Source organism: Paenibacillus sp. BIHB 4019 (assembly GCF_002741035.1).
Taxonomy (GTDB): Bacteria; Bacillota; Bacilli; order Paenibacillales; family Paenibacillaceae; genus Pristimantibacillus.
In genome coordinates, this window is record NZ_CP016808.1 from 2,847,672 (window position 1) to 2,905,342 (window position 57,671).

Annotated in this window: 39 protein-coding genes and 2 pseudogenes (2 of these 41 cut by a window edge); 28 read left to right on the plus strand and 13 right to left on the minus strand. The window is 47.3% G+C overall.

Annotated features, from left to right (window positions below; translation table 11 throughout):
• Positions 1-1,780: pseudogene (locus tag BBD42_RS12195) on the plus strand (alpha-L-arabinofuranosidase C-terminal domain-containing protein) (its annotated part extends 530 nt beyond the left edge of the window); the annotation flags it as partial.
• A gap of 574 nt (positions 1,781-2,354) precedes the next feature.
• On the opposite strand, the gene BBD42_RS12200 reads toward BBD42_RS12195, so the two are convergent.
• Together BBD42_RS12200 and BBD42_RS12205 are read right to left on the minus strand one after the other, a co-directional pair.
• Positions 2,355-3,062, minus strand: coding sequence for a hypothetical protein (locus BBD42_RS12200; RefSeq protein WP_099518334.1), 708 nt, complete (start codon positions 3,060-3,062; stop codon positions 2,355-2,357).
• Entirely contained in the window at positions 3,052-3,519 is a 468-nt protein-coding gene (locus tag BBD42_RS12205) for an RNA polymerase sigma factor (RefSeq protein WP_099518335.1), read from the minus strand. Before BBD42_RS12205 ends, BBD42_RS12200 begins: the two co-directional genes overlap by 11 nt.
• 1,028 nt (positions 3,520-4,547) lie before the next feature.
• Between BBD42_RS12205 and BBD42_RS12210 the strand changes: the two genes are divergently transcribed.
• The 6 genes from BBD42_RS12210 (at position 4,548) to BBD42_RS12235 (ending at position 19,913) form a co-directional block, all read left to right on the plus strand.
• The gene (locus BBD42_RS12210) at positions 4,548-9,533 is read left to right on the plus strand and encodes an S-layer homology domain-containing protein (RefSeq protein WP_099518336.1); all 4,986 of its coding nucleotides are present in this window, start codon (positions 4,548-4,550) and stop codon (positions 9,531-9,533) included.
• 287 nt (positions 9,534-9,820) lie between these two features.
• Positions 9,821-10,228 (plus strand): GNAT family N-acetyltransferase, encoded by a 408-nt coding sequence (locus BBD42_RS12215; RefSeq protein ID WP_099518337.1) that lies wholly within the window; start codon positions 9,821-9,823, stop codon positions 10,226-10,228.
• Between the two features lie 369 nt (positions 10,229-10,597).
• The gene (locus BBD42_RS12220; protein ID WP_099518338.1) at positions 10,598-10,732 is read left to right on the plus strand and encodes a hypothetical protein; all 135 of its coding nucleotides are present in this window, start codon (positions 10,598-10,600) and stop codon (positions 10,730-10,732) included.
• Between the two features lie 431 nt (positions 10,733-11,163).
• Positions 11,164-15,516, plus strand: coding sequence for an InlB B-repeat-containing protein (locus BBD42_RS12225; protein ID WP_172455469.1), 4,353 nt, complete (start codon positions 11,164-11,166; stop codon positions 15,514-15,516).
• 117 nt (positions 15,517-15,633) lie between these two features.
• Complete coding sequence (locus tag BBD42_RS12230) at positions 15,634-18,183, plus strand: winged helix-turn-helix domain-containing protein (protein ID WP_099518340.1); 2,550 nt, start codon at positions 15,634-15,636, stop codon at positions 18,181-18,183.
• A gap of 1,361 nt (positions 18,184-19,544) precedes the next feature.
• The gene (locus BBD42_RS12235; RefSeq protein WP_099518341.1) at positions 19,545-19,913 is read left to right on the plus strand and encodes a VOC family protein; all 369 of its coding nucleotides are present in this window, start codon (positions 19,545-19,547) and stop codon (positions 19,911-19,913) included.
• Positions 19,914-20,625: 712 nt separating this feature from the next.
• On the opposite strand, the gene BBD42_RS12240 is transcribed toward BBD42_RS12235, so the two are convergent.
• Together BBD42_RS12240 and BBD42_RS12245 are read right to left on the minus strand one after the other, a co-directional pair.
• Positions 20,626-21,852: an epoxide hydrolase family protein gene (locus tag BBD42_RS12240; RefSeq protein WP_099518342.1), complete on the minus strand. Its 1,227-nt coding sequence runs from the start codon at positions 21,850-21,852 to the stop codon at positions 20,626-20,628.
• Between the two features lie 70 nt (positions 21,853-21,922).
• Positions 21,923-22,369, minus strand: a complete 447-nt coding sequence (locus tag BBD42_RS12245; RefSeq protein ID WP_099518343.1) for a MarR family winged helix-turn-helix transcriptional regulator — start codon at positions 22,367-22,369, stop codon at positions 21,923-21,925.
• 383 nt (positions 22,370-22,752) lie between these two features.
• On the opposite strand from BBD42_RS12245, the gene cyoE reads away from it, so the two are divergent.
• The 8 genes from cyoE to BBD42_RS12285 all read left to right on the plus strand — a co-directional run bounded on the left by cyoE (position 22,753) and on the right by BBD42_RS12285 (position 35,356).
• A complete protein-coding gene (gene cyoE / locus BBD42_RS12250) occupies positions 22,753-23,673 on the plus strand; it encodes a heme o synthase (RefSeq protein ID WP_099518344.1) in 921 nt (306 codons plus the stop codon).
• 196 nt (positions 23,674-23,869) lie between these two features.
• The gene (gene catA, locus BBD42_RS12255) at positions 23,870-24,541 is read left to right on the plus strand and encodes a type A chloramphenicol O-acetyltransferase (RefSeq protein WP_099518345.1); all 672 of its coding nucleotides are present in this window, start codon (positions 23,870-23,872) and stop codon (positions 24,539-24,541) included.
• Between the two features lie 292 nt (positions 24,542-24,833).
• A complete protein-coding gene (locus BBD42_RS12260; protein WP_099518346.1) occupies positions 24,834-25,511 on the plus strand; it encodes a DUF6273 domain-containing protein in 678 nt (225 codons plus the stop codon).
• A 298-nt stretch (positions 25,512-25,809) separates the two neighbouring features.
• Positions 25,810-25,974, plus strand: a complete 165-nt coding sequence (locus BBD42_RS31735; protein WP_172455470.1) for a hypothetical protein — start codon at positions 25,810-25,812, stop codon at positions 25,972-25,974.
• A 158-nt stretch (positions 25,975-26,132) separates the two neighbouring features.
• Entirely contained in the window at positions 26,133-27,854 is a 1,722-nt protein-coding gene (locus BBD42_RS12270; protein ID WP_099518348.1) for a sensor histidine kinase, read from the plus strand.
• Between the two features lie 47 nt (positions 27,855-27,901).
• Complete coding sequence (locus BBD42_RS12275) at positions 27,902-29,503, plus strand: response regulator transcription factor (protein ID WP_099518349.1); 1,602 nt, start codon at positions 27,902-27,904, stop codon at positions 29,501-29,503.
• A gap of 29 nt (positions 29,504-29,532) precedes the next feature.
• On the plus strand, positions 29,533-31,248 hold the full coding sequence (locus BBD42_RS12280) for a type 2 periplasmic-binding domain-containing protein (protein WP_099518350.1): 1,716 nt from the start codon (positions 29,533-29,535) through the stop codon (positions 31,246-31,248).
• A gap of 760 nt (positions 31,249-32,008) precedes the next feature.
• The gene (locus BBD42_RS12285; RefSeq protein WP_172455471.1) at positions 32,009-35,356 is read left to right on the plus strand and encodes a glycoside hydrolase family 9 protein; all 3,348 of its coding nucleotides are present in this window, start codon (positions 32,009-32,011) and stop codon (positions 35,354-35,356) included.
• A 63-nt stretch (positions 35,357-35,419) separates the two neighbouring features.
• Here the strand turns inward: BBD42_RS12285 and BBD42_RS32215 are convergent.
• Positions 35,420-35,572, minus strand: a pseudogene (locus BBD42_RS32215) (ATP-binding protein); the annotation flags it as partial.
• A gap of 73 nt (positions 35,573-35,645) precedes the next feature.
• Positions 35,646-36,533: a choline kinase family protein gene (locus tag BBD42_RS12295; RefSeq protein WP_099518352.1), complete on the minus strand. Its 888-nt coding sequence runs from the start codon at positions 36,531-36,533 to the stop codon at positions 35,646-35,648.
• Between the two features lie 197 nt (positions 36,534-36,730).
• Between BBD42_RS12295 and BBD42_RS12300 the strand changes: the two genes are divergently transcribed.
• Genes BBD42_RS12300 through arsC form a run of 3 tightly spaced genes read left to right on the plus strand, consistent with a single transcriptional unit; the run spans position 36,731 to position 38,802 of the window.
• A complete protein-coding gene (locus BBD42_RS12300; protein ID WP_099518353.1) occupies positions 36,731-37,063 on the plus strand; it encodes an ArsR/SmtB family transcription factor in 333 nt (110 codons plus the stop codon).
• Positions 37,060-38,361 carry an arsenic transporter gene (locus BBD42_RS12305; protein WP_099518354.1) on the plus strand — a complete coding sequence of 434 codons (1,302 nt, stop codon included), beginning with the start codon at positions 37,060-37,062 and terminating at the stop codon, positions 38,359-38,361. The genes BBD42_RS12300 and BBD42_RS12305 overlap by 4 nt, the downstream gene beginning before the upstream one ends.
• Before the next feature lie 15 nt (positions 38,362-38,376).
• Positions 38,377-38,802 (plus strand): arsenate reductase (thioredoxin), encoded by a 426-nt coding sequence (gene arsC / locus BBD42_RS12310; protein ID WP_099518355.1) that lies wholly within the window; start codon positions 38,377-38,379, stop codon positions 38,800-38,802.
• 77 nt (positions 38,803-38,879) lie between these two features.
• On the opposite strand, the gene BBD42_RS12315 is transcribed toward arsC, so the two are convergent.
• Positions 38,880-39,542 carry an HAD family hydrolase gene (locus tag BBD42_RS12315; protein ID WP_099518356.1) on the minus strand — a complete coding sequence of 221 codons (663 nt, stop codon included), beginning with the start codon at positions 39,540-39,542 and terminating at the stop codon, positions 38,880-38,882.
• Positions 39,543-39,657: 115 nt separating this feature from the next.
• Between BBD42_RS12315 and BBD42_RS12320 the strand changes: the two genes are divergently transcribed.
• The gene (locus BBD42_RS12320; protein WP_099518357.1) at positions 39,658-40,323 is read left to right on the plus strand and encodes an NAD(P)H-binding protein; all 666 of its coding nucleotides are present in this window, start codon (positions 39,658-39,660) and stop codon (positions 40,321-40,323) included.
• A gap of 80 nt (positions 40,324-40,403) precedes the next feature.
• Here the strand turns inward: BBD42_RS12320 and BBD42_RS12325 are convergent, their stop codons facing one another.
• Genes BBD42_RS12325 through BBD42_RS12340 form a run of 4 tightly spaced genes read right to left on the minus strand, consistent with a single transcriptional unit; the run spans position 40,404 to position 44,987 of the window.
• A complete protein-coding gene (locus BBD42_RS12325; protein ID WP_099518358.1) occupies positions 40,404-41,486 on the minus strand; it encodes a protein kinase family protein in 1,083 nt (360 codons plus the stop codon).
• Positions 41,487-41,488: 2 nt separating this feature from the next.
• A complete protein-coding gene (locus BBD42_RS12330) occupies positions 41,489-42,745 on the minus strand; it encodes a glycosyltransferase family 4 protein (protein ID WP_099518359.1) in 1,257 nt (418 codons plus the stop codon).
• A gap of 17 nt (positions 42,746-42,762) precedes the next feature.
• Positions 42,763-43,707 carry an NAD-dependent epimerase/dehydratase family protein gene (locus BBD42_RS12335; protein ID WP_099518360.1) on the minus strand — a complete coding sequence of 315 codons (945 nt, stop codon included), beginning with the start codon at positions 43,705-43,707 and terminating at the stop codon, positions 42,763-42,765.
• A complete protein-coding gene (locus BBD42_RS12340; protein ID WP_099518361.1) occupies positions 43,704-44,987 on the minus strand; it encodes a UDP-glucose dehydrogenase family protein in 1,284 nt (427 codons plus the stop codon). Before BBD42_RS12340 ends, BBD42_RS12335 begins: the two co-directional genes overlap by 4 nt.
• 211 nt (positions 44,988-45,198) lie before the next feature.
• Here BBD42_RS12340 and BBD42_RS12345 point away from each other — a divergent pair, with 211 nt between their 5' ends.
• Positions 45,199-46,011 (plus strand): UTP--glucose-1-phosphate uridylyltransferase, encoded by an 813-nt coding sequence (locus BBD42_RS12345; RefSeq protein ID WP_099518362.1) that lies wholly within the window; start codon positions 45,199-45,201, stop codon positions 46,009-46,011.
• Positions 46,012-46,164: 153 nt separating this feature from the next.
• Here BBD42_RS12345 and BBD42_RS12350 read toward each other — a convergent pair whose 3' ends face one another.
• A complete protein-coding gene (locus BBD42_RS12350; protein WP_099518363.1) occupies positions 46,165-46,464 on the minus strand; it encodes a hypothetical protein in 300 nt (99 codons plus the stop codon).
• 344 nt (positions 46,465-46,808) lie between these two features.
• Between BBD42_RS12350 and BBD42_RS12355 the strand changes: the two genes are divergently transcribed.
• From BBD42_RS12355 to BBD42_RS12375, 5 genes are all read left to right on the plus strand, one after another.
• The gene (locus BBD42_RS12355; RefSeq protein ID WP_099518364.1) at positions 46,809-48,374 is read left to right on the plus strand and encodes a response regulator transcription factor; all 1,566 of its coding nucleotides are present in this window, start codon (positions 46,809-46,811) and stop codon (positions 48,372-48,374) included.
• 14 nt (positions 48,375-48,388) lie between these two features.
• On the plus strand, positions 48,389-50,137 hold the full coding sequence (locus BBD42_RS12360; protein WP_099518365.1) for a sensor histidine kinase: 1,749 nt from the start codon (positions 48,389-48,391) through the stop codon (positions 50,135-50,137).
• Between the two features lie 123 nt (positions 50,138-50,260).
• Positions 50,261-51,952 carry an ABC transporter substrate-binding protein gene (locus BBD42_RS12365; protein WP_099518366.1) on the plus strand — a complete coding sequence of 564 codons (1,692 nt, stop codon included), beginning with the start codon at positions 50,261-50,263 and terminating at the stop codon, positions 51,950-51,952.
• Between the two features lie 201 nt (positions 51,953-52,153).
• Complete coding sequence (locus tag BBD42_RS12370; RefSeq protein WP_099521582.1) at positions 52,154-53,026, plus strand: ABC transporter permease; 873 nt, start codon at positions 52,154-52,156, stop codon at positions 53,024-53,026.
• Positions 53,027-53,050: 24 nt separating this feature from the next.
• Positions 53,051-53,977: a carbohydrate ABC transporter permease gene (locus tag BBD42_RS12375; protein WP_099518367.1), complete on the plus strand. Its 927-nt coding sequence runs from the start codon at positions 53,051-53,053 to the stop codon at positions 53,975-53,977.
• A gap of 139 nt (positions 53,978-54,116) precedes the next feature.
• On the opposite strand, the gene BBD42_RS12380 is transcribed toward BBD42_RS12375, so the two are convergent.
• Positions 54,117-55,115, minus strand: a complete 999-nt coding sequence (locus tag BBD42_RS12380; RefSeq protein ID WP_237163456.1) for an HD-GYP domain-containing protein — start codon at positions 55,113-55,115, stop codon at positions 54,117-54,119.
• A 261-nt stretch (positions 55,116-55,376) separates the two neighbouring features.
• Between BBD42_RS12380 and BBD42_RS12385 the strand changes: the two genes are divergently transcribed.
• The 3 genes from BBD42_RS12385 to BBD42_RS12395 form a co-directional block, all read left to right on the plus strand.
• A complete protein-coding gene (locus BBD42_RS12385) occupies positions 55,377-56,270 on the plus strand; it encodes an ABC transporter permease (protein ID WP_099518368.1) in 894 nt (297 codons plus the stop codon).
• A gap of 6 nt (positions 56,271-56,276) precedes the next feature.
• A complete protein-coding gene (locus tag BBD42_RS12390) occupies positions 56,277-57,173 on the plus strand; it encodes a carbohydrate ABC transporter permease (protein WP_099518369.1) in 897 nt (298 codons plus the stop codon).
• Positions 57,174-57,236: 63 nt separating this feature from the next.
• On the plus strand, positions 57,237-57,671 hold the 5' portion of the coding sequence (locus BBD42_RS12395) for a type 2 periplasmic-binding domain-containing protein (protein ID WP_099518370.1). 1,236 nt of this gene lie beyond the right edge of the window; only the first 435 of its 1,671 coding nucleotides appear in the window; its start codon is at positions 57,237-57,239; the stop codon falls past the right edge of the window.

The window sequence follows — 57,671 nt, forward strand, 5'->3', positions numbered from 1 at the left end:
ATTCCCTAAACATACGTTCTTGGAGAGGAAAAATGGGCTGCGTGCAGATATTGCACAGCTACTAGCCGACATGAAGCCACGGTTTATGCGTTTTCCAGGAGGCTGTCTTGCCCATTTTGGTTCTCTAAATCCGAATGATCGAAACAGTATATATCGTTGGAAGAATACGCTGGGGCCGGTTGAATCAAGACCGACGAAGAGTAACATTTGGAAGTACAATCAGACCATGGGGATAGGGTATTATGAGTATTTTCAATTTTGCGAAGATATCGGAGCCAAGCCGCTTCCAGTCATTGCAGCAGGTTACGATCCTCATACAAGGCGTGCCGCTCCTCTTGACGAGATGCAGCCATGGATCGATGAAGCCTTAGATCTTATCGAGTTTGCTAATGGGGGGACGGATACTATTTGGGGAGCAAAACGGGCTGATCTAGGCCATCCTGAACCATTTGGCTTGGAGTATCTGGCCATTGGGAATGAAGAAGTCGGGGCGGAGTTTTTTGAACGCTATGTGATTATTCATCAGGCAGTTCGTGAGAAATATCCTGCTATTAAATTAATTGGTTCTGGGGGCCCCGGAGCTGCTGGCAGCGAATATGATCGCGGTTGGGAATGTGCTTGCAAACATGAGGCCAATTATGTAGATGAACACTACTATCAATCGCCAGATTGGTTCATCGCGAATATGAATCGTTATGATGGATATCCTGCCGACGGCCCTAAAGTATTTCTTGGCGAATATGCATCAGGCGATGATACCTACTTCAACGCAGTTGTTGAGGCGGCTTATATGATTGGCATGGAGAAGGCGCCAGCTGTAGGACTCGCTTGTTATGCGCCAATGCTCTGCAACGCAGATTACGTAAATTGGAAACCCAATATGATATGGTTCAACAATCATTCGGTGTATGGCACTGCTAGTTATCATGTTCAGAAACTGTTTATGCAGCATCAGGGAGATGTATTGCTTCATACGGAAGCAATAGGATTACCTGAGCAAGAACAAGCTGCTCCGCCGATTATGGGGACGATTAGCTTTGACACCAAATCTGCTCATGTTGATATTGTCGATATTACACTAGAGAATCTTGAGACTGGCGAAGTTAAGAAATATGATGGAAGATCGATTTCACCAGAATCAACATCAAGCTTCCTCGATACGGTGGATTGGGACCATTATCATTTGTCGTTTCGTGCAGCTAAGCTCGATGAAAGCAGTGGAGTCGATGTTTCTGGAAGCCATCCGTTTGAAATAACATTTGGACAAGCCGATGACAATAATAAGCGCATTTGGAAGCTCGATTGGTGGATGAATCTATCCAGTATCTGCAGCATTACAGGAGGAAGACATTGCGAACTTATAAATTATGTTTTCAATCCTGAAGCAGGGAGGAAGTACGAATACCGTTTAGAGGTTAAAGGGCGCCAAATACGCACTTATATTGATGGTGTTCTTCTTGCAGACACTGAGGATAAGCCTGCTATTACTGAAGAACTATATTATTCAGCATCATTGGATGAGAAGTCTGGTGATATTATTATGAAGGTTGTTAACCTGAAAGAGTACGATGTAACTGCTGATGTTGTTCTGAACGGAGATATAACAACCGATCGGGGTGTTAAAGTATATACGCTCTCTGGTCATGCAGATGAGGATCGGAATAGCTTCGAGGAGCCGAATAAGATAGCGCCAAAAGAAGCGGACATAGCGTGGGGTAAAGGCCCGCGGACTTATCATTTTACAAGAAAATCGATGACAGTACTCCGCTTCTTAAATTAGAAGAGTCAAAGACATTCTACTGTACGGAGAAGAAAAGTCCCGATGATGGCATTTAATCATTGGGACTTTTTTTATTAAGTAAAAGGAGAAACATCCGAACATCTTAATGAGATAGAAAAATCATTAATTAGTAGCTTCAGAGACCTTGCGTTTTATGAGCAGAATCGATGATTAGATTTTCTTAGGAGTTGTTAGAAGTAATAAAGTTCAAGATTGTAAAATAAAGTTGTAGACTGACGATGCTTCATTAAGCGGGAGGTTACTTCCAATACATTAGCTAAATACAAAGAATTCATCTAAAAAATAAAATAGCTATCTGTACTCGCAAAAATGAGAAATTAACAAGGTCGACCATGAATTTTATTAATATGATTCGTCAAAATCCTATTAGAAGTATCCACTCGCAATCGAATCAGCGGTCCACCTCATTCAGGCATTGGAACTGCGCGCATAAGTAAGGCAAAACTGAAAAGGGCCGCCCCTGTTTGGAGACGGCCTTGAAAATAGTTGCTGTGTCGATCAAGTAAATGAAGCGTATCCGTTATCCACCTTGAAAGAAGACCCCTTATGACGTCTAATTGCCATACTCTTTCCAATACTTCGCTAAGCGGTCCTGAAGTGCAGCGTCCAGATCTTTCCCTTCCTCTTCATCCAGATGGGCCATCCCGATGGCTTGCGCCAATTGCTGGCTAAGTCCTCGCACTCCTCCTGACATGCCCAGCTCGGGCAGCCATTCCATCTGGGAGTACCACCGCTCCGCATAATCTTTGGTTCCGCCGGCGTTCTTCACGATATACAAGCGATGCAGGATGTTAGTGTCGTCTCGATAGCTATAGTAAAAGTATCCCTTCTTCTTAAGCGCCTCCGTAATATTGATTTTTTCTCCGTTTACGCTTACGATGAGGCGCCCCCAGGATTTCTTAACGAGCCAAGGCCCAGTGACAGCGCTGATCGCTACCTTCGTATTTTTACCGTCCATTTCATAGTGCAAGGTATCGCCGTTTGCAAAGGTAACCGTCTGTCCTTTTCCGTTAAAATAGCGATCGTATAATTTTTCGATATCGCCGGATACTGCAGCATACGCTGTTGCCGAGATGAGGAGTACAAGCAAGCTGGCAGATAACGTGATCAGTATTTTGCGATAGGAGGCTCGTCCGCGCATCTCTCGGCTTGGTTCATGTGCGACCCGGCGCTGCCGTTCGATCGCTTTCCACATGTTCTCTTTCTGATTCTCGTCCGGAGCAATTGCCTCGAATAGTTGCTTGATATGATTATTTGTCATAATGGCCTCCTAAGCTTAACTTCATGAGCGTACGCCCCTTCGCCAGCTGTGTTTGGATCGTGCTTTCTTTGCGGATGAGCATGTTCGCGATTTCTCTAATTGAATATTCTTCGAAATAATAAAGATAGAGTACGATTTTGTATTTATCAGGCAACGCCAGCAGCTGATCAAGCAACTCTCCCGAACGATCGCCGTCATCCCTCCAAACCGCTTCCGGCAAGCGTGCCAGCTCGACTTTCCGCGTTCTCCACCAGCTTTTCAGTATATCCTTGCAATAGTTCCTGGTCATTACGATAAGCCATGCCTTCTCATGCTCGGGGTCAGCAAAAGACGTGTTGGACTTCAATAGTTTTAGAAAAATCGATTGAACAGCATCCTCCGAATCGGTTGAATTTTTGAGATACATGAAGCAAATGCGATAAATCATTTCTACGTTCCGTTTATAAATGTCATCCATGTTTTCACCTCGTATATGTATAACACGATCGTGGACCAAGAAATATCCTTATATCTCACTTGTTTTTTTACTTTCCCATACTCGCCTATACAAAATGAGACGTTGGCGATCAGTTCAGGATTAAGCGAGGGTTTTGATATAAGAAGAAAATAAAGTACTAGACTAAGAAAATTAAGTTGCAGACTGAACAAATAAAGTATTAGACTCGGTGGAGCGACCGGGATGTAGCTACTACATGAAGCTTCGGCTCGTGCTCCTGGTTCTTCCGGACGCGCTGGGCGTAGCCATCGTCAGCCGGATACTACAGTTACCTAGCTGAGCCCCGGGATTCGGCTTCGTTCCAATCGCCAGTTACAACGTGTCTCCGATGACCAATAAACCTGCTGTTCTCAGCTATGGCAGTCCAAACAGGATCGAGAAGCTACGATGGGACCTTATACCGTTTTGGGCGTTGTTTGCCTCCGGCGCGCTGGCCAACCCGAAGGAACTTTAGCCATGCCTGAACGTTAGAATATACGTAATAGTATGGTTAGAAATGTGATTATAGCGCGTCGTTTGGGGCTTGTGGGAGACAAGTTAGTTTGAAATGTAATTATAGAACGCCTACGTGTACCTACCCCTTTTCCTTGTTGACCTACCCGTCTGGGTAGGTCATTTTTTGTTTTTCAACCATTATACTTAATTTAGATTTGCCTTACGGAAAGCGAGTATTTAGATCTTTTTAAATGTGGCACTTTCCAACATCTAATTGCTGCTAATCAAGAGGCCTCTGAGTCAATACATACGTTTAGGCACATAATGTCCCCGGGCTCTTCTCCATTCCTCAGCACAAGGTAACGCAAGTGGTCCACCATCTTTGCTGCAAGCATTGCTCGATCAGACCAACACAGAAATACTCTGACAAAAAATACAGGAATCGCATCATAAGCTTTGACGGGAGGGAGAGAGAGTTTAGAGGTGGGGTAGTCGAGTATGGTTATTATTTTTTTCAGAATAGAAATGGGATTACAAGGAGGAACAAGATACTTATGAAGCTTGTGAAACGCAGATCGCTGATTTATCTGTTAATAGTAAGTATGATACTGACGTTGATAGCTGGACCTGGAACGGCTGAAGCAGCAGCCTCTAATTGGATTATGGTGGATGGCGGCGGGAATACTGGCCTGAATGTGAATACTTCGAGTCATGCACCGCAAGCTATGCGTACGGCCGTACACCATAATATTCTTTATGCAGCCTGGATTGAAAGGGCATCGGCAGTTAATCAGGTTCGAGTAAAAAGCTTTAATGGAACAACCTGGAGAAGCGTAGACGGAGGCGGTACGACCGGTCTGAATATAAATCCAGCAGATCGAGCGCTTAACCCTTCCTTAATTGTTTATGAGGATATTTTATACTTGCTTTGGGAGGAAACGGGTAAGATTCGCGCAAAAAAATACGATGGAACCAGTTGGATCAGTGTCGATGAAGGCGGCTTGAATGGAAGCGCTTCGGCAACATCATCTGCTCCACGCATGGCCGTCATGAATAACAACCTTTACGTAGCTTGGCATGAGAAGGTAGACGGCGGAGTTAATCAGATTCGAGTAATGAGCTTTGACGGTACCAATTGGACCAGTGTCGATGGCGGAGGCTCTACAGGTTTGAACGCAAATCCATTGAGCTCTGCAACCTATCCGACGATGGCTGTATTCAACAATGCTTTATACATTTCTTGGTATGAATATAATAGTAGTGCTGCACAAGTGAGAGTAATGAAATATGATGGCTCCAGTTGGATTAGTGTCGATGGTGGAGGAAGCGACGGTATAAACGTAAATCCTTCTTTAAACGCATTAGCGCCCGAATTAATCGAATTTAATAATGCGCTGTATGCAACATGGTATGAGAGTAGTCAGATTAGAGTCAAGAAGTATGATGGAGCAAGCTGGACGAGCGTCGATGGCGGGGGTTCAATTGGCTTGAATGTAAATACTAACAGGGAAGCATCTTTTCCTAAACCGATGGTGTTCAATAATGATTTATACGTTACATGGCTTGAAGATAATGGTACTATTAGAGCTCAAATTCGGGTAAAAAAGTATGATAGAACAAGTTGGTCATCTGTAGATGATGGAGGTTCAAATGGTATTAATGCCGGCTTTGCCGATACAGCTTGGGAACCTTCCCTGCAACAATTTAATGGTGATTTATATGCGTTTTGGGCTGAAGCCAATGGTTATTCCGGTCAGGTTAGGGCAGCCAGGATGTTGATTAACGCTGATTTTCCGACCATCAGTTCACAGCCAGCGAATCAGGCGGTAAATGTGGGAGGAACGGCGACGCTTAGAGTGACGGCATACACCATCGACGGCGGGACGTTAAGCTACCAGTGGTACAGCAATACCAGCAACAGCACCTCCGGCGGTACGCTTGTGACTGGAGCGATCAGCGCAAGCTATAACGCGCCGACTGCCACTGAAGGTACTCTGTACTATTACGTCGAGGTGACGAATACAAATTCGCGCGCTGAGGGAACAAAATCGGCGAGCGTTACGAGCAATGTTGTTTCGGTGACAGCGAACGCGCTCGTGAACGCCGCTACGCCGAGCATTGGGACGCAGCCAGCGGATGAGACGGTGGAGGTTGGAGGAACGGCAACGCTTAGCGTAGCGGCGAGCGTGAGCGATGGAGGTGTATTGAGCTACCAGTGGTATAGCAACGGCAGCAACAGCACGAGCGGAGGTACGTTGGTGAATGGTGCGACAAGCGCTAGCTATAATGTACCGACGGCAACGGCTGGCACGAGGTATTATTACGTCGTAGTGACGAACACGAATGCCAGCGTGAGCGGAACGAAGATGGCTAGCGTGATAAGTGGAGTAGCTCAAGTGACGGTGAACGCGCTCGTAAATGCAGCTGAGCCAAACATTGGGACGCAGCCAGCGGATGAGACGGTGAGCGTTGGAGGAACGGCAACGCTTAGCGTAGCGGCGAGCGTGAGTGATGGAGGTATATTGAGCTACCAGTGGTATAGTAATGGCAGCAACAGCACGAGCGGAGGCACGTTGGTGAACGGAGCGACCGGTGCAAGCTACAACGCACCGACAGCAACGGCTGGCCCTAGGTATTATTACGTCGTAGTGACGAACACGAATGCGAGCGTGAATGGAACGAAGACAGCTAGCGTGACGAGTGGAACCGCATTGGTGACGGTGAACGCGCTGGTGAACGCGGCTACGCCGAGCATTGGGACGCAGCCGACAGATGAGACGGTGAATGTTGGAGGAACGGCGACGCTTAATGTAACGGCGAGTGTGAGTGATGGAGGTGTGCTGAGCTATCAGTGGTACAGCAACGGCAGCAATAGCACGAGCGGGGGCACGTTGGTGAACGGAGCGATCGGTGCAAGCTACAACGCACCGACGGCAACAGCTGGCACGAGGTATTATTACGTCGTAGTGACGAACACGAATGCCAGCGTGAGCGGAACGAAGATGGCTAGCGTGACGAGTGGAACCGCATTGGTGACGGTGAACGCGCTAGTGAACGCCGCTACGCCAAACATTGGGACACAGCCAGCGGATGAGACGGTGAACGTTGGAGGAACGGCGACGCTTAATGTAGCGGCGAGTGTGAGTGATGGAGGTGTGCTGAGCTACCAGTGGTACAGCAACGGCAGCAACAGCACGAGCGGAGGCATGTTGGTGAATGGAGCGACCAGCGCGGGCTACAACGCACCGACAGCAATGGCTGGCACAAGGTATTATTACGTCGTAGTGACGAACACGAATGCGAGCGTGAATGGAACGAAGACCGCCAGCGTAACAAGCAATGTCGTTTCCGTCACCGCAACCGAGGTTCTTACCTACGAAATAGAAGCGATAGATCATCAGACTGCATCTGCCTTGACGCAAGGGTATGGACCCGGTACTCAGCAAACGCTGGTGATTTCCGTTACGAATACCGGTACGGGACATTTAACAGGCTTATCCGTAGCGAAGGGGGGAGCAGACGCCGGAGCTTTTGAAATCTCGCAGCCTGCCTCCACCTTAAATAGCGGTGCGCCGTCCACCAGCTTTACAGTCAAAGTCAAGGATGGTCTCGCAGCCGGGAGTTACACCACAACGGTTACCGTATCCGCTGCCCTTATGAGCGATCGGACCTTTACCGTTACGCAGAACATTACCCTGCCTGGCGTACCTGCAAGCCCGACTTCGCTACAAGCTATAGCTGGAGATCGAAGCGTTGCCTTGAATTGGGAGGCGGTGGAGCATGCTGATGCATATGAGATCTATGTAGCGACGGCTTCGGGCGATTTCAGCGATTCCGTCGCTACGGTGGGGGATACAACCTACGAAGTGACAGGGTTAACCAATGGAGTTACCTATTATTTTGCGGTCAAGGCTAGCAATTCGGGCGGCTCAAGCCCTTTCTCGGAAGAAGCCAGTGCGATACCTGCAACGGTGCCATTAGCTCCGACGAACGTGCGAGCGAGCGCGGGCGACACGATAGCCACCGTTCGTTTCGATGCTCCGGCTGACCATGGGGGGAGCGCCATTTTTCGGTATGAGGTGATGGCTAGCCCGGGCGGAATTACGGTAATCGGAACGACAACGCAAATGGAAGTCACAGGGCTGACCAATGGGACGGACTATACGTTTACGGTTCGGGCAATCAACAGCGTCGGACCTGGTGCCGTATCTGCTGCATCTCATTCCGTTAGGCCGACGGCGAGCGTCACAACGTCACCAGCGCAGACTTCGTCCCCAACGATGGAATGGGTGAAGTTTTTGGTGAACGGTCAGCAGGTGGAACAGCTTGGTCCTGTCATTGCAACGACCCTAGCGGGGCGAACGGTCATCACGGCCGAGCTGGATTCCGCTAAGCTAACGGCCAGGTTAGGGCAAGAAAAGCCGGGAGCTGTCCTGTCCATTGTTGCGGCTAATGGCACCGACACGGTAAACATCAAGCTAAACGGCCAACTGCTCCACAACCTGAAGCAGAAAGCGACGACCTTGGTCATTCAGACGGAGAAGACAGTTTTCACACTGCCTGCTCAATCAATCTATAGCGACGCGATCTTCGCGGAGCGTTTGGGTAGCCAAATGCTGCTGCAAGACGTAAAGGTATGGCTCTCCGTCGGCCATGCTACGAGTGAAACATCCAAGCGCTTGCAGGATGTAACTGAGCGGTTAGATGCGGAGATCATCTCGCCAGCTATCACGTTTGCCATCAAGGTGGAGTATGGCGATAAGACGGAGGAGGAGATCCGGTATTCGAATTACCCAGATAGACTTCTGGCGATTGCGCCGGAGGTGGATGTGAATCGGATCACGACAGCAGTCGCTCTTGAACCGGATGGAACGATTCGTCATGTTCCGAGTAGAATCGTGATGGTCGACGGCAAACGCTATGTGAAAATCAGCGACCTGTCGAATGGCACCTATGCCGTTATTCATCATTCGCAACGCTTCATCGACGTGGAGAAGCATTGGTCCGAACCAGCCGTAAACGACCTGGGGTCGCGTCTGATTCTGAGTGCTCCGGTAAACGGATTCTTCCATCCCAATCGCGACATAACCCGAGCCGAGTTTGCGGGAATCCTCGTGCGGAGCATTGGGCTGAGCAGGGTGGAGGGGCCGATGCGTTTTGTGGACGTGAAGGAGGAGGAGTGGTATAGCGGCGCCGTACAAACGGCCTATGAGTATGGCTTAATTTCAGGCTTCGGCGACGAGACGTTCCGACCGAACGATAACATAACGCGAGAACAGGCGTTTATCATGCTTGCCAAAGCCATGATGCTGATTCATACGGATAAAAGCCAGCAGACGGTTAATTCCTCTGCTCCGCTCCACCGTTTTGTAGATTCGGATAGCCTATCGGAATGGGCGAAAAGCGGTGCGGCGATGGTCGTGGAGGCTGGTCTGGTATCGGGCCGCGGAGGAAACACGCTATCGCCGAAAGCTTATATCAATCGGGCGGAAGTAGCTATGATCGTATGGAAGCTTTTACAGCAAACCAAACTTATCTAATGTAATGTGTGATTAATTTTTTAGAGATCGGTAATAGCTGAAAAATACTTAGTTTCTTTCAACCAAGGGACCTCGATCTCCGCTTTCAGTGGAATTTGAGGTCCTTTTGGTTGCACTTTTGACTGAATCTGCACTCTATGAGCTTGATAAGGACTTGCTCACTGATGGTGGCAGAAAACCGTGTGTCATTCATTCAAGAGTTGTTCTTAAATGCTTCTTTACCTAGGAGAGCGTAAATCTTACATGATATAGTTAGCGTTAACGGATTGATATGAGGGAGTGAAGCTATGACGATTGAATGGGCGACAGCGGCAGATGAGGCATTTATTGCTGATCGGGATCATCATATTTTAGCGAGTCTTATAGGCAGGAAGATTGAGAATCGAGAATATTATGTGTTTCGGAACGAGCTAGGCGATAGAATCGGCTGGATGAGGTACGGCTATTTTTGGGACAATACACCGTTTTTGAACATGATTTGGCTGGATGAGCGGGAGCGGGGCAAGGGCTTCGGCAAAACCGCGACGCTGCTTTGGGAGCAGCATATGCGGGAGCAAGGCTGCAAGCTCGTCATGACCTCAACGCAGGCGGACGAGGATGCGCAGCATTTTTATCGGAAACTGGGATACAAGGACTCGGGCTGTTTGATGTGGGAAAATCAGGCTTTGGAAATTATTCTGACTAAAGCAATTTAAGGAGGGAGTTGCGATGAGCGGTTGCCTTCCGAGCTTCCAGCACATGCTAAGCTCGCTTATCGGATAGCCGGCGCCGAGAGCATGTCCTTCGGATCGGGGAACTGAAATTTATCGAAGTCCAACATCCCGTAATCGTCGATGATTAGAATCCCGAGGGTATGCCGTTGTCGAGATTCGATTTCGGCTTATTGAATGATTTTCTCCTGCGTCGGTTCATCGAACATTTCGACCCAAGTGCAGTGCTGCGGAGCTAGAAAGGCAAGCGGGTCGGGCCGGAGGTACGATGGCCGGAAGTAATCGTTGCGGGTATGAAGATAGGAAGCCCCGACTCTGGACGGATGCAGTCTGTTCCAGACGTTCCGATATATCATGTTGCCTTTGGTAAAATCCGCGTTGGTCGCGATCGTCATCATCCAACTTCTATGGTCCTGGAACGAATTGCAATGGCCTCTTATCATCAACAACTCGCCTGATAAACGAAGGCGTGGCCTTCAGTGCTCATAAAGGTTGACCGGAACGCCAAGAGGACGCTAAGCTCTGAATCTCATCCGGCTTGGCGTTTTTTATTGAATTGAACGCGGAGACCTCTAGACTTAGGGGTTTCCTTTCCTTTTTATAACCAAGGGGCAGCCGAATCTGTAAACATGAACCTAACTACCCGATTTAGCTCATTGAACTACCCTCTCGGGTAGGTCAATTCAGCCCTGCTATCTCTTATAGTATAGAGGATGGTTTGTATAGCTCGAGAGTGACAAATGGACTCTATCTACACAACGATAAGAGGAGAGTAGAAACTAATGATTAGGCGTAGTATTTCATTGTTTATGGTTTTGATAATAGTAGTGGGGTTATTTCCCTCTTATTCTTCTGCAGGAAGCGGGGTCACGAGTCTAACTTCTTTAACTTTGTCTAGCGGCAAGGCTGTGGAGGATCTCATGGACACTTGGAAATTCTATGCGGACGTTGCGAACGACGTGAGCGAGATAACGGTTACGCCGACGGCGGTAGACGCTGATTCCAAGATTGAGGTAAACGGCGTAGAGGTACCTAGCGGCAGTCCGTCGGGAGCAATTGCCCTGAATGTTGGAGTTAACACAATAGAGATTCTGGTGACACCAGCCCCGCCTCTAGAAAGGGATAAGAAAATCACGACTTTAACGGTAACTCGAGCGGGTGGACCGGGTAGCAACACCATATTGAATTTTCTAGGCCTATTTCTGGAAAGCGAAATACCGGGGGATTTACCCGTCGGCTTCGGGTTTAATAAGAGCTTGCCGTTCTATGATTCGATAGCTTTCATCGGCCAGAACAAGGTTCTGATCGATCCCCAACCCGAGGATAGCGGGGCGACCGTCACTGTAAACGGAATCGAAGCGACAAGAGGCGTCAAAGTACCCGTTGGCTTACTAATGGGAGATAACACGATAACGGTCGTCGTGACGGCGAGTGACGGGACGACAACCCGAACCTATACGTTGATTATTAATCGTCTCCCGGGCGCGGATACTTCGCTTATCGAACTGGGGCTAAACAACGGCGTACCCGTTGTCGATCCTGACGATAACAAAAAATACTCCGTTAACTTCGCCTACGGCGTGACGAGCACTAGAGTATATCCGGTAGCCAAAATGGATTATGTAACGATTACCGTAAACGGAAAAAGCGTGGCGAACGGCGGGTTATCCGAGGCGATTCCCTTGGAGGTCGGGAGCAATACGATTGCGGTCGTGGTGACGTCGGAGAATGGGTTGGCTACGGCCAACTACACCCTGACGGTAACGCGGGCAGCCGCGCCGTCGGGCTACAAGGTAACCTTCGTCGAGAATAATGGCGGTGTCGATCCGGTCGCGGATTTGTATGAAGTTAGCCCGGGATCGACGATTGCAAGGCCGGAGGTAACCCGTGATGACTATCTCTTCGCGGGTTGGTATAAGGAAGGGAATTATATTACCTTATGGGATTTCGATAAGGATACGGTAAATGAGAATATGACGCTGTACGCGAAGTGGACGCCGACGTATACGGTGGTGTTCGACTCGCAAGGAGGAAGTTCGGTTGAGAGAGCGTCCGGCCTTCTCTCCGGAGCGACCGTCCCGAAGCCAGCCGATCCGACAAAAGCGGGCTATGCATTCTCGGGTTGGTATGTGGATGAAAACTTCTCGTCGGCCTGGAACTTCGCGTCGGATACGGTAATCTTGGATGCGTGGAGCGTGAATAGGACGCTGTATGCGAAGTGGACGGCAGTTCCGGTGTCGACGTACACGGTGACGTTCGACTCGAAAGAAGGCAGCGCGGTAGCGAGCGCGATAGGCTTAAGTGCTGGAGCGACGATCACGAAGCCGACCGACCCAACGAGAGCTGGCTACACGTTCTCGGGCTGGTATAAGGATGAGGTCTACGTCTCGGCCTGGAACTTCGCGACGGATACGGTAAGCGCGAATACGACGTTGTATGCGAAGTGGACAGCGATTCCGGTGTCGACGTACACGGTGACGTTCGATTCGAAAGAAGGCAGCGCGGTAGCGAGCTTGACTGGCATCGCTGCGGGAGCGACTGTGACGAAGCCAACCGACCCAACAAGAGCGGGCTACACGTTCTCGGGCTGGTATAAGGATGAGGGCTACGCTTCGGAGTGGAACTTTTCCACGGATACGGTAAGCGCGAATGCGACGTTGTATGCGAAGTGGACGGCAGTTCCGGTGTCGACGTACACGGTTACGTTCGACTCGAAGGAAGGCAGCGCGGTAGCGAGCTTGACTGGCATCGCTGCGGGAGCAACGATCACGAAGCCATCCGACCCGACGAGAGCGGGCTACACGTTCTCGGGCTGGTATAAGGATGAGGGCTACGCCTCGGAGTGGAACTTCACGACGGATACGGTAAGCGCGAATGCGACGTTGTATGCGAAATGGACGGCAGTTCCGGTGCCGACATACACGGTGACGTTCGATTCGAAGGAAGGCAGCGCGGTAGCGAGCGCGATAGGCTTAAGTGCGGGAGCGACGATCACGAAGCCATCCGATCCGACGAGAGCGGGCTACACGTTCTCGGGCTGGTATAAGGATGAGGGCTACGCCTCGGAGTGGAACTTCACGACGGATACGGTAAGCGCGAATACGACGTTGTATGCGAAATGGACGGCAGTTCCGGTACCGACGTACACGGTTACGTTCGACTCGAAGGAAGGCAGCGCGGTAGCGAGCTTGACTGGCATCGCTGCGGGAGCAACGATCACGAAGCCATCCGACCCGACGAGAGCGGGCTACACGTTCTCGGGCTGGTATAAGGATGAGGGCTACGCTTCGGAGTGGAACTTTTCCACGGATACGGTAAGCGCGAATGCGACGTTGTATGCGAAATGGACGGCAGTTCCGGTGCCGACGTACACGGTTACGTTCGACTCGAAGGAAGGCAGCGCGGTAGCGAGCTTGACTGGCATCGCTGCGGGAGCAACGATCACGAAGCCATCCGACCCGACGAGAGCGGGCTACACGTTCTCGGGCTGGTATAAGGATGAGGGCTACGCCTTGGAGTGGAACTTCACGACGGATACGGTAAGCGCGAATACGACGTTGTATGCGAAATGGACGGCAGTTCCGGTGCCGACATACACGGTGACGTTCGATTCGAAGGAAGGCAGTGCGGTAGCGAGCGAGACAGGCATCCTCTCCGGAGCGACCGTCCCGAAGCCAGCCGATCCGACAAAAGCGGGCTATGCATTCTCGGGTTGGTATGTGGATGAAAACTTCTCGTCGGCCTGGAACTTCGCAACGGATACGGTAAGCGCGAATGCGACGTTGTATGCGAAATGGACGGCAGTTCCGATGTCGACGTACACGGTGACGTTCGATTCGAAGGAAGGCAGCGCGGTAGCGAGCTTGACTGGCATCGCTGCGGGAGCGACGATCACGAAGCCAACCGACCCAACGAGAGCGGGCTACACGTTCTCGGGCTGGTATAAGGATGAGGGTTACGCCTCGCCTTGGAGCTTCACGACGGATACGGTAAGCGCGAATGCGACGTTGTATGCGAAATGGACGGCGATTCCGGTACCGACGTACACGGTGACTTTCGACTCGAAGGAAGGCAGCGCGGTAGCGAGCTTGAATGGCATCGCTGCGGGCGCGACCGTCACGAAGCCGGCTGATCCGACGAGAGCAGGCTACACGTTCTCGGGCTGGTATAAAGATGAGGGTTACGCCTCGCCTTGGAACTTCTTAACGGATACGGTAAGCGCGAATACGACGTTGTATGCGAAGTGGACGAAAGTTCCAAGCGGCGGCGACAGTGGTGGAGGCGTAAGCGTTCCGGATAACAGCCCAATCATCTCCGGCAATGGAGTGTTGACGCTTCCTATTGGTAGAACGGGAACGGTTAGCTTGAGCGATGAAGAGATTACCATCGAGATCCCCGCCGGCGCGACGGACACAAGTTTGCGAGTGACAATCGAGACCTTGTTGGACACGGATGAATTGTTGAAGAATAACGAAGTGCTGGTTAGCGAAGTCTTCGAAGTGTTAAAGAATGTCCCAGGTAACTTCAAGAAAAACATTACGTTGAAGCTGGCCTTCGATCCGAAGAAGCTAGGCGACGGCGAGCGTGCTTCCATCTTCTATTATGATGAAGAGAAGAAAGAATGGGTGGAGGTTGGCGGCGCTGTAAGCGGTGGCTTCATTACCGCAGAGGTCAATCACTTCACGAAATTCGCCGTGTTAGCTGTAAGAGATAATGCGAAGCCGGTAATCGAATTCGGCGACATCGCCGGTCACTGGGCGGAGGAAGCGATTCGCCAAGGAGCTAGCCAAGGGATCACGACTGGTTATCCGGACGGAACGTTCAAGCCTAATCTCACAGTTACGCGAGCTCAATTCGCCGTGATGCTAATGAATGCGATTAAGCCTGCAGGAGCAACGGAGGAATTGGCCTTCGAGGATGCATCACAAATTCCTGCATGGGCTAAGAATGCCGTGGCGGAGGCTAAACAAGCTGGCATCATCAACGGTTATGACGATGGTACCTTCCGTCCGAACGCTGAGATTACGCGAGTCGAGATGGCGGCGATGATTGTTAAGGCGCTAAATCTGACAGTCGAAGCGAATGCCGCGACCGGCTTCGCGGATAACAGCGAGATTCCGACGTGGGCGAAGGGAGCGGTTGCCGCTCTCAAGGAGACCGGTCTGATGCAAGGAACGGGAGACAATCGGTTCGATTCCGAAGCCAAAGCAAGCCGGGCGGAAGCGGTGACGGTTCTCCTGCGAATGCTAGAGCAGCAGAAAACAAAAGAATAAACCGGATTGACGAAAGACCCCTGTGCCCTATAGCACAGGGGTTTTGCAATTGTCCAATTTAATCGAATATAATCGATTATATGGAATTTTTAATTTAGGCGTTTGGAGGCTTTGAATATGATTCGCAGTGCCAAATATCTCATTCCCCCAGCGCGCAGATCTTTGGTGACTAGGCCGCAACTGACGCGCAAGCTTGAGGAAGGCATGGAGACCAAGCTGACTTTGCTATCGGCCCAGGCGGGCTACGGTAAAACGACAGCTTTAAGCGAATGGGCGAGGCAATGCCGAGCTTCAGTTGCCTGGGTCTCCCTGGATAAATACGATAACGATTGGGGCGCATTCTGGAGCTGCGTCTTAGCTTCCATACGAGAAAGACTGCCGCTGTTCGGGGAATCGATCGAATTCCTGCTTGAGCAAGAGTCTGCGGCTTCTATCGATTTCGCGGTATCGGCGTTTCTGAACGAGCTAAGCTCGATTCGCGGCGATTTTGTACTCATTCTGGACGACTATCACGTCATCGAGAATGCGTTCGTTAACGAGTCGATCCGATATATGCTTGAGCATCTGCCTCCGTACTTCCATCTCTATATCGCAAGCCGCACCGAGCTGTCTTTCCCCACGACCAGACTTCTTGCCAAGGGCGAGATCAACGTTATTCGAATAGAAGACATGCGATTCGAGTTGGAGGAGGGAGTTGTTTTCTTCCGAGAGATGACGAACTTATCGCTATCGATAAGGCAAATCTCTACGTTGTTTGAGCAGACGGAAGGTTGGGTAAGCGGACTTCAGCTTGCGGCTATCACACTCAAACGAAGCGGCAATATCGCCGAAACGATTCGCCAGTTCAGCGGCCAGCAGCGCCAAATCTCCGATTATTTATTGGAAGAAGTGTTCGGGCATCTGTCGGAATCCTTGCAGGAATTTCTGCTGGCTACCTCCGTTCTGAGCCGCGTGAACGGGGAGCTGTGCGCGGCGGTGACGGGACAAGCCGACAGCCAGGTCCAACTGGAGCGGTTGGAGCAACTAAATTTGTTCATTATTCCGCTGGATGAGCAGCGCGATTGGTTCCGCTATCATCATCTGTTGTCCGAGTTCTTGCAGCAGCTGTGCGCTAGGGACTACCCGGAACTGTGGAGACTTTCCCATCATCGGGCTGCGGTCTGGCATGAGAACGAGGGGCTCTATGAAGAAGCGGTGGAGCATTATATTAGGACAGGACAGGCAGAGGATGCCGTCCGGATTATCGACCGCATCATGCCGGAACTCTTACAATCGAGGAGCCACGTGGTTCGAAGATGGATTAATGCCTTGCCGGAGAGCAACTTTGAACACAAGCCGATGTTTCAGCTGTACCGCATCTCGCAGTTCCTGATGGATCGGGATTGGGAGCAAGGACTGCGTAAGGCCGAGCAAGCGGAGAGACGGTTCGAAGCCATGAAGGAGTCCATCCCTGAGCCGGAATGGAAGCAACTGATGGGCAATCTCTATTACTTAAATGCACTCTTCTTCCGAATGCAGCAGAATATGCCGAGAGCCCTTCATTATTTTGAACGGTTGGAGCATTATTTGCCAGAAGGGAGCAGCCTCCAGAAAGCCTCGACCAAACGGTACTTAGGTCACGAAGGATTCGGGGATCCGCTCTCGCTGGCCGTCGATCTGCACGAGATGGAACAATTCCAGCTTAAGCTGATAACGATGTGGGGGAAGAAACCGAACTATCCCTTTGTCGGCTACGCGTATCTATCCTATAGTTCGCTTATGCACGAGTGGAATCGGTTGGACGAAGCGGAGTCGTATATTGGACAAGCGCTCAGCCGAAAGGATCTTCGTGCCAACGTATGGACTTGGATTCATTTGGGCCTGGTGTCATCCCGACTCAAGCAGGCTCTCGGAAGAGAGGAGGAAGCAATCGAATGGCTTACCCATCTCGGTTCGAGCGTCGACTCGCCGGATCAGCCTATTATTTGGAAAAGAATCAAGGCGGAGCAAGCCTGGCTGTATCTGCTTCAAGGGCAGCGTCAGAAGGCAAACGATTGGCTCGAACAGAGTGGATTGTCGCATTCGGACGAGGTTTCGGCCCGGTATTTCGAAGAGTATCTAGTAATGGTCAGGGTGATTGCGGGTAATGGACGGATCGAGGATGCGCTGCAATTGTTTGAGAAGCTGGAGCAACTTGCGGAAAAGGAAAATCGTCTGCGAGAACGGATCAGGCTGAAAATCTTGCATAGCATGGTACTTCGGCAATCCGAGGAGCCCCAAGCAGCCCTTGCGCCGCTGGCTATTGCCTTGAGGCTCTCGGAACCGTTGGGCTACATCCGCAGCTATCTTGATGAAGGCCCTCAGATGGTCGAGATGCTTGCCGATCTTCTGAATCAACAGCAAAAGACAGCATTGACATTGTTGCCCTTGAACTATATCCGTCTGCTTCTCGACGCTGTGAGCAGAAATCCGTCTCCTAAATCTTTGTCTAATGAGGCTCTGACCGAGAAGGAAGAGAAGGTGTTTGAATTGCTTGCGGAGGGATTCATTTATAAGGAAATTGCCGATCAATTGAATGTCACTCAAGATACGGTGAAGTTCCATTTGAAGAACATTTATCGCAAGTTAAGGGTAAATAACCGGGCTGAGGCAATCATGCGAGCCAAGGAATATAGGAAACGAGTTTGAACGATTGGTGTGTAAGCTTGAGAGCGGCGAATTTTAATGGATAAGCTTTGAATCGTTTAGCGCCCAAACCAAGAACGTCCCGCGATGGATGTCCCTACAACTTTTATAAAAACAATACTCATAGAAAAGGCGGCTCTAATACTTGGACAGTGTATAGCTCCATGGTGTATTTAATTTAATTCAGCTGATTGCATTGAACGAATAAATGGTCCTGTTATAAATCCAGGTTTTTTCACATAATCATTTTGTAACTTACAATATCGACAACTGGAACGTTGATTGGACTCCTAACAGTAATAAAGTCACGACAAGTAGAAGGAATCATAACCCTGGGAGCTTATCGTCGGAGGAGATAGGGGGGAAGTTGAAAAACATTCAAAACGACCCTGAATCAAAATTTATATTAAGATTGATTATATTCTTAACCAAACAGCGGTTACGGTTGGGCGTGCACTAGCGAAGTTTAAGGTAGTTTTTAATAAAGTTTAACCTTGATAGGAGCTTATGTAACTAGGAAGTTTGGTTTCCAACTTTTATTTAATGGTAATTCGCGGTAGTTCCAGACTTTTATTTTTCCATGCTTATCACGTGACGTTACAAACCGCATAAAATCAACATAATTGGTTCCATAGTTTTATTTCACCTTACACCTTTTGTTAGAAGAAAATAAAGTATTAGACTAAGAAAATAAAGTTGTAGACTCGCACAAACAGACATACTGCTACTAGAAGCTCTTCTACAGTTTACAGATTCGACATCAGGAATAAACAACATGATATTATTATGGGGCTGCCTTCGGGCAGCCCTATTTTATTTTGTTTCGGTGGTGATCATGATGGCAAAACGGAAAAGTGCGATCAATAAAGTGTTAGATTCGCAAAATAAAGATACTGACTGAGAAAATAAAGATATAGACTGGCACGGCGCGTCAACCGGGAGAATTGTTGTGTTGAATTCTTGGGTGGGGGGCAGATGTGGTAGTCACTAAACCTGAATCATTCAAAAATCGAATGATAGTAGAATTCGAAAAAATGAAAGAACGCTACTGACATACAGTTGGCAGTAGGGGGATTGTATGATCGAGACATACAAGATGAAAGTGAGGTTATTTACATAACATGACATGGCTTTGAATGAAACGAATGGTGCACTGAAGATTGAACAGGCTTATTTTGAAGCGATGGCAAATGGAGATGTTGAAATAATTATCGCTCTCTCAGCTGTCTACTGAGTCTATTTACGAAGCGACTCCTTTAGCACAGTATAGGGCAGCACAAATTAAACATTAACACACTCAGTACATGGGTCATTAATGAATTGTTTTCGCAACAAATACAACCGCATATACTAAGGAGGACATTATGTCAGCAATTGGACCCGACTTTATTTCACTTCAAGTGAGCAATCTTGAAGGCTCTGCTGAATTCTATCAAAACTATCTTGGACTCGTCCGCTCACAGGCGGGACCACCTCATGCTGTGGTCTTTGAAACAAAACCTATTGCATTTGCTCTTCGTGACCTAATGCCAGGAATAGAGCTCGGTTCAGGTACTCAGCCTGGACTTGGTGTCGCTCTGTGGCTTTATGCCCCTGATACGCAAGAAATTCACGACAAGCTGACTGCAGCAGGCGTGAAAATTACATCCGCACCAATAAATGGACCATTCGGGCGAACCTTTACATTTGCCGACCCAGACGGTTACCTAGTTACCCTGCACAGTAAAGCCTAATACGCAAATGTATCCAGCTTAATGATAGTGATATTTCCGCTGTCACAGGGAGTCAGTTGATTATTACAACATTAAGATCATATTCCAAAAAGGGATATGCTCCCCATACGGTAGACAGGTGAAATAATAAAACCTGTTACTGTAAGGGGAGTTTTTTTCATGTCTAAAAAAAGGCTTAGTGCAACGGAGAAGTGTAGCCAGATCTGTTTCAATTTAGCAACAAATCCCCAAAGAACGGGCTATTTTCTTGATCTTGCGGTGGAGACACTTTGAACATAAGCTTCCTCAATCATATGAAGCAAGGCGATTTCTAAACGCTATTTCTCCATGATAAAAAACAGCACATAGCCTCCTTTCCGCATTTTAGGTACAAAGAGATATACCTCGCCCATATGTATGTCGAAGCGATGCACACGGCAGCCTGAACGGTAAGCTTCATAGCGTCAGTACACTCTGATTTTCGGACATAGCATTTGTTCGTAGATACCGATCGATGACTTTTCTTTTTTACTTTTGCGAACTTAATTGCGCATTATCCAATCAAAATGTTAAATTCTAAACTCCGAAGCCTCGGCAAATCAACGCCCCCAGTCTTAATAAAAAGGGTACCACCTATTATGCATAATCATTAGGTGACACCCTTGTTTTCTAATTATCCCAATCGACCAAAGAACTGCGATCCTTTATGGAAAGCTTGGTTCGGTTGGATCTTTTATCGACGTCCTCGAAAGGTGCGGCGCAAATCCTCAACCCATTTGTCCGGAATTTCCCAGGGGATGAAGTGTCCACCATGTTCGTGGGCTGTGATGTTGACATGTTTATACCAAGGAGCCCGATCGCTGTCGAGAAAATTCGGTATGCGATTTTCGGTCGTGATACCCGGCGGATTTTCGTAGCCCACAAAGGTAATACCGGTTGGTGCTTCAATGGCAGGCGAGCGACTATGATCGGGTGTCCATGGATAGCGGTTATTGTTTGCATAGATGCGCATTGAGGTTTCAATGGCGTTGTTGACCCAGAAGATGGTTGCGTGTGTAAGGATGTCGTCCTTAGTAAAGACATTCTCGACGTTGCCGTTATTGTCACTCCATTTGGTCCATCGTTCCAAGATCCATGCGAGCATGCCAACTGGCGAGTCGCTCAGTCCGTAGGCGAGTGTGCTGGGATCAAGAACGTGAACGGCGAGATGCGATGCGAAACGGCGATCAAACTCCAAAATTTGCGATCTGACTTGCTCAGTGATGTTGTCGGGAATGGGACGGCCTCCGGCGAAATCCCACCCGCGATCTCCATTAAAGAAGCTCAGTTTTAGAGCAGACCCGATGTGTATGGCGTAGAGCTCGTCACTATATTTGTGTCCCAGTTGACCGGTCACGAGAGCACCTACATCGCATCCCCCTGCCGCGTATTTCGCATAGCCGAGAGTATCGGTCATGAGCGTATGCCAGAGATCGGCAATTTTCCAAAAGTTCATGTCTGGATGGTTCGGCAGTGGCGTCGAGAACCCAAAGCCAGGAAGGGAGGGCACGATTACGTCGAATGCTTCAGCCGGATCGCCCCCGAATGCGCCAGGGTCCGCTAGTGGATCAATGACCTTGGACCAATGCCAGAACGTCCAAGGCCAGCCATGGGACAGGATCAAGGGTACAGGATTAGGCCCCACGCCGGGTTTGCGCATAAAGTGCACAGGAACTCCGTCGACATTTACTTTATAATGTTCGTAGGCGTTGATCGCCTTCTCGGATTTGCGCCAGTCAAACTCGTTAATCCAGTAGTCGACGAGTTTCTCCAGATAGTTCCGACTAACACCGTAAAACCAGTCATCATTACCAGCATCGAGTGGCCATCTGGTGGACTTTAAACGATTTTGAAGATCAGCAAGTAACTCATCTGATACGTGGATCGGACTCGGTTCAAGCACGAAAGGAGCTGTTGTCATAAGTGTTCCTCCTTGTATTCGTTTCTTTCGTCTGTCACTCGGGTATGAACAACAGAAAGTGCAATCGCGACTACGAATCGTTTCCTAGTTCGACCAGACGCCTTAATGCGGGAATGGCGGAGGCGATTGCCTGTTTTTCCTCCTCAGTGAGCCCTTCACTGAATTTCGAGAGCTTCGTTATGCGATTCAAACGACGCGAATCAATAACATTTGCCCCTAGCGCGGTAATATGGACTTGAACGACTCGGCCATCATTTGGATCTGGCCGGCGCTCGACGAGCCCGTCTCGTTCAAGCCGGGTAACCAACTGTGTGATTCCCGACTGCGTAACTTGCTCATTAACGGTCAGCTCAGTAAGCCGCATGGGACTCTTGAGGGACAACGTGTGCAGGACGGAAAGGGTAGTGAAGCTTAGTTTTTCAATGGACGGCATCCGAATGAAAATCCTCGTTAAATCTTCGAACACCATAGCGAAGTCAGTAACGTTCAACTCGTTCAAGTTATTTTTAGGTTTCATGAATAAAACTATATCACTAACTTATATAAGTGTCTAATGTAAAATGGGTTAGTGATGTTCTGAACAATAAAGTTTTGCGCTCTTCTATTTTAGGAAATGACGACACAAAAATTTAAAACAGGGCGACGTCGTTATTAATAGTCAAAAAAATCAGTCAGCCAGGATAGAATACATGAATAATCATGATTTTATTGATAAAGGCTAGTTATTGACAGTACCGTCTTGAACCCGCAAACGGGTTGTTCACGAAAGCGACAAGGATTTTTGACAGAATCATGAGGGTTGATTGAGTAGCAGCACATAAGTGTCGCTTTATGGTAACCTATAGAAGTAACCTAAAGAAACCTATAGAAATGAAAACATATACAGGGAGTGTTATTCACATGCTGATGCAAAGCAATACAAATAGTATCGAACGAATGCCGATCTCCATTACGAAGGTGCTCTTTGAGACGATAAAGTTTGGCATTATTAAGTCGAACCTCATTGCGATGATTGCAGGGCTTAGCATGGCGCTGTACGTTCATCACTTATCGTTTTTCGATAAGATCGGCAACATCGTGTTGGCTTTGATCGGATCTGCCTTGGTGATCGGAGCAGCCGGCATTTTCAATAATTTATATGATCGCGATATCGATGCCATTATGGAACGGACGAAAAATAGGCCGACTGTATCCGGAATCGTTGATGTCGGGAGCGGGCTAATCATGGGGATCTGGATCGCGGCCGGCGGCCTTGTCGCGTTGTATATGTCTTCTCCGCTTGCCGCTTACTGCGGCTTTCTGGGGCTGTTCCTCTATGTCGTGCCTTATACCATGTGGACGAAGCGCAGAACCATCTATAATACGGAGGTGGGCAGCTTGTCAGGGGCGATGCCTCCGCTGATCGGTTGGGCCGCTATTTCACCTGACATTTTTCACCCTGGTGCAATGGCGTTGTTCCTGTTAATGGTGATTTGGCAGATGCCGCATTTTTATGCCATCGGCATTCGTCGTATGGAGGAATACCGGGCGGCTAACATCCCGATGCTGCCGGTCGTCAAGGGCATTCGCAGAACGTATGTGCAGATGAATGTATATCTGGTTGCGTTGTTCCTGAGCAGCTTCATGTTCTGGTCCTTTAATCCGTATATCGCTGTGGCGAATGCGCTCCTGAGCTTGGCTTGGTTAGTTCTGAGCGTCGACGGATATCGTCGGAAGCCGGAGGAAAAGTGGGCGCGTTCGATGTTCATTTTTTCGCTGAACCACATCACGGTGCTGCTGCTGATGATCGTCGGCTACTCCTTGGGTGCGCCTTTGTTATAATGGCAATCCCTTTCGGTCGGGATTTTAGGTGTATAGACATAAGATTTCGGATAACATAAATGAAAAAAGCCGCAAAGAGAGCGGCTTTTTTTTCTCCGCATTAAAATAATAAAAGGGATTGTGAAGAGGATATGGTTAAAGCAGTGGATCAAACCTCCTAAAACGAAAAAGCAATCATTTTAGGAGGTTATTATAAATGAACTTTAATCCGATTATTATGGATAACTGGAGTAGGAAACCGTACTTTGAGCATTATATAAACAAGGTCAGATGTACCTTTAGCATGACGTCAAATATAGATATTACCCGGCTGCTGACAGAACTCAAGAGTCAGGAGATTAAGCTTTATCCCGCCCTCATCCACATGATAGCTGCTGTGGTGAATAGCCATCATGAATTTCGCACATGCTTTCATTCGGATGGTACATTAGGCTATTGGGATCGTTTGTCTCCTAGCTTTACCATTTTCCATGATGATGATAAGACTTTTTCAAGCATGTGGACTTTGTACGGCGAAGATTTTAATGATTTCTACAGCCGTTATCTTGATGATATGAAAAAGTACGGAAAGGTTAAACAATTTGCCTCTAAACCAAACGAGCCGCCCAACACCTTCCCTATTTCTAGCATACCTTGGGTTAGCTTCACAGGCTTTAATTTGAATATCTATAACGAGGGAACCTTTTTGCTCCCCATCTTTACAATGGGGAAATTCTTTCAGCAGGAAGGCAAAATACTGCTGCCACTATCCGGGCAATTCCACCATGCTATATGCGACGGTTACCATGCCGGGATGCTGTATAATGAGCTGCAATTACGTGCTGATACTTGCAAGGAATGGCTGCCCAACGATACTCCATTTCGCTAATGGACACGTTGTGAAATATGGAAACGGTAACCCGATGATGCTTTTCTAGATCATCGGGTCTTTTTATGTGTAAAAGCGAGGCCACTCCTAACTTCTTGCAGTGAGCCGGTTTTGGCTATGAATAGCTTGCCGGCTTTCTCCAGCTGCTGTCTTTACTTAAAGTAAAACATTAAAATATGTATGTTAAGTTTTTTGAAATGGATTGCATGATAAATCAAGGGTTTGAAGAACCCATCTTAGTTATTGCATCAACGTTGTACAATTAAATTAAAAACGAAAGTTGGAGATTTTTTTGGAAAATGTTAATTTTGCCTGCACGCCGTTTCGGAACGCAGAGCCCGGCGCAATCATTACCTTCGGCATTTATCCTCAGACCGCGGGCGGCGCAGACAGAACGCCGATCAGGTGGCGGGTGCTGCAAAATGCAGGCAGCGAGCTGTTCCTGTTGAGCGAGTACATTTTGGAATGCAGGCGGTATCATGGTGAATTTGTCGATATCTCATGGCGTAATTCTGATATGCGAAAATGGCTGAACGATGAGTTTTATAACACTGCATTCAATGACTCCGAGAAACGGCTTATCAAGACTTCACATTGCACGGACAACGGAGAGGGGAGCGTGGACACAGACGACGAGGTTTTTCTGCTCAGTGTTGCGGAGGTGAAAGAACTGACCTCTAAACATGATGAAGCCGCTTTAAGCGTGAAACGTCGGGCAATAGGAACGGAATTTTCCAAACTGAAAAAGGAAGATGGCTGTCACCTGTATGTGTATGATAAAACCGTCAAAGCTGACTATATCATCGAGAAGGGTGAGGAATTAGGCTGCTCTTGGTGGTGGCTGAGAACCCAGCCGGTTAGTTGTTCACGTGCTTATTTTATTGGCCCACGCAGCAGTATACGCAGTTATGGCCGTGTTAACTTAGCTCGCGACGGCGTGCGCCCCGCTATCAAAGTGGCCGTTCCTTAATTTTTATCCACGGATGCCAGCTGTTTCACATATCTATCGCTTAAAACAAACAAAGCTCGGTTTTGGATCACTTGGACGTGATCTGAAACCGAGCTTTGCTCTTGCATGATATTGATGAATAACAACATCCATCGTCAGGTTAGTCTTCAAGTGTAATGGTTGATTAGGTCCAGGTCGTAATCATTTCAACCGGGAGAGAACAGAATAACTATCGGAGTTACGCTTTAGGAATTGTTAATCATCTAAACACTGTTAAAATGGTTTGGCTGTTGGATTTTCGATTCACGATATAAAATTCATGATTTCGAAAAAAGGAATATCAAAAGAGGAACAAACACGCATCATTAAAGGGAAAATTTCAGAAATGGAAGAAGCTCAAAAAAAATTAGAGGATTCCAAACAAAATATATACGATATTCTTGAATTGGATATTACGTGTGGCGATGGATTTGGGAAGCACTAATAGCAGGTCTGCCAGAACGACTTGGCAGTCTTTTTTACTGAGGCATGTTCCGGATGAAAGATTGAGGTATTCTAAGCAAAGAATTGATATAGTAAACGCTTTCAATATATTGTAATATATCGGGTGAAGTGCAATTTCGAAACAAGGATGGAAATGACATGCGAATCAAATTCAACATCTTTCAGAAATTGCTTGTGTTGCTGCTGATTTTGCTGACGCCGGTCGTGGCGCTTTATTATTATTCAACGTACAAAAGCATCAATGTCATACAGGAGGAGCTCATTAAGGCGAGTCTGAACCAGATGGAGCTTTTTATGGCACAGCTGGATGCCAGCATAGAGAAATTCGATCTGGTCTCTGCCCCCATGCTCGTTGACACGAATGTGCTGGAATACCGGTACAACCTCAACATGAGCGATTATTCCTTAATGAAAACCCGGCTGCTAATTCAGGAGAAGCTGTCGCTGGCCAGCGCGTCGGGCAACTGGCGTAATGATATGACGATCTTTTTTCCGCAAAAAGGCGATAGCATATCTTCTTCTCCCTCCTATGAATTTGATCTTGAAGAGTTTGAGGGCCGGTTCTCGCTAGGATGGAGCTACAGTGAAGATTTGGGGATAGGCTCCGGTTTTACTCGTACCTATGTCACTACGGGGTACAAACCGGCTCGTCCGAACGAGCTAGATGTTGCCGTTCGCATTAATCTGTACAAGTGGAGCTTCGAGAATCTGCTCGACACCTACAAGGCTGGCCACTCCAATAATCCGTTTTTTTACAAAGAGGGACATGCCATCATCGCCAGCCGGTCCGCACAAGGACTAAAGATGGATGGAATCGTCGCAGAATTGGGCGACAGGGTCAATAGTCGTACTTCCGGTTTCTTGATTCATTCGTTCGATGGCAGGCCTTATCTGATCACCTATTATTATTCTAACCTTCTTGACTGGCAGCTCATCGATTCCGTTCCGCTCGACCAAATAATCGGGCCAATTAAGCAGCAAAGGGTGCTGTTTGGAGCGTCATCTTTCATTTTGCTCCTATCCGGTATCGCCGCCGCGACTGCCTTGTACTGGAACGTACAGAGGCCAATCTTTCGGCTCGTGCATGCGGTGCAGCAGATCAAGCGGGGCGATTACGCCTACCGTCTGCCGAAAAAATCAAACAATGAATTCGCGTTCCTTATGCAAAACTTCAATGAGATGGCGACGCAGATCCAAGATCTAATCGAGCATGACTTGCAATCGCGCATTCTTGCTCGCGATGCAACGCTGAAGCAATTACAGGCGCAGATTCATCCTCATTTTTTGTACAACTGCCTGGGTTTCATCATTAACATGACCAAAATGGGAAAGGATCGGGCAGTCATCGACATGGCGTATCATTTGGCCGACTATTACCGGTATACAACACGTATGGACAACCAAGGAGCCAGCATGGGCGAAGAGCTTGCGTTCGTACGCATTCACTTGGAAATTCTCAGGCTTCGCAATGAGACGCTGACCTACAGCATCGAGCTGCCGGAGGAGCTTGCACAGCTACGCGTCCCCCGGCTTCTCATCCAACCGATCGTGGAGAATGCGCTGGTGCATGGACTTGAGAACGTCGAATACCCGGGCCGGGTGGAAATCAGGGTCTACGTCAAGGACAGCTGGGTGCACTTGGAAGTAGAGGATAACGGCAAAGGATTGAATATGGAGCAGATCGGCCAACTGCACAAGGAGCTTCGTGTCCCGGCTGGTGAATATGCCGGCTGCGGCCTATGGAATGTGTATCAGCGGCTGCAGGGCAACCATGGGGCAGACGCCAAAATGGCATTTATTCCATCCAGGCTGGGCGGGCTAGCCGTCAGCTTAGTCTGGAGACTGAAGAATGAAGAATGAAGACTGAAGAATGCAGATTGGAGACGTAACGATAAGGAGGAAAAGCCATGAATAGCCTGCTTGTGGTTGATGACGAGAAACACTATGCAGACAGTCTGGCAGATACGATTCCATGGACGAAGCTCGGCATCTCCCCGGTTTTGAAAGCTTACAGCGCAAGCGAGGCGCTTGCACTGATGGAAGCTTTTCCTGTCGACATCCTCATGACGGATATTCGTATGCCGCGCATGAATGGCCTGGAACTGATCGAGCAGGCCAGAAGGCGCAGTCCCCAATTGAAATGCTTGCTGCACACAGGTTATGCCGACTTTGATTATGCTCGCAAAGCGATTGAGCTTCAAGCGCTCGATTACTTGATGAAGCCGGCTAAGGATGAGCAGCTATTGGAGGCAATGGGCCGAATCGTTAAGCAGCTTGAGCAGGAGCGAGCGATCGAACAGGGCTTCCGTATATATCAGGACAACAGCGCCGAGCTGAAGGCAGGATTGCTGCTCAAGGCGCTCAGCGGCAGCCTAAACAGCGAGGCGCTTGCGGAAAAGTTGAAGCTGTTCGACCTCCCGCTGCTGATACCAGGCCACGTCTCATTGTGCCTCGTTCGGTTAGGTCCCCCCTTCGATGGACAGGATCTCTACTCGCAGTCTCTAATCCGGTTCGCGGTAACGAACATGCTGGAAGAACTGCTGATGGAGCGGTATGATTGCTGGCCGGCTGCGGACGATGAAGGGACCCTGCTAGTTCTCGTGTACGATCTATCGGGCGCGCCGCCGGATCAGGAATGGGTGCACGAGCGGTTAGACCAGTTAAAGCGGGAAGTACAGAACTTGCTTAAAGGAGAAATATTCGTGGGCGAGACTGACTGTCTTTTCCCGGAAGGGCTGCAAGCCAGTTACATGGCGGTCATAACACGTCTGGACAGTGATGGGCGTTCGTCCGGGCAGGTGACCGAGCGGAACGAGGAGGAGGCGCGCCTCATGCGAAAGCTCTACGAGACGCCTCTTCTGACGCATCTTTTAGAGTCTGAGAAGTGGGAGGAGGCGGAGATTAAAATCCGTGCGTTCGTGTCGCCATTGCTGCACACGGGTTCGCCGGATCTCATGCGCGACGTTTTTTTCTTTCTGTCTAATGCATTCCAGTATATTGCGAATCGCAGCGGCAGGACGCTGGCGCAGATGCTTACTCCCGGACAGTCCGCTTATGTAAAGGGGAAAGCGATGCTGCACGCGTCGCAGCTGGAAGGCTGGGCGCTGGACTCGCTGCGCACGCTTCGCGATAAGCTGGGGGAGGAAACCGAGGACCATAGCCAGGCGATCGTCCGAAAGACGCAGTCTTACATCCGCGAGGAAATTGACAAGGACTTGTCGCTTACGATGTTGGCAAGACGAGTCTTCGTACATCCCAACCATCTCTCTAAACTTTTTAAGCAATGTACGGATACGACCGTTTCCCAATATATTTACGAACAGCGTATGCTCAAGGCCTGCGAGCTGCTGAAGCATACGGATTATAAAATTTACTATATTGGAGAAAGCATCGGTTACCCGAATACGAATTGGTTTATTCGTAAATTCCGTGACTATTATCAGGTGACGCCGCAGGAATTCAGGGACAGATACCGATCAGGAATGGAACGGGGAGAGTCGGGCTGGTGAAGAGGCAAAGGAGGTGGAGAGGCTTTCTATTGGCGGTTCTGATAGGGAGTCTGCTGCTTGCCGTTGCCGACTGTTTGAATAGCGGCCGGGAGGCGAGCAAGACCAGGCACGTGAGTGATGAAACGAAGCCGATATGGGACTTTCAATATGATCCGCCGATTATAATTACGACGGCAATCGTGGATGAGAATCGGCCTAACGCCTTCAAGCCAGGCGAGAGCCTTACGAACAATGTGCATACCCGCTGGATGGAAGAAAATCTGGGTATAATTACGAAATTTGACTGGATCGTCAGCAAGTTCGAGGACACAGATACAAAAATCCGGCTGGCGCTGGCCGTGAACGGCAAGCTGCCGGACACCTTCGGGGCAGAGGGAGACATCTTGAAGGATCTGCTTAAAGCGGATAAACTGCTTCCGTTGAACGATGCCATTGAGAAGTTTGCGCATCCTAAGCTAAAGGAAGCGCTGGAGAAGTACGCTTATACGATGACGGAGGTAACCAAAGACGGCAAGATTTACGGACTTCCTCGCTTCAACGTGGGGGATGAAGGAACGGTCATGTGGATCCGTGAGGATTGGCTCGAGAAACTTTCGTTGAAACCGCCGACGACGATCAGCGAGTTGGAGAGCGTACTTCAGGCATTTTCCGAGCAAGACCCTAACGGGAATGGCAAAGACGACGAAGTCGGCCTGGCAGTTCCGCTGAAGGAAGGCCCATGGAGCTGGATGGGACAGACTGACGCAATAGCCGGCGCGTTCTCCAAACAGATGCTCAGCACCTCCAACATCAATATGTTCTGGAATGAGGACGAAAAGGGCAGCCTAGTCTATGGCGCCGTTCACCCGGATGCCAAGAAATACTTGGAGACGATGGCGTCCTGGATGGCAAAGGGCTACATGGACAAAAATGCTGGCATGAAGGACTCAAGTCAAGCGTCCGAGCTAGCGGTCAAAGGAATGGCAGGCGTCATGTTCGGTCCGTTCTGGATGGGGGCCTGGCCGCTCGGCGACACGGTGAAGGTTGATCCAAAAGCGAATTGGCAGGCGTATCCCCTTCCTGCCGGACCGGACGGACTAAAGGGCAAGGCGCAGAAGCCATTGTATGGCATCTACACGGTTTTCAGCAAGGAATTTAATCATATTGAGGCCTGGTTTGCCTATTATAATAAGCTGCTTGCTAAAAATTTTGGCCCCGAGGATCCATACTTCGATCCGCGTTTCGAACAAGGGTTTCACGAGGGCTACGATTATGTAATCAAGGACGGCAAGGTCATCACCGTCAATTTCGAAGCCGAGGGCGTGCCAAATAACGAATGGCCGCTTGCGGACGGTTCATCCTTGGATATGCGCTGGATGCTTTATCCGCTGACCGGCGGCGCACCGGCGCTGCCGTATATGAACGCAGATGCGCTAAAAAAATTATTGGACAATTCGGACGCCGAGGTGCTGACACCGATCGAACAGGGCATCAAAGGACTGAATTCGGCCCAACTGCTGGCAGCCGGGATCGCAATTTCTGAGCAGGAGCTCGAAATCCCGAACCGGTACCACGGGCCGTTAACAGACGGGATGGAGAAGCATGGGGTGTTCCTGCAGAAGCTCGCAACGGAGAGCTATCTGAGCATCATTTATGGCGAGAAGCCACTCTCTTACTTTGATGAGTTCGTAGCCCAATTTTACAAAAATGGCGGCGACGTGATTACGAAGGAAGTTAATGATTGGTATAAGGACAACAAGCAATAATAGCGTTTCGATCACCAAATCGAAGGGAGGCCGCATTATTCAATACGCAGGTAACATCGTTGTCTAATAAAAATCCTATGAATAACAAATGGAGGAGTATGGTGATGGACATCAAGCAATCATTTTCAAACAGAGTTAAAGATTATATGAAATATCGTCCGTCATATCCAAGTGACGCAATCGATTATTTATATGATACAGTCAAAAAAATACGATGGAAAAGTCCATTTTTAAAATGCAGCAATTATTTGATTTTGAGAGTCTAAGTGGTAGGGTAATGTCCTCCTCTTATACTCCTATGCCTGAACATCCTAACTACGAACCTATGATGGACGAATTAATAAAGTTATTTAATCAATATGAGAAAAACGGTAAAGTGCCATATTTATATGAAACAGAGTTATATTGGGGAGAGATTTAATATTCACTCAGGGAGAGTAAGATTTAATTCAATAGCGACAGTCAAGGACTTTATTTCCTGGCTGTCGCTGTTTCAATTTATAGGGCCAGTCTAAATCTTTATTATCTGCTGGCAGCTGCCTCCTTCTTTTTTTTAGGGCGATGAGTACAATTGCTTGTTTTCTTCTATAATTGTTTATTTCTTCTATATACCAGGGTCCCTTCAGGAATTAAAATAATTTCATTAGAAAGCGTTTTCATTAAAAGAGGTGATGGCGCGCAGAAGCCGATAAGAAGTCGCAGCGAATTCGATTTCGATTCAATGGAAGCAAATGTTCACACATTTAAAGGAGGAGAGTTAATGAGGAAAAAAGTCAGTTTAATCCTTGCGTTTACGATGTTCGTTACGATCTTATTTTCGAATCCGATCGAGACGAACGCCGCTACCCCCGAAGCGCCTGCGGGGTGGAGAAACTTGCTGGATTACCAAATATTCCGCAATACAACGGACGGCTGGGCAGGAGATAGCGGATTCGGCTTGGAGACGGAAAACAGCAAGCTGCCGATCGATTGGACGGTTACGCACAATGGATTGCCTTCCTTATTATTAAATACGAAGACGCCTACCAGCCCGTCATGGTTCAACGCATTGGTCGCGGTTGCCGGTTGGAAAGCGTATAATTTTACGCCTTATTATGCAAACGGTTTTCTTGAGTTCAATATTAAGGGGAATGCAGGCGGAGAGTCCTTCCTCCTTGGCTTTAAAGACAGAGTATTCGAAAGGGCGGCTGGCGAAGAAATTACCACTACAGTAAACATTAGCAGCTATGCCAGCATTACGACGAACTGGACCCATGTGAAGATACCGTTAAAGGATCTCATCCAGGTCTCGCAAGGAATTGACCCTTCTTCGATAGATACGTTATCTATTAAAAACAATGGTTTTCAACCTTTAAAGGTGTGGCTCAATGATATTAGGGTTACGTCTCCCGATAAGGAGAAAGAGTATGCGCCTATTAAGGTCAATCAAGTGGGGTATCCTGTAAATGGCGTAAAGCAGGCGCTTGTGACTGGGTTTGAGGATGTTCTCACGGTCGATGCGGGGACTCCTTTTAGCGTTATTAACGCAGCTAATCATTCCACAGCCTACTCCGGAACGCTTGTGCTCACCAAGAACTATGATGCTATAGACAGTGGAGAGCGAATTTTCACGGCCGACTTTACCCAATTAACGGTACCGGGAAAATATTATGTGGCGCTGCAGGGACTTCAGAACTCTCCCGAATTTTCGATTGGCAATCCAAATGATATTTATGGACCGTTCCTAGTCGACGTATCCAGATATTTTTATTACCAGCGGACAGGCATTAATATTACGAGCCCGTACACTCAAAATTATCAGAGAACGGACTTTACGCCAGACACCGCGGTCCCTCTAATGTCCAACCCTTCCATCAAGAAAGATGTTTCCAAGGGCTGGTATGATGCGGGCGATAAAGGCAAGTATGTGAACGCTGGAGCCAAAGCATTGTCCGATTTGTTCTGGGCCTATGAAATCATGCCGGAGAAATTTACCGACAGTCAATTTAATATTCCGGAGAGCGGAAACGGCATTCCTGATATTTTGGATGAGGCTCGGTGGGAACTGGAATGGATGCTCAAAATGCAGGATGCAGCAAGCGGCGGTTTTTATGCGCGTGTAACTTATCAAGATGATGACAATTTACTGAACCGAGAAATTATTGATAAAGATACGGTAAGTCCACGGACAAATATCAAAACGACCTCAGATACGGCTACTGCAGCCGGCGCATTGGCACATGCCTATCTGATTTATCAAAATATCGATCCGGCTTTTGCTCAGCAATGTTTAGATGCGGCAGTAGCGGCATGGGGGTATTTGGAGGCGCATCCGGAGCTGATCAAAACGCCTAACACAGGCAGGTGGCCTTACGATGTGACAGACGACTCGGCTAACCGTCTTTGGGCTGCAGGCTCCTTGTATCGGTCGACCGGCGTTGCCAAATACAATGATTATTTTGTTGCAAACTACACGGAAATGGGGCAGTTTTTCGAGCATCCCCTTGATTTCGCCAGCGGTTGGGAAAATACATGGAATACAGGCTTCTTCAGCTATATGAAGGCTGCTAATAAAAATGCTGGAGTCGTAAGCTGGTATACGACCAAATTCCAGCAATGGTTCAATGATAAAGTGAACAGATATAACGAAAGCGCTTGGAAAAGTATCGTAAAAGACGGCAACTATTATTGGGGAATTACAATGCAGTATGCCGATACGCCGATGGAAATGATCATTGGCACCAAATTGCTGGGAACCTTCGAGACTAACCGCGCGATTATTAATGACATTACTTATAGCCAGTTAGGCTGGATCCTTGGCCAGAATCCGGTAGGCGTATCCTTCGTATCGGGGTATGGCGATAACAGCGTTAAGTATCCGTTCAGCATTATGTTCAGAACAGATGGCTTGCCGGGGGTTCCGAAGGGGTATTTGGTCGGAGGACCGAATAGATACTCCAACGATGAGACGGTAGGAAATCAAATTTCGAGATTTGCAGCGAAAAACTATCATGATAACTTCCAGGAATGGACGACAAACGAGCATACCGTCTATTGGAATTCGGGGCTAGTGTTTGTTGCTGCATTCGCAACGGGAAGCGGCAGCAATTCGGTCATCAGTCCGACGACCGCTGTCTTTGACAAAAATGCCGCCATGCAGGCGAATGTTCCGGTGACGCTGACGCTAAACGGCAACACGCTCACCAGCATTAAGAACGGTACGTCGTCCCTCGTTGCGGGCACGGACTACACCGTTTCAGGCAGCACGGTCACCCTGCAAAAAAGCTATCTCGCTCAGCAAGCCGTAGGAACGACGAATCTCGCTTTCCTGTTTAATGCCGGTTCCTCTGCTTCGCTATCCATCACAGTGAGTGATTCGTCGGTTAGCAACTCGGCTATCAGTCCGACGACCGCTAGCTTTGACAAGAATACCGCCTTACAGGCGAATATTCCAGTGACGCTGACGTTGAACGGCAATACGCTGACTGGCATTAAGAATGGCACAGCTACCCTAGTTGCCGGTACAGACTACATTGTATCGGGTACGACGGTGACGATTCAGAAGGCTTATCTGGCCGCCCAGCCGGTGGGAACAACGACGCTGACGTTCAACTTCAGCGCAGGAGCGAATGCGGCTCTGGCGGTATCCGTAATAAATACCACCTCCAGCGGCAGCGGGGCCATCAAGGTACAGCAGTATAATTCCACCGTTACAGCTACGAGCAACACGCTGAACCCGCGGATTAAGCTGACGAACACCGGCACTTCCGCCATTAATATGTCGGACGTGAAGCTGCGTTATTATTACACGATCGATGGGGAGATCGCCCAGAACTTTTTTTGCGACTGGTCGCATGTCGGCAGCAGCAATGTAACGGGCACCTTCGTCAAGCTGGCGACTCCCCTGACCGGGGCCGACCACTATCTGGAGATCGGCTTTACGAGCGGAGCCGGAAGCTTGGCTGCGGGAGCCAGCATTGAGATTCAGCTGCGCGTGTCCAAGTCCGATTGGTCGAACTACTCGCAGACGGGGGATTACTCCTTCGACCCGACCCATACGGCTTACGCCGATTGGAGCAAAACGACCGGCTACATCGCAGGCGCTCTCCAATGGGGAACGGAGCCGTGAACAAAATAACGAAACCATTATTGCCGCTTAAATAGCATGAATCATAAAACCTCCATTACCGCTTTAACAGCGGAGTGGGGGTTTTGCGGTTACAGGTATCCAGCCAGTCAGCAGGGCTCCGCCCTCTGAGTGGTTATCCGCAGCAAGCTCGCCTCCATGGCGCCTAATAATTTTTTGCGAAATGGTCAACCCTAACCCGCTGCCTCCGGTTAACCGGTAGCTAAAGCTTACAAAGCCGAACGGAATTCAGGCAACATCCTGTTTTCCGTTCGGCTTTCGCTTCGTGTTTTTAAAGCTGCGCTTCAAGAGACTGAAACATATGATTGGCCATATCTGAGTAGTTGTAGGCGGGGTGTGGCAGTCCAATTTGCAAAGTGGCCCACATCGCATTCCAGAACTGAACGATAAAGATCATGTCATCGAGAGAGGGTAGCAGGCCGGATGCTTCCTCCGCGCCAAAATAATACGAAAGCAGCTGTTCCTTCTGTGACGCTGTAAACGAGAAGCCCATACAGGCAAGATCAAACAGAATATCGCCCATACCCGCATACTCCCAATCAAGCAGACGAACGGAACCATCATATAGAAAGTTATTGGCAAACGGATCGTTATGGCATAACCCGCGGAAACGGGAGGATGCCTGTGCTCTGCTATGCTGAATTTTCAGCAGCTTATCCATAAGGCGATCAAGTGATGCTGGCAATGGCAGCTGTCTCTTCCTCGCACTGCGAATGCGATCCTCAATATCCTGATAAGGGGAAAATTCATAGGGGATAGGAGGCATTTGGTGAATTTTTTTGAAAAGGGCTGCGATCTCTTCCATATGTTCTACTAATTCTTGATTTTGAAATTCGCGCCCAGGCAGAAACTGTGTAATCATATGCCCAGTTTCCGGATTGAAGTATAGTAATTGGGGTGCTACCGCTAATCCATCCAAAGCCTGCAAAGCCGCCGATTCAGCGTAACGATTAATGCCTAGCTCCGTGGATTGAGTACCGCCGATTCGTACCGCAACCTTTTGCCCGCCGCAGGAAACGATATAGTTGCGGTTGGTCAGGCCGCTTTTCTGAAATTCAACCATCGTTGCTTGCCGTTCCCAGCCTAGCTCGTCCCTGATCAACGTATAGACCTGCTCTAAACTCGCGGCTTCAATCTGCCCACTCTCTGCATTTGACAACTCGACACCTCTTTCCCCCAATAGGGCCCCAAAATAAACCAATAATGATAACGCTTTCAGTATATCGACCCCGAATAGGGCTGTCAATAAAACAAGCTTTTAAAGGCTTGATATATTCGTCATTGATTATATAAGTGAATAATTATATAATGGCATGGCGGATGGCAGTCAGCCAAAAAAATCGGGAGGTGCCACAGATGGAGGAACAAATTCAACATATGGCAGAAGCCTATAAATTGCTAGCGGATAAAACACGGTTAACCATTATTGCCTTGTTAAAAGAACAGGAGCTTTGTGTTTGTGATATAACCGAAATCATTGGGATGTCGCAACCAAATGCCAGTCAGCATCTTCGAAAGCTGAAATCAGCAGGGCTGCTGAATGAAAAGAAGAAGGGGCAATGGGTGTATTATTCATTAAATCCGGAAGCGGAAGCTTTTGTACAATGCGTCTATGAATTTTTGCCTTCCACGAAAGAACAAATAGCAGGGTTGAAAAAGGATAGCTGCGGCGTACAGGAGGACGCATGACAGTCATTGCCGTTGTCATCTTTCTGCTTACCCTTGCATTTGTCATTTGGCAGCCAAAAGGATTAAGCATTGGCTGGTCGGCTGCTGCCGGAGCTGTTCTTGCACTGCTCTTTGAAGTTGTTAGCTTTACTGATGTTGGCGCAGTTGTGGGGATTATATGGAATGCTACCCTGGCCTTTGTAGCGATTATTTTGATTTCGCTGATCTTAGATGAAATTGGCCTTTTTGAATGGGCAGCACTGCATATGGCCCGGCTTGCAAAAGGGAATGGCAAGCTTATGTTTGTGTATGTCATTTTGCTTGGAGCGGTTGTGGCTGCGCTTTTTGCAAACGATGGTGCCGCATTGATTATTACACCGATCGTTCTTTCCATGGTGAGAGCCTTGAAATTTGAAGATAAAATGATATTGCCTTTTATAATGGCGAGCGGGTTTATTGCAGATACAGCATCGCTGCCTCTAGTTGTAAGTAATTTAGTTAATATCGTGTCAGCTGATTACTTTGGAATCGGATTTGTAGAGTATGCAAGCCGCATGATCGTTCCGGGCTTCTTCTCGATCATGGCAAGTTTACTTGTGCTTTACTTAATGTTTAGAAACAGCATTCCGCAAAATTACAACGCAGCTCAACTGAAGAAGCCAGTGGAGGCGATCAAAGATAAAGGGCTATTCAAGCTTTCCTGGATCATTTTAGCTGTTTTACTAATTGCGTATTTTGTCAGTGAATTTTTCTCCATTCCAGTTTCGATTGTAGCGGGTATAGCTGCTGCCTGTTTTCTTATTGCCGCCCGTAAAAGTCCATTCATGCATACGAAAAAGCTGATAAAGGGAGCTCCGTGGACTGTCGTCATTTTTTCCTTGGGCATGTATGTTGTGGTATACGGCTTGCGAAATGCGGGGCTGACAGATGCCCTTGGAGATGTGATTCAGGCCGTTGCAGATAAGGGATTGTTTGCTGCAACGGTGGGGATGGGCTTCATTGCCGCTATTTTGTCTTCTTTCATGAATAACATGCCCACGGTCATGATTGACGCGTTAGCGATAAATGGAACCCATACGGAAGGGATGCTCCGTGAAGCTTTGATTTACGCTAATGTGATTGGCTCCGATTTAGGACCAAAGATTACACCGATTGGCTCACTTGCTACTCTGCTGTGGCTGCATGTGCTTTCGCGCAAAGATGTGAAAATTAGCTGGGGTTATTATTTTAAGATCGGTTTTCTATTAACGGTCCCGACTCTATTTATTACGCTTGTTGGGCTGTCTGCATGGCTTTATTTCATTCACCATCTAAATTGAAAAGGGGATAACGAAATGGAAAACAAACCGCTCATCTATTTTTTGTGCACAGGGAACTCTTGCAGAAGCCAAATTGCCGATGGTTTTATGAAGTGGCTTGGCGGGGATAAATATGAAGTGAAAAGTGCGGGACTTGAAGCACATGGATTAAATCCTCGTGCCGTTCAAGTTATGAGAGAAGCGGGTGTCGACATTAGCAGCCATACTTCCGATGTCATTGACCCTGAGCTTTTAAATCGGGCTGATTATGTCATTACCCTTTGCGGACACGCTGATGAACATTGCCCTGTCGTCTCTAATCCGAACGTGACCAAATGGCACTGGGGATTTGATGATCCGGCAAAAGCAGCAGGAACGGAGGAAGAAATCATCGCTCAGTTCCGTATCGTTCGCGATTCGATTAAACATCGCATTGAGCAATTTTTACAAGAGGGCAAGTAGCGAGGCCAACTCATAGGTGAAACCCTTTATGGACGATTAAGTCCTTTACCAGCCAAACAATTTTGACCATCCCGTACTTATAAACGTTGCAATTGAGGTACAATCGTTATTAATTCCAGTAAGTCATCAATGACTATATCAGCCTGAGAAAGTTCATGTTGTTGTGCAAAATCAAAATTACATCCTATTGCAACTAACCCATTATCTTTTGCAGCATTGATATCTGAAAGGCGGTCTCCAACTACTGCTGCATTTGTAATCCCATATTTTTTTATAATACTCTTAACTAAGTCTGATTTATTCAGCGATTCGATTTGCTCGATACTAAAGGTTTCAGTAACCCACTGATCCAATTGGTAATAACGCACAATGGCTTTTAAATATTCCGTTAAACCATTGCTTGCTATGTAAATGGAATAATGGTTTTCTTTTAAAAAACGGAAAACTTCCTTTACATTTGGATACAAAGCACCTTTTCCACTGCTAATATTCTCTACTAACCTTTGGAGAAAATAAGCATCCATTTGTTCTCTTGCTTCAATGGAATGATTAGGCAGCAAGGCCTCCCATACCTTTGGCAAAGGCACACCCATAATTTCACGGTATTTATCAATAGGGGTTGCTGTATCCCATTTATTTAGTGACCTTAAATGATTAAAAGCATCATCAAGGGACAGTTCTAAAATTTTGTCGGTTTGAAATAATGTGCCATCCATATCAAAGATGAGTGATTGCAGCATAGTGATCCCCCTAATTTTGAATCGAATTTCTCATTCTTTAACTTCGTTTATTAATTGTACTATATTTTGATTCTCTTAAACGTAACGATTCGTTATTAACAAGGAGGCGGCCTAAATGAAGCGAAAAGCTGTAGTGGCGGGAGCCACAGGCTTAATAGGCAAGGAGCTCGTCCAATTATTGCTTGACGATCAGGCTTACTCGGCGGTAACGCTGCTTGTTCGAAGAACAACGGGTATGGTGCATCCAAAACTTGTAGAGCAAGTGATCGACTTCGATCAATTGCAGCAAACCGATGTGGAGATGAACGGTGCCGACGTCTATTGCACACTTGGAACGACAATCAAGAAAGCTGGGAGCCAGGACGCTTTTCGAAAAGTAGACTATGAATACCCGTTATCCCTCGGACTATTAGCAAGCAGGCAAGGGGCCAAGCAGCTGCTGCTTGTATCTGCAATAGGGGCAAAGGCATCATCGCGTACTTTCTATACGCGTGTGAAGGGGGAAGTGGAGGAGGCGCTGCGCAGCCTGGGGCTTCCCGCTTTGCACATTTTCCGGCCTTCGCTGCTGCTTGGCAAGCGGGAGGAATTTCGGTTCGGAGAACGGCTCGCCGCCGCTTTGTCAGGCGTGCTTTCCCCGTTGTATTCGGGACCGCTGAGGAAATATGCGCCCGTTGAGGCGGGCACGGTTGCCAAAGCGATGATACTTGCAGCAAAAAGCGGACAGGCGGGCATTCATATGCATGAGAATGAACAGATCGTAAAGGTGAAGCAGACGTCATAAACCAGCTGTAGTTTGGTCGTTAATCCAATGGAAAAGGCTTGCCCGAAAACGCCTGAGCAAGCCTAAAAGAAGCTTTGTGCTTAAGATTGTTGGACAATGCTGTCCCACGATGCAAGCATTTGCTGGCGCTCGCGATCGGACGTAATTAAAGCTTTGAGCTTCTGTATCGTTTGGGGAGCATTCCATTCCGTCCGCCTATTGAAGTATTTGCTGGATAAGCCATAGAAAAGGTGGGGGAATAGCAGATCCGCATAGATGACGCTGCATTCCTCCGCGCTTAAAGGATGAGCTTCACGATAAGCCCGCAGCATGGATATGGCTTTAGCCGAGCTCCATCCATGCTTCTTCATCACCTTGTTGAATATTTTGCGAATATCTCTTGCAGGCAAGTCAAAGGTTAAGGAATCCATATCGATAATGGCAAGCCCTTGCCGGGTCTTAATCAAGTTGGCGGCTGCAAAATCCTGATGGCAAAGGTTTTTTTGGACGGCGACTTTATTGACCCAGTTGGTGTAGGGGCTGCTTTGAATCAAATGCAGCGCAGCTTTTCCTTGGTCAATAAATTTGTCCGCATGCAGAAGAAACAGCCTCTCAAATTCGCTGTTATTACTATTACTGCTACTACTACTACTTCTAATGCTGCTGCTCTTACCGCTCCTGCTGCTCTTCCTGCTGTTGCTACCGCTGAGAGCCATTCCCTTGAACCGCTCTAATTGATCGAGATGCTTCGCATAGCCCCGTCCCCAGCTTCCAAGATGCTCCCTTTCATCCGTTGTATAGGCGGATTGAAAACCTCGGGAAGCCATATGGAACTTCCCAAGCTCCTTCATAATGAGAAGGAGATCTCCCGTTACATAGGAGGGAGATTCGCCTTCCGCTGCATCTGATAAGACGTAGCAGCTGCCGCTGCTGTCCTCTGCGTAATCCTTTCCATCCGTGGTAGCTACCATGCGAGGGATAGGCGCACCATTTTTCTGCAAATGTCTAATCGCTTGAAGGAGGAAGAGGAGCCTTTGCTTGGAGACGGGCGCCTTCTTCAAAATTTTAGTTCCCGCGCTTGTCACAAGGCTCCAGGTCGCCTTCTTGCCTTTATCCGAGATGAGCTTCATGCTCTTCACTTGAAGCGGATATTGGGACATCAGTCCAGTTATCGTTTGCATCATCGTTACCTGCCCCTTTGCTGAGTTCGTTTGCTGCTAGAGCGGCGTTTGAGTTTTCTGCGAAGAGGACGGGTAAACCGGCTTTTAAGTTTGGTTACCTTAATATTTGATAATGGGGTAGGCTCGCTTCTGTAAGCGTCCATGTAAATTTTATTTAAACGATCTGCGACATGCTTGAATGTGAAAAATCCTTCGACCATTTCCCGGCCTCTGAACGCCATCGTTCTGGCTTCGTCCCTATAAGTAAGCATATAGTTAATGGCATCAGCAAATGAATCTGAGCTGTTGTAGGTGCGAACAATATAGCCATTACGCTTATGTTGAACGACCTCGGCATTGCCGCCGCGATCGGTTGTAATGACAGGGACGCCGGCTGCCATCGCTTCATAATGCACGCGAGCGAGCGGTTCCTGCCATTGGGAGCTGCAGACAAATACGTCGCCCATGGAAAAATAATTTTGAATTTCGCCAGCTTGAACGAATTTGGTGAAGATGACTCTGCTGCGATAAGGCTCAGCCAGCTTCAATAACCATTGTCCATAGCTATCAACGGTGTTGTCGCTGAACCATTTTCCGCCAACGATAACAAGGACCGCATCCGGATGCTCATCAAGGACACGGTCCATTGCCTCAATGAGCAGATGTGGCCCTTTCTTGACGCTGAGCCGTCCAACAAACAAAATAACTTTCTTGTTCTGGACGCCATACCTTTCCCGCATTTGATTGCGCAATTGCAAGCCGCGGGAGGTCCAAATAGGATGGTAAGAATTAGGGTCAATTCCGGAGAAAATCGGTTCGGTTTTATTCTCTGCTGCGGGAACGCGCCTAGTAATCGTTGATTTAATATAGTTGCTTACCGTCGTTATTTTGTGGACATATTCCACGCAAAGCTCTGCGTCAATATCGGATATTTTGTTGGTCTCAAACATTTCGTTATGCAGGCTGACGACAAAACGGCTAGTCGGGGAGGCTTCTTTATAAATGACGACGTTTTTAGGACGATTAAATACATGAACGACATCATAGGCGTACTCCTTCAATGAACTCGCAACATCTTCAACGTAGCTATCTCTGGGAAAGCGGATATATTTAATGTCACCACGCGTCTCCCTATTTGGCAGCGCAGCATCGGTAATGGAGTAGATCGTCAATTGATGGTTCTGGGATAAAAAGGGAGATACTCCGTCCATCATAATTTGGATGGCTCCCCCTCTCACAGCGGGAGAAGGGAGCTTTTCCGTACATATGAATGCCAGTCTCATAAGGAGCCAGCCTCCTGTCATTTATAGAAATCGATAAAATATTCGAGCTCCTTGGCTAAGCCGGCCTCCAAGCTGATTTTGGGCTCATATTGCAATAGCCGTTTGGCTTTGGATATATCGGCCCAAGTGTGCATGGGCTCGCCGTGCAGGCTGCTGCTAGCGGAAATCTCCGATTTTTTTCCTGTCAAAATCTCCAGGGCTTGAATAACCTGTATGACAGCTGCACGTTCTTTACCGCCGATGTTAATGGTTTCTCCTACGACATGGGGGGCGTCAGCTACAGCAGCGATAGCTTCTACGCAATCACTGATATACGTAAAATCCCGGGTTTGCGAGCCGTCGCCAAATAAAGTAATCGGATCATTCGCCAGCAGCTGTTTAATAAAACGATGAAACGCCATATCAGAGCGTTGACGAGGCCCATATACGGTGAAAAAGCGTAAAATAACGATTGGGATGCCATCATTTTTGCTATAAACCCGGCATAAATGCTCGCCTGTCAGCTTGCTGACACCGTAGGGAGCGAGAGGAGCTAGCGGCGTGTCCTCAGAAACTTGGCCCGTCGTCTCTCCATAAACGGAGGAGGTAGACGCAAATACAAATTTTTTAATCGATGATTGGCGGCAAGCTTCAAGAAGCTGCTGTGTAGCAAGAATATTGGATTCAACGTAGCTGCGGAAATCAGCTCCCCAGCTGGAGCGCACGCCCGGTATGCCAGCCAAATGATAAATGATATCCACATCGATAAGCAGTATTTTCCAGTCCAAATGAAGCATATTGGCGGTAATCATGCTGAATCGCGGGTGATGAAGAAAGCTGTCCATGTTTTTTGTGCCAATCATGTGCAATTCCTCACGAACGAATGCGTCAACGCCGATCACTTCATGCTCGCCATTGGCCAGCAAATATTCGCATAGATGAGATCCGATAAACCCGGCAGCGCCAGTTACGAGAATTTTCATGGGCGACCAACTCCCATGTAAGCAAAGCCGTGCAATTCCAGATTTTTTTTGTCCAGAGCATTTCGTCCGTCTACAATAACAGGCCGCCTCATTAACGTTTTGACCTTATGCCAATCCGCTTCCAGGAAGGAGTGCCAAGCTGTGGCGACTACCAGCACATCCGCCTGCTCCACGGCTACATAAGGACTGGAGCACCAAATAACGGAGGGAAGCTCGGGCGTTGCAAGCGGGTCGTAAGCATATACCGCATATCCTCTGTGCGTCAGCTTTTTCATTAGAGCGATGGCTTGAGAATAGCGAATATCGTCTGTGTTTTCTTTAAAGGTTGCCCCCCATACGGCAATTCGCGGTTTTTCGGTCCATTCGCCTAAAGCATGGGTTATTTTATTCAGGTAAATGTCTATTTGTGAACGATTGATTTTCTTAACAGCATGCAGCAGATCAAGCTTGACGCCTTTAGAGGAGGCCACATAATCAAGGGCATTCACATCTTTAGGAAAACAGGAACCGCCGTAGCCGAGGCCGGCTTGCAGAAATCTGCTTCCGATCCGCTCATCAAGGCCAATGCCTTGCGATACCTCCATAATGTCGGCACTGTAGGCATCGCAAATCCGGGCTATTTCATTAATAAAGGAAATTTTAGTGGCGAGGAAGGCATTGGATGCATATTTAATTAGCTCAGCCTCCAATCGGTTCGTTAGCAAAAACGTAGTTTGAAGGGAGGCATACATTTCCTGGACCTTCATCGCAGCTTCGCTTCTCTTGGCGCCAATTACGATGCGATCAGGATGGACCGTATCCTCAATCGCTGTTCCTTCCCTGAGAAATTCAGGGTTAGAGACGATATCAAATAAGTCGGGGCGAGTCCCTCGCTGTTGAAGCTCCTCTTCAACCCAATCAGCCGTACCGGGCGGTACGGTGCTCTTCATAATAATCGTTTTGTACGAGCGAATCGTTTCCGCAATCGCGGTGATGACATGCTTTACATATTTCATATCGGCGCTGCCATCCTTCGCTGAAGGGGTCCCAACGGCAATCATAATGACAGGACAATGAGCCATATGCTTCTTGCTGTCCGTATCAAAAAAGAGCGTGTCCCGCTGCTGATTGTCCTTAATCAGCTCGGTTAGGCCAGGCTCGTAAATCGGAATAATTCCTTTCCGCAGCTTCGCAATTTTATCCGTATCAACATCCGTACAAAATACGGTGTGACCCCTATCTGCCAGAACAGCCGCTGTTGTTAATCCAACGTAGCCTGCTCCTACAACACAAATTTCCATTCCTATCGCTCCTTTCGAATCTACTACTACTAAAATATTGATTTTTGTTAAGAATGGTCACGGCTGCTGCATCTATTAAATCAAGCGGGAGCTATTGAAATGGGTTGCCGCATTTGCCTTATTTTCATAGAGGACAAGCTTCAAAATCGTTTTTTGCTAATATGCTGTTACTATATATTGGATAAAAATCCAATGGAAGTGGGTGATATTAGTGGTATTTAAAGCGATTATTCCTGCGGCGGGATACGGGACGCGTAACTTGCCCATTACTAAAGCGATTCCAAAGGAAATGTTCCCTATTAACAGCCGCCCTGTCATTGACTATATTGTTCAGGAAGCGATCCATGCCGGGATCAAAGAAATTCTAATTATTCTCTCTCGTAATAAGACAGCCATTATGGATTATTTTGATCGCTCTATTGAGCTGGAATGGTTTTTAAACACACACCAGAAAAGCAATATGCTTAAAGGAATTGTGCCGCCGAAGGTCAGTTTTCAATATGTAAGGCAGCCGCAGGCTCTAGGGCTTGGCCAAGCTGTTCAGTTGGGACAAACATTCGCAGGGGACGATCCGTTTGTTGTGTTGCTGCCGGATCAGCTTTGCTTGAAACAACCCCCTCCGCTGTGCAAAATGATTAAGCTGTACGAGCAGTTCAAGCACCCGGTTATCGGACTGCAGACGGTGGAGAGAGAGCTCCTGCAAAACTATGGAGTCATTTCTGGAAAGCAGATTCAAGCCGGGGTATATCGGCTTGATTCCATTGTCGAAAAGCCCCAAATAAATCCGCCATCCCATCTTGCGGTCATGGGCAGATATATTTTGACATCTAAAATATTTGCCGCTCTTAATCAATTGAAGGCCGAAAACGGAGGGGAGCTTCAGCTAACGGATGCGCTGAACGTTCTGATCCAGCAGGATGAAGCATATGGCTATGTTTTTAAGGAGAAATGGTATGATACGAGTATTGAAAGCGAGTATATTAATGCCCAACGTTGTGCCTACAAAATGAACAAGCAGACTTAAAGGGGATAGGGAAAAACCTTTAAACGACGATGAGGCTCGTTAAAGGTTATCTTTGTTCTCTTTTTTCTGCTTTTTTGCGTAGACAAAAAGAGTCGCCTTCAGAAGAAGGCGACAGTCGGTACCCGGTACCTAGTCTATGAAGTGCTTAGCTGCTTACTCGAAATCGTCATCCGAGTTTCGATTGAATTGCTCAGCCCGATTGCAGCTACCATGCGAGCGATGGTGGCTATGGCAGTTGTCATGTGAACGATTGCCGCCCGTACGGTTGCCACAGGAACGATTGCCCCCGGTGCGATTGCCGCCCGTACGGTTGCCACAGGAACGATTGCCCCCAGTGCGATTGCCGCCTGTACGGTTACCCCCAGTATGACAGCCCCCCGTGCGATTGCCGCCCGTACGGTTACCTCCTCTACGATTGCCGCCAGAGCAGGAGAATGAATTGAAGTTTGACATATGCAAACCCCCTTTCTCGTATATGCTACAATATATGACCGCAATCTATTATTTGTAACGAGGCATTTGATTGTTTTCATAGTCTACATGCAGGAGACGAACTCGAAAGAAGACTTTCCGAATATGAATGCAGATAAAGTGCATTATTTTTGAAATAATGGTGTTTTTAGGATTGGAGAGCGGGCAAGGCCTTGTATTTAAATATGCAATGGGCCATCTGCTGAAGAGACAATTTGGTGATGGATTTTTAAATGAAGACGCGTGTTCTCAAGCAATGGACTAGTATCTTAAGCATGGTATCATAGGATAAAACGGACGGCTGCACATTAGGAGGAGGATCAGCTATGTATAAGGTGCTAATTGTGGATGACGAAATATTTGTGCGAAAGGGTCTGGTCAATTTAATGAATTGGGCCGCTATGCAATTCGAAATATGCGGAGAAGCAGAAAACGGGAAGCAAGCGATTAAACTAATTGAACGGCTAAAGCCTGATTTGGTTATTGTTGATATCAGAATGCCTATGCTGGATGGTCTCGAACTGATCAAGCATGTGAAGGAGGAGGGAGATCACCAGCCGTTATTTATTATTATAAGCGGCCATCATGATTTCACTTATGCGCAGCAAGCCTTGCGCTACAATGTGTCGGATTATATTTTGAAGCCAGTTGACAAGAAAGAACTGGGCTCCACTTTGAAAAAGGTGGAAAATACGCTGAATCAAATGCAGCTTTTGTCATATACAGGAGAAAAACCGCTCGCTCAGACCATAATCGCTACTTTGCTGCAGACAGAGCCCAACGAGCAGGTTATTCAGCAGATTTCCCATATATTGAAGCTTCCAGCCTCCTCTTCCTATACGTATGTAATTGCAGAAATACAGGATATGCAGACGCCGGGAACATTCGATTATTTACCGGCCATGCAGACAGCGCTTCAGCGGTATATGCAGCGCGAAGGGACGCTCCCGCTCGTTCATGTGCGCGAAAACAATCAGTATGGACTTATTGTCCCGCAAGCATGGCTAATGCAATTGGGCGATAACGAGAAGACGGCTTATGCATGGCTGCTGGATATGCTGGAGAAGGAGCTGGGAACGACGATAAGTTTATTCATCGGAAGCAGGGAGGAGCATCTTAAGCGCATTGACCATTCTGGAAGCAGCGCGGGCCAATGCTTGAATTACCGATTTGCTGCTGGCTCGCGCGGTATTATAATGGCCTCCGAGATGCTCCCGCTGTCCTTATATTATTTTGACGTAGATGAAGAATTGCACAGCAAATTGATTACCGAGATGGAAGAAAATGTGCGTGAGGGCTATGAAGCTGTCATCCATACTATTTTTGAACAATTTCAGCAATTGCGCTTTGCTCCAGACGCAGTAGCCAATACCATCAGACGGAGCATGATTGCGGTCATAAACACCATCAGGCAATTTGAAGGGGACGAGAAGGAGCTGCTGCTGCTGAATGAACTGCTGGATTGGCCAAACAAATACCGCAACCTGGATCAGCTTCGGCATATATGCTTGCGTTTTATAGAAGAATCGGCTGGCTATATTGCCGCAAAGCGAAGTGAAAAAGGAAAGGGCAGCATTGAAAAAATAAAAAAATATATTGATGCTAATTTTACGGATAATATAAATTTGAAAGGCATCGCAGCAAAATTTTATATGAATCCTGTTTATCTCGGCCAGCTCTTTCGCAAAAGCTATGGCATGTATTTTAATGAGTATTTGCTTTCACTGCGCATTGAAGAAGCCAAGCGGCTGCTGCGGCAAACGAACAACCGTATGTATAAAATCGCAGAGCTGGTTGGATTTCCGAATTCAGATTACTTTGCCACACAGTTTGAAAAATTGGAAAAAATGACTCCGACAGATTATCGCAATAAGATCATTGGCAGAAAATAAGGAGGCTATGCGGGGTGTTCAAATTTAGTCTGCATCATTTGAAGCTGCGAAACAAGCTGATTTTCATCTATATCGTCTGCGTATTTATCCCCATTGTGCTGACGAATATGATGTTTTATAACGTCATGACCAATAAAATTAAAAATCAGAAAAAGGCAGACGCGGATCTGGCGATTACGCAGTTGAAAAAAGAACTTGGCGTTGCCATTGATGATGCGGCAGGCATAACCTATTTGTATTCCATTGATAAATCGCTCATCCATCATCTGAATACAGAATATAAAACCTACGATCAATATATCGAGTCGCTCGCGTCGATTTCCAACATTTTTAATCGTTCTGACAAGGAATATAAAATGTTGAGCTCGGCTGTAATCATGAGTGACAATCCGACTATTTTAGTCTCTGGCAATATAGTCAGACTTGATGAGGCAATCCGGGCCAGCGACTGGTATCAGCATGTGGAAGATTACAACAATACGTATCCGTTTTTACATGTAACGCCGGACAAAATCAGTGTCATCCAGAAAATATCAGATCAGCGTTATCAAGACTACGAGCATATGATAAAGATTGATCTAAACATGGAGTACATTGCTCAATTAATAGCATTGTCCAGCTTCGAGGGCGATATTTATATGTTGGACCCAAGCGGTCAAGTTCGCTACAGCCATCTGGTTAACGGGCAGTTGGGCGGCCAACGGACAGCAGGCGACGGATTAACGGTCAATGAGATTAATAAGCCGGATAAACCAATTGTCATCCAAAAGCAATATCATGACAGGCGCTATATGGAAGGCTGGACATTATATGGTGTAATGGATGAAAAGAAGATGCTGTATGAGGTGCGGCAGTCAGGCCAATTTATTCTGTGGTTCGCCATTATTAATTTCCTTGTCCCTACCCTTATCATTACGATGGTATCCCGTTCCATCCATTCACGCATAAAAGATATTTTAGCGCACATGAAGTCAGTGAGGAACAAAGCGATTGGAAGAATCCCCTATAATCGGGAAAGGGATGAGATAGGCGAGCTTGCTGTTGAATTTAATCGGATGAGCGAGCGAATAGAAAATTTAATTAATGATGTTTATGTAGCGGATATTCAAAAAAAAGAGCTGGAAATCCGTCAAAGACAGGCACAGCTTCATGCGCTGCACAGCCAAATCAATCCTCATTTTTTGTTTAATGCACTGGAAACGGTCCGTATGCGAAGCCTGATGAAGGGAGAAGCAGAAACGGCCAACACCATTCATAGTATGGCTAAAATATTTCGCAAGTCGATTTCGTGGAAGCGCAGCTTCGTTACGATACGTGATGAACTGGAATTGATCGAAAGCTTCTTGGAAATCCAAAAGTACCGGTTTGACAATAAGCTTCAGTTTCAAATTGCTGTTGAAGAATCCTTATTGGAATATGAAATACCGAAAATGACTTTGTTGCCATTCGTAGAAAATGCCAGCATTCACGGCATTGAAAGCAGTCCCGGAATAGGCTTTATTACCATTCAAATTGGACAAGATAAGGGACGCATTTTATTTGTTATTGCCGACAATGGCGGCGGCATGAGCGAAGAAAAATTGGAGGAGCTGCATCATTACTTTTCCGAGGATGTTACAATGGGCGATTCAGTAGGCATGAAAAATGTGTTAACACGCTTGAAGCTTTGTTACGGCGATGCGTTTGATTATACGATTAACAGTCATGCGGGGAAAGGCACACGTATCATGCTGCGCTTGCCAATGGGCCATGCAAGTCATTAAATCAGCCAGCCAGATCCTTTATTTTACGAAGAATATTCTAAAGTTTGCGGTGTAACATTGCGCCCTCATTTCTTTTATAATGAAAGTGCTTACAATTATTGTGGCAAGAGAGGGGACAAAGTTATGACCAACAAGAAATGGCTAAAGACAAGTATGGCAATTATAATGGCTTCGGCAATGCTTATTGCAGGCTGCAGCAATGGTGGAGAAAAGAACGCTGGAAACAAGGAGGGGGGTAAGACGGAGGGCTCCGAAGTAAGTACAGAGCCGGTGACCTTTACTTACTTTGGCTTCGGTTCGAACAAGGATGTGCTTGCCAGTGACACGACCATTGGCAAGGTGCTTCAACAACAAACAGGTGTAGACTGGAAGATGGAATTTGTCGTCGGCGATGCGAGTACAAAATCTGGCGTTATGATTGCCGGGGGAGAATATCCCGACGTCATATCTCCAGTTGCGGAGCTTGAAAAGCTGATTGATGCAGGAGCGCTTATTCCGTTAAATGATTTAATCGAGGAGCATGCCCCGAACATTAAGCGGGTATATGGCGACTATATGGATAAAATCAAGAGCGAGGACGGAAATATTTATATTCTTCCATATACCGCCAATGTCAACGGATATTTGACTGAGCCGGACGTTGGGCAAGGCGCTTTCTGGATTCAGCGCCGCGTATTGAAGGAATTTGGCTACCCTGAAGTGAAGACACTCGATCAATATTTTGAGCTGATTGAGAAATATCAAGCCAAATATCCTGCGATGGACGGTAAAAATACAATCGGATTCATAACATCCGCTGGTGTGTCAGGTGATTTCTACTCGATTACGAACGTGCCTATGCATTTAGCCGGATATCCAAACGACGGCAACGTAATGGTTGATATGAACACCCATGAAGCTAAAGTTTATGCAGCCTCGGATTACGAGAAGAAATGGCTGACTGCCTTGAACGATATAAACAGCAAAGGCTTGCTTGATCCAGAGACCTTTACAGCTAACAAGGACCAGTATCTGGCAAAGCTTACCTCCGGTCGTGTACTTGGCTATTTCAACTATGGATGGCAGACAGGAGATGCTACCAACAACCTTAAAGCTGCTGGCAATGACGATCTTCGTTATGTAGGGCTCCCAATCGTTTTCGACGAAAGTATTAAAGATGCTTACATCGATCCGCCTGCATTTGTCAACAATCGCGGGATCGGGATTTCCGTTAGTGCAAAGGACCCTGTCCGTATTATTAAATATTGGGATAACCTGCTAACCGAAGAGAACCAGAAGCTGGTTCAGTGGGGGCAAGAAGGTGAAACCTATTCCAAGAACGAAGAAGGCCGCTTCGTGATGGATAAGCAGCAGCTTGCCAATCGTAATGACAATGAGTTTAAACGTTCCTACGGATGGGCGTATTTTGATTATGAATGGCCGCGTTATGGCAGCAACTCTATATTAGAAGATGGCAATTCCTATAGTGTAGGCAATCAGCCTGAAGTAGCGGCTGCGAATTATACAGAAGGCGATTTAAAATTGCTTGAAGCCTATAACGTGGAAACCTTCTCCAAAATGTTTGCGCAGCCGGTAGAACGGCCGTGGTATCCTGCGTGGAGTATTTTGAAAGAGCAAGGCTCTCCCGAACAGATTTTCAATCAAAAATCAGAAGATTTGCAAAAGAAATATTATCCGAAACTGGTGTTTGCATCTAAGTCAGCTTATGAATCCATCTGGAATGAGTATGTGAAAGAATTCGGCAAGCTGGACGTTGCTGGCTTTGAAGCATTTATTACAAACAAGGTCAAGGAGCGTGTTGCAGGTAATTGGTAAGCCTGAATAGGCAGCATATAGGAGATGAGGCTAGTAAAAGGTGGAGTTAGCTTCGCCTTTTACTGCCAAAATTTTTCATAATAAGAAAATTTATATAAAAAGGAGACATCTGGAGTGGGGAAACAGACTGAGCTAATTGCAGCAACGGCTACTGGCGGCCTGCACAAAACAAACTTATTGAAAAGACTATCCAAGCAGAAAATGCTAATGCTGATGTCTTTGCCTTTTTTAGCTTGGGTCATTTTATTCAAGTACGTTCCGCTTTGGGGCTGGACGATCGCTTTTCAAAAGTTCAAGCCGGCTAAGGGTATTTTTGATCAAAAATGGGTTGGGCTTGATAACTTCACGTTTTTATTTAAAGAAGAGGCCTTTTATCTCGTACTGCGCAACACGATTGTCATGAGTTCCATTAATCTCGTATTAGGATTTTTAACAGCCATTGTATTGGCATTGCTGCTTAATGAGCTGCGCAGCGTTTATTTCAAAAGAACGGTACAAACGATTAGCTATTTACCCCATTTTATTTCTTGGGTTGTTGCGGCAAACATCGTGCAAACCGCACTTTCTCCCGAAGGTATTGTCAACATCCTGCTGCTGAAGCTGCAGCTGATTGACCAGCCTATTCTCTGGTTAGGTAAAGGAGAATATTTCTGGGGCATTCTTGGAGTATCTGAAATTTGGAAAAATGTAGGCTGGAACACCATCATCTATCTCGCTGCCATTTTAACGATTGACCCTGCGCAATATGAAGCGGCAGAAATGGATGGAGCATCACGTTTTCAGCGTATTTGGCATATTACGCTTCCAGGCATGAGACCGGTCATTGTCATTTTATTAATTATGAATCTTGGATTTATTCTTGAATCTGGATTCGAGCCGCAATACTTGCTCGGCAATAGCATGAACGTCGACTATTCAGAAAATCTTGATATATTCGTTTTGAAATATGGCATGCAGATGAATAACTATGGTTTGGCAACTGCAGCCGGTATGTTTAAAACGGTTGTCAGCTTTATCTTTCTGATCGCAGCGAACCATATTGCGAAACGGTTGGGTCAAAGCAGGCTCTACTAATCATTCTGCAAGGAGGCCATCACTATGAGTCAAGCCAAATCAACTCGTAAAGCATACTTTTCTTCCCCAGATAAAATATTCGATGTGTGCAATATCATTTTTATGCTCTTGCTGATCGTTGTAACGTTGTATCCTTTTTTGAATATGTTTGCTCTTTCATTTAATGATGCCAATGATTCCATTCGTGGGAATATCTATATTTGGCCTCGTGATTGGACGCTGCGAAATTATGAATACATCTTCAATGAGTCCTCTATTTTTCATGCGACCTTTATTTCTGTAGCACGCACGATAGTGGGGACGGTAGTCTCTGTGTTTTGTACAGCGATGCTTGCCTATACAATCAGCCGCCCTGAATATGTTTTCAAAAAGTTTGTGACGATCATTTTTATTTTTACGATGTATTTTAGCGGAGGCTTAATTCCGAACTACTTGCTGACGAAGGAACTGGACTTGCTGAACACCTTTTGGGTCTATATTATTCCCGGAATTATCGGTGTGTTTAACATGATTGTCATTCGTTCCTTTATAGAAGGCTTGCCCGAAGGAATTATGGAGTCGGCAAGAATAGATGGCGCCGGGGACTTTACGACGTTTATGCGAATTGTTCTGCCTCTTACAGTACCGGCCCTCGCGACGGTTTCGTTATTTGTAGCGGTGTATCAATGGAACTCCTGGTTTGATGTTTTCTTGTACAATTCTTCCAGTATTAATCTAAGTACTCTGCAATATGAACTAATGAAGGTACTCTCAACGTCAAGCACCACGACCAGTACGGGCGGATCAGCAGCGGATGCCTTTGCCAATGCGCAGGGCAATGTAACGATGGTGACACCGACTTCCATTCGAGCAACGATGACGATTGTTGCCAGTCTGCCGATTATTATCGTTTACCCATTTCTGCAAAAGTATTTTGTACAAGGGATGACTGTCGGCGGCGTGAAGGGATAACGGAAGATTTTTGGCTGTATGTCATCTATGCCTATCAGTAGGTTCAGGTGGAGAGGGAAAAGCAGCTGTGCGACAGCTCATAAAAAAACGCTAACTTTACAAAAGAAACAGCTGCGGTCTAGGACGCTATTTTCAGGTCCTAGACTGCAGCTGTTTCTTTATTCAAAGGTTGCTCTAGGGTTGGCTTAGCAGAATACTTGGATAATAATTTAGGCCCTTCACGCTTCCAGATGTTCATAAAGGCTTCGACTACATCGGGATCAAATTGGGTCCCAGCATTTTTCCGAATCTCCTCTATCGCAAACTCAACATCAAGCTCGCCTCTGTACACCCTCTTAGAGGTCATAGCATCGAACGTATCAGCAACAGCCATAATTCGGGCTGCAATCGGAATTTCGCTCTGTCCAATGCGGCTCGGATAGCCGCGTCCGTCAAATCTTTCATGATGATGAAGAATCATATCCAATATACCGGAGCGTTTAAGATGGGAAATATGGCTTAGCATTTCATAACCCGTATTAGGATGCTCCTTAATAATTTCAAATTCTCCGTCCGTTAATCGGGATGGTTTGAGGAGAATATGCTCAGGCACGCCAATTTTCCCAATGTCATGAAGGATTCCGCCAATATAAATGCGTTCGCACGCCAGCTTGGACATCTTCATTTCCTCAGCGATTTTCTTCGAATAATAAGCCACGTTATCGGAGTGATCAGCCGTATAATGATCCCTTGAATCCAAAGCTTTAGCTAGTGTAAAGGTGAGCTGAAGCATATTTTGCTTCTGTCTATTGTAATACAATATCATAAACGAAATAGAAGAGGAGGTTAAGAAATACGTAACGACTAAAGTGAAGACTCTCAAGGGGAATTCATCTTGAATGAGAAATACCGGCTGCCGCTCCAAATAAACTCTAAAGAAAACGATAAGAACGACGAGCACGCTTCGAATCCAGGTTTCCTTCCAGAAAGAAAGGCCTACCAGTAAGCTGAGCATTAAATAAGCAAACTGAAACAATATGTAATTTTCGAAACAAAAGTCGGCCGCAATAACAGCAAGAAATGCGATTCCGAATAAGAAGCGGCTTGTATATTTGCTGAGAATAAAAGTTTCGGCATGATGAGCGATGTAATTTTTCATAGGACGGACGACCTCTGCAATTCATTCGATTCATTTCTAAATTATGTATTTAGATAGTTTAGACTATATCACATTCCAAGGTGCAGCCTCCATAAAGAATATATAAATTTTTGATTGGCCATATACATATTCATCCCTTAGCCGGAAACGCTTTCTGATTTTCGTTATGAATTCTAATCAGAACGATAGATATCCAATCGCTGTTGCGTAGGAGTGCTCCGAATTTACCTTTATGATAGAAAGACGAAGGAGGGATGCAGATTGTACGCAAAGCTTTATAAGTATCGATGGCAATATTTAATGATTTTACCGGGCGTGGTCCTGCTGCTGCTTTTCAACTATATTCCTATGGTAGGGATACAGGTTGCATTCCGGGATTTTCAAATCGGAACATCCATATGGAATAGTGCTTGGGTTGGTTTAGATAATTTCTCCTTTATTCAAGACCCCCAGTTTTTGACTGTAGTCAAAAATACACTCTATATATCGGTGTTAAAATTTATTTTCGGCTTTCCGGCACCTATTCTGCTGGCCCTGCTAATTAATGAAGTGACCCGGCCAGTGTTCAAGCGCTTCGTTCAATCGGTCAGCTACCTGCCCCACTTCTTCTCATGGATTGTAGTTGCCTACATTCTTCAATCCTTTTTGACGCTCGACAGCGGCCTGGTCAACCAGTTTATCAACCAAGCGGGTGGGGACTCCATCTTCTTCCTGGGCTCGACGGAATGGTTTCGGCCGATGGTGGTGTTAAGCGGCTTGTGGAAAGAAACAGGCTGGAATACGATTCTTTATTTGGCGGCGATTACGACGATTGACCCGCAGCTCTATGAATCCGCCAAGGTAGAGGGCGCAGGCAGGCTATCCCAAATTCGCCATATTACGATTCCGGGCATGCTGCCGACGATCTCGATCGTCCTGATCTTGAGCATTCCAAGCTTGATTACCGTGGGCATGGATCAAATTTATCCGCTCATGAATTCGGCTAACCAGGAAGTGGCCGACGTGCTGGATACGTATATTTTACGCAGCGGCCTGCAGCAAGGCTACTTTGGCATGGCAACTGCGGTTGGTTTGCTCTCCTCGATTATCAGTCTGATTTTAGTCGTGGGAACGAATCAGTTTTCAAGAAAAATAAACGGCGAAGGATTATGGTGATGGCGTATGAAGATGAGCAAAGGTGAAAATATTGCCCAATACGTCATCGTAGCGCTGCTCGGCCTGCTGTGTGTATCCGTGCTTTATCCGTTTTTGTATATGCTGGCCATATCTTTGAATGACGGCGCAGATGCTGCCAAGGGCGGGGTTTACTTATGGCCGCGGAATTTCACCCTCATTAATTATGAGATCGTGCTTGGCAATGAAATTATTCGAAATTCTTATCTGATCACAATTGGCAGGACCGTACTTGGAACGATTGGCGGACTGCTCGTTACGCTGCTTGTGGCGTATGGCTTGTCCTATCGCGGGCTTCCTTTTAGAGGCACCATTCTCGGCTATATTCTGATTACGATGTTGTTCAGCGGGGGTCTGGTTCCGTACTACATTCAGCTCAACAATCTGGGCTTGATTAATTCGTTCTGGGTATACGTTCTGCCGGGCCTCTTCTCCGTCTGGAACATGTTCGTCATGCTGAAATTTATTCAGGGCATACCGGAGGCGCTGGTGGAGTCCGCTGAACTGGATGGCGCTGGACCGCTGCGGATTTTAATGCAGATGATTATTCCGCTGTCCAAACCGATGCTGGCTGCACTAGGCTTGTTCACGGCAGTCGGCCATTGGAATGATTGGTTCGCGGGCGCTTTCTTCGTTACGAAGCAGGAATTGATTCCCGTTCAAACCTTCCTGCAGCAGCTTCTAGCTGCGTCGGATTTATCCGCCGTACTCGGCTCCAACACGAATCAGGAAGCGCTGGCGAGAAGCTCGCAGCTGCAAAATATTACGCTGATGTCGATTAAAATGGCCGTTGTAATGGTCAGTGCGATTCCTATTCTTTGCGTTTATCCGTTTTTGCAAAAATACTTTGTCAAAGGCGTCCTTGTGGGCTCGGTCAAAGGCTGATTATTCGGGTATTAGAGCAACATTTATATACCGATTTGAAGTACAATCTTGTATAGGGGGAGTATGACAGTGAAATCTAAAAAGCGTTTCTTAACGGCATTAACCGTTGCCGTATCGCTGACCGTAATGGCGGGTTGTTCGAATTCCGCAAGCAATCAGCCAAGCGGCAGCACTGATTCGGGAAGTGCGGCGGCTAGCGGTTCGACCTCGTTCAATTTGTGGCTGGGATGGACGGCAACAACGAATAATGACAGCTTGGTCCAGAAGTATTGGCGCGAGAAAGAGCCGGGTGTTGATGTTAAGCTGGAGACGACACAGGGCGATGCAATGACAGCGCTTAATTTGAAAATTAACACAGGCGGCTTTGAGGACGCAGCGATTTTTGGCCGAAATGAAACGGTGAAGAGCGCGATGAACCGTTCGAAGCAGCTGATGTCCTTGGAGCAGTATTTCGATATGCCGGATAAATATCCGGGACTGGCTGCGATTCCGAAGCAG

Bases quoted from the DNA above. Each gene is read 5' to 3' on its own strand.
- BBD42_RS12235 (WP_099518341.1), top strand. From the start codon at position 19,545: ATGTCAGCAATTGGACCCGACTTTATTTCACTTCAAGTGAGCAATCTT.
- BBD42_RS12315 (WP_099518356.1), bottom strand. From the start codon at position 39,542: ATGCTGCAATCACTCATCTTTGATATGGATGGCACATTATTTCAAACC.
- catA (WP_099518345.1), top strand. From the start codon at position 23,870: ATGAACTTTAATCCGATTATTATGGATAACTGGAGTAGGAAACCGTAC.
- BBD42_RS12380 (WP_237163456.1), bottom strand. From the start codon at position 55,115: ATGAAAAATTACATCGCTCATCATGCCGAAACTTTTATTCTCAGCAAA.
- BBD42_RS12270 (WP_099518348.1), top strand. From the start codon at position 26,133: ATGCGAATCAAATTCAACATCTTTCAGAAATTGCTTGTGTTGCTGCTG.
- BBD42_RS12215 (WP_099518337.1), top strand. From the start codon at position 9,821: ATGACGATTGAATGGGCGACAGCGGCAGATGAGGCATTTATTGCTGAT.
- BBD42_RS31735 (WP_172455470.1), top strand. From the start codon at position 25,810: ATGATTTCGAAAAAAGGAATATCAAAAGAGGAACAAACACGCATCATT.
- BBD42_RS12230 (WP_099518340.1), top strand. From the start codon at position 15,634: ATGATTCGCAGTGCCAAATATCTCATTCCCCCAGCGCGCAGATCTTTG.
- BBD42_RS12370 (WP_099521582.1), top strand. From the start codon at position 52,154: ATGCTAATGCTGATGTCTTTGCCTTTTTTAGCTTGGGTCATTTTATTC.
- BBD42_RS12210 (WP_099518336.1), top strand. From the start codon at position 4,548: ATGAAGCTTGTGAAACGCAGATCGCTGATTTATCTGTTAATAGTAAGT.
- arsC (WP_099518355.1), top strand. From the start codon at position 38,377: ATGGAAAACAAACCGCTCATCTATTTTTTGTGCACAGGGAACTCTTGC.
- BBD42_RS12355 (WP_099518364.1), top strand. From the start codon at position 46,809: ATGTATAAGGTGCTAATTGTGGATGACGAAATATTTGTGCGAAAGGGT.
- BBD42_RS12375 (WP_099518367.1), top strand. From the start codon at position 53,051: ATGAGTCAAGCCAAATCAACTCGTAAAGCATACTTTTCTTCCCCAGAT.
- cyoE (WP_099518344.1), top strand. From the start codon at position 22,753: ATGCTGATGCAAAGCAATACAAATAGTATCGAACGAATGCCGATCTCC.
- BBD42_RS12305 (WP_099518354.1), top strand. From the start codon at position 37,060: ATGACAGTCATTGCCGTTGTCATCTTTCTGCTTACCCTTGCATTTGTC.
- BBD42_RS12285 (WP_172455471.1), top strand. From the start codon at position 32,009: ATGAGGAAAAAAGTCAGTTTAATCCTTGCGTTTACGATGTTCGTTACG.
- BBD42_RS12240 (WP_099518342.1), bottom strand. From the start codon at position 21,852: ATGACAACAGCTCCTTTCGTGCTTGAACCGAGTCCGATCCACGTATCA.
- BBD42_RS12300 (WP_099518353.1), top strand. From the start codon at position 36,731: ATGGAGGAACAAATTCAACATATGGCAGAAGCCTATAAATTGCTAGCG.
- BBD42_RS12275 (WP_099518349.1), top strand. From the start codon at position 27,902: ATGAATAGCCTGCTTGTGGTTGATGACGAGAAACACTATGCAGACAGT.
- BBD42_RS12225 (WP_172455469.1), top strand. From the start codon at position 11,164: ATGGACACTTGGAAATTCTATGCGGACGTTGCGAACGACGTGAGCGAG.
- BBD42_RS12335 (WP_099518360.1), bottom strand. From the start codon at position 43,707: ATGAAAATTCTCGTAACTGGCGCTGCCGGGTTTATCGGATCTCATCTA.
- BBD42_RS12390 (WP_099518369.1), top strand. From the start codon at position 56,277: ATGAAGATGAGCAAAGGTGAAAATATTGCCCAATACGTCATCGTAGCG.
- BBD42_RS12320 (WP_099518357.1), top strand. From the start codon at position 39,658: ATGAAGCGAAAAGCTGTAGTGGCGGGAGCCACAGGCTTAATAGGCAAG.
- BBD42_RS12340 (WP_099518361.1), bottom strand. From the start codon at position 44,987: ATGGAAATTTGTGTTGTAGGAGCAGGCTACGTTGGATTAACAACAGCG.
- BBD42_RS12220 (WP_099518338.1), top strand. From the start codon at position 10,598: ATGTTGCCTTTGGTAAAATCCGCGTTGGTCGCGATCGTCATCATCCAA.
- BBD42_RS12200 (WP_099518334.1), bottom strand. From the start codon at position 3,062: ATGACAAATAATCATATCAAGCAACTATTCGAGGCAATTGCTCCGGAC.
- BBD42_RS12365 (WP_099518366.1), top strand. From the start codon at position 50,261: ATGACCAACAAGAAATGGCTAAAGACAAGTATGGCAATTATAATGGCT.
- BBD42_RS12350 (WP_099518363.1), bottom strand. From the start codon at position 46,464: ATGTCAAACTTCAATTCATTCTCCTGCTCTGGCGGCAATCGTAGAGGA.
- BBD42_RS12245 (WP_099518343.1), bottom strand. From the start codon at position 22,369: ATGAAACCTAAAAATAACTTGAACGAGTTGAACGTTACTGACTTCGCT.
- BBD42_RS12325 (WP_099518358.1), bottom strand. From the start codon at position 41,486: ATGATGCAAACGATAACTGGACTGATGTCCCAATATCCGCTTCAAGTG.
- BBD42_RS12330 (WP_099518359.1), bottom strand. From the start codon at position 42,745: ATGAGACTGGCATTCATATGTACGGAAAAGCTCCCTTCTCCCGCTGTG.
- BBD42_RS12205 (WP_099518335.1), bottom strand. From the start codon at position 3,519: ATGGATGACATTTATAAACGGAACGTAGAAATGATTTATCGCATTTGC.